Origin of the sequence: Streptomyces sp. NPDC020597, from assembly GCF_044335095.1 — a bacterium.
GTDB lineage: Bacteria > Actinomycetota > Actinomycetes > Streptomycetales > Streptomycetaceae > Streptomyces.
The window spans coordinates 55,204-112,874 of sequence record NZ_JBIRUL010000022.1 but is presented as its reverse complement, the minus strand read 5'-3'; the positions used below and the strand labels follow the sequence as shown (position 1 = coordinate 112,874).

The 57,671-nt window shown below is 72.4% G+C and carries 49 protein-coding genes and 2 tRNA genes (2 of these 51 only partly in view); 42 read left to right on the top strand and 9 right to left on the bottom strand.

Translation table 11 applies throughout. The features are described 5' to 3' along the window. Window positions 1–1,502 carry the 3' portion of a hypothetical protein gene (locus ACH4ZA_RS30110; RefSeq protein WP_398432483.1) on the top strand. The gene continues 586 nt to the left of window position 1, outside the view, so only the last 1,502 of its 2,088 coding nucleotides appear in the window; its start codon lies beyond the left edge, outside the window; the stop codon is at window positions 1,500–1,502. 192 nt (window positions 1,503–1,694) lie between these two features. Next, window positions 1,695–2,924: a glycosyltransferase family 2 protein gene (locus tag ACH4ZA_RS30105; RefSeq protein WP_319278755.1), complete on the top strand. Its 1,230-nt coding sequence runs from the start codon at window positions 1,695–1,697 to the stop codon at window positions 2,922–2,924. A 60-nt stretch (window positions 2,925–2,984) separates the two neighbouring features. On the opposite strand, the gene ACH4ZA_RS30100 is transcribed toward ACH4ZA_RS30105, so the two are convergent. Then, window positions 2,985–4,385: a polysaccharide pyruvyl transferase family protein gene (locus tag ACH4ZA_RS30100; RefSeq protein ID WP_398432482.1), complete on the bottom strand. Its 1,401-nt coding sequence runs from the start codon at window positions 4,383–4,385 to the stop codon at window positions 2,985–2,987. Between the two features lie 246 nt (window positions 4,386–4,631). On the opposite strand from ACH4ZA_RS30100, the gene proB reads away from it, so the two are divergent. From proB to ACH4ZA_RS30075, 5 genes are all read left to right on the top strand, one after another. Further along, window positions 4,632–5,738 carry a glutamate 5-kinase gene (gene proB / locus ACH4ZA_RS30095; protein ID WP_319278819.1) on the top strand — a complete coding sequence of 369 codons (1,107 nt, stop codon included), beginning with the start codon at window positions 4,632–4,634 and terminating at the stop codon, window positions 5,736–5,738. Between the two features lie 154 nt (window positions 5,739–5,892). Next, window positions 5,893–6,402 (top strand): hypothetical protein, encoded by a 510-nt coding sequence (locus tag ACH4ZA_RS30090; protein WP_319278757.1) that lies wholly within the window; start codon window positions 5,893–5,895, stop codon window positions 6,400–6,402. Between the two features lie 139 nt (window positions 6,403–6,541). Further along, complete coding sequence (locus ACH4ZA_RS30085) at window positions 6,542–7,828, top strand: glutamate-5-semialdehyde dehydrogenase (protein WP_319278758.1); 1,287 nt, start codon at window positions 6,542–6,544, stop codon at window positions 7,826–7,828. Between the two features lie 103 nt (window positions 7,829–7,931). Then, window positions 7,932–8,534 carry a hypothetical protein gene (locus ACH4ZA_RS30080; RefSeq protein WP_398432481.1) on the top strand — a complete coding sequence of 201 codons (603 nt, stop codon included), beginning with the start codon at window positions 7,932–7,934 and terminating at the stop codon, window positions 8,532–8,534. A 123-nt stretch (window positions 8,535–8,657) separates the two neighbouring features. Beyond that, window positions 8,658–9,728 carry a hypothetical protein gene (locus ACH4ZA_RS30075; protein WP_319278763.1) on the top strand — a complete coding sequence of 357 codons (1,071 nt, stop codon included), beginning with the start codon at window positions 8,658–8,660 and terminating at the stop codon, window positions 9,726–9,728. Between the two features lie 25 nt (window positions 9,729–9,753). Here the strand turns inward: ACH4ZA_RS30075 and ACH4ZA_RS30070 are convergent, their stop codons facing one another. After that, the gene (locus tag ACH4ZA_RS30070; RefSeq protein ID WP_398432480.1) at window positions 9,754–10,911 is read right to left on the bottom strand and encodes a M48 family metallopeptidase; all 1,158 of its coding nucleotides are present in this window, start codon (window positions 10,909–10,911) and stop codon (window positions 9,754–9,756) included. A 137-nt stretch (window positions 10,912–11,048) separates the two neighbouring features. Between ACH4ZA_RS30070 and ACH4ZA_RS30065 the strand changes: the two genes are divergently transcribed. From ACH4ZA_RS30065 to ACH4ZA_RS30035, 7 genes are all read left to right on the top strand, one after another. Next, the gene (locus tag ACH4ZA_RS30065; protein WP_319278767.1) at window positions 11,049–11,210 is read left to right on the top strand and encodes a hypothetical protein; all 162 of its coding nucleotides are present in this window, start codon (window positions 11,049–11,051) and stop codon (window positions 11,208–11,210) included. A gap of 145 nt (window positions 11,211–11,355) precedes the next feature. Then, complete coding sequence (locus tag ACH4ZA_RS30060; protein WP_319278769.1) at window positions 11,356–11,520, top strand: hypothetical protein; 165 nt, start codon at window positions 11,356–11,358, stop codon at window positions 11,518–11,520. A gap of 96 nt (window positions 11,521–11,616) precedes the next feature. Further along, window positions 11,617–12,243 carry a nicotinate-nucleotide adenylyltransferase gene (gene nadD, locus ACH4ZA_RS30055; protein ID WP_398432479.1) on the top strand — a complete coding sequence of 209 codons (627 nt, stop codon included), beginning with the start codon at window positions 11,617–11,619 and terminating at the stop codon, window positions 12,241–12,243. Between the two features lie 16 nt (window positions 12,244–12,259). After that, window positions 12,260–14,092, top strand: coding sequence for a LytR C-terminal domain-containing protein (locus ACH4ZA_RS30050; RefSeq protein WP_398432478.1), 1,833 nt, complete (start codon window positions 12,260–12,262; stop codon window positions 14,090–14,092). Window positions 14,093–14,256: 164 nt separating this feature from the next. Continuing rightward, window positions 14,257–14,703, top strand: coding sequence for a ribosome silencing factor (gene rsfS, locus ACH4ZA_RS30045; protein ID WP_398432477.1), 447 nt, complete (start codon window positions 14,257–14,259; stop codon window positions 14,701–14,703). Beyond that, entirely contained in the window at window positions 14,700–15,371 is a 672-nt protein-coding gene (locus tag ACH4ZA_RS30040; RefSeq protein ID WP_319278775.1) for a histidine phosphatase family protein, read from the top strand. Before rsfS ends, ACH4ZA_RS30040 begins: the two co-directional genes overlap by 4 nt. A 116-nt stretch (window positions 15,372–15,487) precedes the next feature. Continuing rightward, window positions 15,488–15,560: transfer RNA gene (locus ACH4ZA_RS30035), tRNA-Ala, on the top strand. 92 nt (window positions 15,561–15,652) lie between these two features. On the opposite strand, the gene ACH4ZA_RS30030 is transcribed toward ACH4ZA_RS30035, so the two are convergent. After that, a complete protein-coding gene (locus ACH4ZA_RS30030) occupies window positions 15,653–16,477 on the bottom strand; it encodes a helix-turn-helix transcriptional regulator (protein WP_398432492.1) in 825 nt (274 codons plus the stop codon). Window positions 16,478–16,871: 394 nt separating this feature from the next. On the opposite strand from ACH4ZA_RS30030, the gene ACH4ZA_RS30025 reads away from it, so the two are divergent. The 4 genes from ACH4ZA_RS30025 to ACH4ZA_RS30010 all read left to right on the top strand — a co-directional run bounded on the left by ACH4ZA_RS30025 (window position 16,872) and on the right by ACH4ZA_RS30010 (window position 18,986). Then, window positions 16,872–18,302: an MFS transporter gene (locus ACH4ZA_RS30025; RefSeq protein ID WP_398432491.1), complete on the top strand. Its 1,431-nt coding sequence runs from the start codon at window positions 16,872–16,874 to the stop codon at window positions 18,300–18,302. Between the two features lie 68 nt (window positions 18,303–18,370). Further along, complete coding sequence (locus ACH4ZA_RS30020) at window positions 18,371–18,544, top strand: hypothetical protein (RefSeq protein WP_398432476.1); 174 nt, start codon at window positions 18,371–18,373, stop codon at window positions 18,542–18,544. Between the two features lie 3 nt (window positions 18,545–18,547). Continuing rightward, a complete protein-coding gene (locus tag ACH4ZA_RS30015; RefSeq protein ID WP_003976229.1) occupies window positions 18,548–18,781 on the top strand; it encodes a hypothetical protein in 234 nt (77 codons plus the stop codon). A 132-nt stretch (window positions 18,782–18,913) separates the two neighbouring features. After that, window positions 18,914–18,986: transfer RNA gene (locus ACH4ZA_RS30010), tRNA-Ala, on the top strand. A 150-nt stretch (window positions 18,987–19,136) separates the two neighbouring features. Here the strand turns inward: ACH4ZA_RS30010 and ACH4ZA_RS30005 are convergent. Both ACH4ZA_RS30005 and ACH4ZA_RS30000 read right to left on the bottom strand, forming a co-directional pair. After that, complete coding sequence (locus tag ACH4ZA_RS30005; protein ID WP_319278778.1) at window positions 19,137–20,747, bottom strand: NADH-ubiquinone oxidoreductase-F iron-sulfur binding region domain-containing protein; 1,611 nt, start codon at window positions 20,745–20,747, stop codon at window positions 19,137–19,139. Further along, the gene (locus tag ACH4ZA_RS30000) at window positions 20,744–22,060 is read right to left on the bottom strand and encodes a cytochrome b/b6 domain-containing protein (protein WP_319278780.1); all 1,317 of its coding nucleotides are present in this window, start codon (window positions 22,058–22,060) and stop codon (window positions 20,744–20,746) included. Before ACH4ZA_RS30000 ends, ACH4ZA_RS30005 begins: the two co-directional genes overlap by 4 nt. 426 nt (window positions 22,061–22,486) lie before the next feature. On the opposite strand from ACH4ZA_RS30000, the gene leuS reads away from it, so the two are divergent. The 9 genes from leuS (at window position 22,487) to ACH4ZA_RS29955 (ending at window position 34,628) form a co-directional block, all read left to right on the top strand. After that, entirely contained in the window at window positions 22,487–25,372 is a 2,886-nt protein-coding gene (gene leuS, locus ACH4ZA_RS29995; RefSeq protein WP_398432475.1) for a leucine--tRNA ligase, read from the top strand. Window positions 25,373–25,627: 255 nt separating this feature from the next. Next, on the top strand, window positions 25,628–26,359 hold the full coding sequence (locus ACH4ZA_RS29990; RefSeq protein WP_398432474.1) for a hypothetical protein: 732 nt from the start codon (window positions 25,628–25,630) through the stop codon (window positions 26,357–26,359). Window positions 26,360–26,575: 216 nt separating this feature from the next. Further along, window positions 26,576–27,421 carry a DegV family protein gene (locus tag ACH4ZA_RS29985; protein ID WP_319278786.1) on the top strand — a complete coding sequence of 282 codons (846 nt, stop codon included), beginning with the start codon at window positions 26,576–26,578 and terminating at the stop codon, window positions 27,419–27,421. Window positions 27,422–27,961: 540 nt separating this feature from the next. Then, complete coding sequence (locus ACH4ZA_RS29980) at window positions 27,962–28,822, top strand: ComEA family DNA-binding protein (protein ID WP_319278787.1); 861 nt, start codon at window positions 27,962–27,964, stop codon at window positions 28,820–28,822. 125 nt (window positions 28,823–28,947) lie between these two features. Beyond that, entirely contained in the window at window positions 28,948–31,611 is a 2,664-nt protein-coding gene (locus ACH4ZA_RS29975) for a ComEC/Rec2 family competence protein (RefSeq protein WP_398432490.1), read from the top strand. Between the two features lie 4 nt (window positions 31,612–31,615). Then, a complete protein-coding gene (locus ACH4ZA_RS29970) occupies window positions 31,616–32,590 on the top strand; it encodes an arylamine N-acetyltransferase (RefSeq protein WP_398432473.1) in 975 nt (324 codons plus the stop codon). Between the two features lie 71 nt (window positions 32,591–32,661). Then, the gene (locus tag ACH4ZA_RS29965) at window positions 32,662–32,907 is read left to right on the top strand and encodes a hypothetical protein (protein WP_319281728.1); all 246 of its coding nucleotides are present in this window, start codon (window positions 32,662–32,664) and stop codon (window positions 32,905–32,907) included. Window positions 32,908–32,952: 45 nt separating this feature from the next. Then, window positions 32,953–33,942, top strand: coding sequence for a DNA polymerase III subunit delta (gene holA, locus ACH4ZA_RS29960; RefSeq protein WP_398432472.1), 990 nt, complete (start codon window positions 32,953–32,955; stop codon window positions 33,940–33,942). 290 nt (window positions 33,943–34,232) lie between these two features. Continuing rightward, a complete protein-coding gene (locus tag ACH4ZA_RS29955; RefSeq protein ID WP_319281724.1) occupies window positions 34,233–34,628 on the top strand; it encodes a nuclear transport factor 2 family protein in 396 nt (131 codons plus the stop codon). Window positions 34,629–34,820: 192 nt separating this feature from the next. Here ACH4ZA_RS29955 and rpsT read toward each other — a convergent pair whose 3' ends face one another. Then, complete coding sequence (gene rpsT, locus ACH4ZA_RS29950) at window positions 34,821–35,087, bottom strand: 30S ribosomal protein S20 (protein ID WP_057574704.1); 267 nt, start codon at window positions 35,085–35,087, stop codon at window positions 34,821–34,823. 220 nt (window positions 35,088–35,307) lie between these two features. Between rpsT and lepA the strand changes: the two genes are divergently transcribed. The 5 genes from lepA to hemW all read left to right on the top strand — a co-directional run bounded on the left by lepA (window position 35,308) and on the right by hemW (window position 44,532). Next, window positions 35,308–37,176 (top strand): translation elongation factor 4, encoded by a 1,869-nt coding sequence (lepA, locus tag ACH4ZA_RS29945; RefSeq protein WP_398432471.1) that lies wholly within the window; start codon window positions 35,308–35,310, stop codon window positions 37,174–37,176. A gap of 325 nt (window positions 37,177–37,501) precedes the next feature. After that, window positions 37,502–39,376: an AMP-dependent synthetase/ligase gene (locus ACH4ZA_RS29940; protein WP_319281721.1), complete on the top strand. Its 1,875-nt coding sequence runs from the start codon at window positions 37,502–37,504 to the stop codon at window positions 39,374–39,376. 272 nt (window positions 39,377–39,648) lie between these two features. After that, on the top strand, window positions 39,649–41,814 hold the full coding sequence (locus ACH4ZA_RS29935) for a SpoIIE family protein phosphatase (protein ID WP_398432470.1): 2,166 nt from the start codon (window positions 39,649–39,651) through the stop codon (window positions 41,812–41,814). A 231-nt stretch (window positions 41,815–42,045) separates the two neighbouring features. Then, the gene (locus ACH4ZA_RS29930; protein WP_398432469.1) at window positions 42,046–43,140 is read left to right on the top strand and encodes a Dyp-type peroxidase; all 1,095 of its coding nucleotides are present in this window, start codon (window positions 42,046–42,048) and stop codon (window positions 43,138–43,140) included. A 159-nt stretch (window positions 43,141–43,299) separates the two neighbouring features. Next, entirely contained in the window at window positions 43,300–44,532 is a 1,233-nt protein-coding gene (hemW, locus tag ACH4ZA_RS29925; protein ID WP_398432468.1) for a radical SAM family heme chaperone HemW, read from the top strand. 216 nt (window positions 44,533–44,748) lie between these two features. Here the strand turns inward: hemW and ACH4ZA_RS29920 are convergent, their stop codons facing one another. After that, window positions 44,749–45,558, bottom strand: coding sequence for a DUF3097 domain-containing protein (locus ACH4ZA_RS29920; protein ID WP_398432467.1), 810 nt, complete (start codon window positions 45,556–45,558; stop codon window positions 44,749–44,751). A 33-nt stretch (window positions 45,559–45,591) separates the two neighbouring features. Beyond that, window positions 45,592–46,320, bottom strand: coding sequence for an MBL fold metallo-hydrolase (locus ACH4ZA_RS29915; RefSeq protein ID WP_319281712.1), 729 nt, complete (start codon window positions 46,318–46,320; stop codon window positions 45,592–45,594). 161 nt (window positions 46,321–46,481) lie between these two features. Here ACH4ZA_RS29915 and hrcA point away from each other — a divergent pair, with 161 nt between their 5' ends. From hrcA to ACH4ZA_RS29865, 10 genes are all read left to right on the top strand, one after another. After that, entirely contained in the window at window positions 46,482–47,498 is a 1,017-nt protein-coding gene (gene hrcA / locus ACH4ZA_RS29910; RefSeq protein ID WP_319281710.1) for a heat-inducible transcriptional repressor HrcA, read from the top strand. Continuing rightward, window positions 47,499–48,635: a molecular chaperone DnaJ gene (dnaJ, locus tag ACH4ZA_RS29905; RefSeq protein WP_319281708.1), complete on the top strand. Its 1,137-nt coding sequence runs from the start codon at window positions 47,499–47,501 to the stop codon at window positions 48,633–48,635. A 160-nt stretch (window positions 48,636–48,795) separates the two neighbouring features. Next, window positions 48,796–49,932, top strand: a complete 1,137-nt coding sequence (locus ACH4ZA_RS29900; protein ID WP_398432466.1) for a nitronate monooxygenase — start codon at window positions 48,796–48,798, stop codon at window positions 49,930–49,932. Next, window positions 49,929–50,675: a 16S rRNA (uracil(1498)-N(3))-methyltransferase gene (locus ACH4ZA_RS29895; protein WP_398432465.1), complete on the top strand. Its 747-nt coding sequence runs from the start codon at window positions 49,929–49,931 to the stop codon at window positions 50,673–50,675. Before ACH4ZA_RS29900 ends, ACH4ZA_RS29895 begins: the two co-directional genes overlap by 4 nt. A gap of 73 nt (window positions 50,676–50,748) precedes the next feature. Then, complete coding sequence (locus ACH4ZA_RS29890) at window positions 50,749–51,141, top strand: VOC family protein (RefSeq protein WP_319277437.1); 393 nt, start codon at window positions 50,749–50,751, stop codon at window positions 51,139–51,141. Between the two features lie 136 nt (window positions 51,142–51,277). Further along, window positions 51,278–51,769 (top strand): hypothetical protein, encoded by a 492-nt coding sequence (locus ACH4ZA_RS29885; protein WP_319277435.1) that lies wholly within the window; start codon window positions 51,278–51,280, stop codon window positions 51,767–51,769. A 45-nt stretch (window positions 51,770–51,814) separates the two neighbouring features. After that, complete coding sequence (locus ACH4ZA_RS29880; protein ID WP_319277433.1) at window positions 51,815–55,018, top strand: S41 family peptidase; 3,204 nt, start codon at window positions 51,815–51,817, stop codon at window positions 55,016–55,018. 148 nt (window positions 55,019–55,166) lie between these two features. Then, a complete protein-coding gene (locus tag ACH4ZA_RS29875) occupies window positions 55,167–55,520 on the top strand; it encodes a histidine triad nucleotide-binding protein (RefSeq protein WP_319277431.1) in 354 nt (117 codons plus the stop codon). A 6-nt stretch (window positions 55,521–55,526) separates the two neighbouring features. After that, on the top strand, window positions 55,527–56,432 hold the full coding sequence (locus ACH4ZA_RS29870; RefSeq protein ID WP_319277429.1) for a ribonuclease Z: 906 nt from the start codon (window positions 55,527–55,529) through the stop codon (window positions 56,430–56,432). A 20-nt stretch (window positions 56,433–56,452) separates the two neighbouring features. Further along, window positions 56,453–57,442: an adenosine deaminase gene (locus ACH4ZA_RS29865; RefSeq protein ID WP_398432464.1), complete on the top strand. Its 990-nt coding sequence runs from the start codon at window positions 56,453–56,455 to the stop codon at window positions 57,440–57,442. 48 nt (window positions 57,443–57,490) lie between these two features. Here the strand turns inward: ACH4ZA_RS29865 and ACH4ZA_RS29860 are convergent, their stop codons facing one another. Beyond that, window positions 57,491–57,671, bottom strand: the 3' portion of a protein-coding gene (locus ACH4ZA_RS29860) for an IclR family transcriptional regulator (protein WP_319277424.1). 602 nt of this gene lie beyond the right edge of the window; 181 of the gene's 783 nt are visible here — the last part of the coding sequence; its start codon lies off the right edge, out of view; the stop codon is at window positions 57,491–57,493.

Below are 57,671 nucleotides of genomic sequence, written 5' to 3'. Positions count from 1 at the left end.
CGCTGTACGTCCTCGTGCTCGTCCCGTACCTGCGGGCGAGGCGGCTCCCGCCGAAGGCCGACAAGGTCCTGGGCACGCTCAGCGCCTGGCTGCGCGAGTACCGGCCCGAGACGGTGCTGTACTTCTCCGGCTCCGACGACTCCGCCTACCAGGTCAACATGTGGCTGGAGACCATGGAGCAGATGGAGTCCCGGCCCCTGGTCATCCTGCGTGAGCGCGTCATCCTGGAGAAGATGGCGCCCACGTCGGTCCCTGTCGTCTGCGTGCCCGGGGGGGTGCACCTGATGAACATGGACCTGTCCATGGTGCGGGTCGCGTTGTACTGCGCGAACGTCGGCAAGAACATCCACCTGCTGCGCGTGCCTACGATGAAGCACGTCTTCATCGGCCACGGCGACAGCGACAAGGCCGCCAGCGTCAACCCGTTCAGCAAGGTGTACGACGAGGTGTGGACCGCCGGCCGCGCGGGCCGCGACCGCTACGCCATCGCCGACGTCGGCATCCGCGACGAGGACATCGTCGAGGTCGGCCGCCCGCAGCTGGCCCCGATCCGGGCGGCCGCCCCCGAGGGCGACGTCCCCACCGTGCTGTACGCGCCCACCTGGGAGGGCTGGGACGACAACCCGGGCAACACCTCGCTGCTGCTGGCCGGCGAGAACATCGTCAAGAAGCTCATCGCGGCCGAGCCCCCGGTCCGTGTCCTGTACAAGCCGCACCCCTTCACCGGCACCCGCAGCGCCAAGGCGGCGGCCGCGCACCGGAGGATCACGGCACTGATCAAGAAGGCCGCCGCCGAACGCGCCGCCGACCCCCGCTTCACCGCGGACCCGGCGGCACAGGCCCGCGCCACGGCCGAGCTCACCCGCCTCACGGCCCGGCTGGGCGGTCTCGCACTCGCCTTCGACGCCCGTGCGGACGAGGCCGTGACGAGCCGCGACGGCATCGTCGACGTCCGTAAGCACGAGGAGGCCGCTCGGCTGCGCGCCGACTGGGACGACGCCTTCTGGCGTTCCTTCCCGTCCTTCGAGCACCGGGTGATCACGGGGGCTGCGCCGCACCTGTTCGACTGCTTCAACGCCTGTGCGGCGATGGTCTCCGACATCTCCAGCGTGGTCTCCGACTTCATCGCGAGCGGCAAGCCGTACGCGGTCACGGACTCCGCGGAACTGGGGGCCGAGGAGTTCCGGCGGCAGAACACCGCGGTGCGGGCGGCCGTCATCCTCAGCAACGGCGCGGCCGAGCTGGACCGGCTGCTCGACGCGGTGCACGACCCGGCCGCCGATCCGCTGGCCAAGGACCGCAAGGAACTCAAGGAGTACCTGCTCGGGACGGACGAGCCGACGTCGCTGCAGCGGTTCGACGCCGCCGTCACCCGTCTGGCGCTGAAGGCCGAGGCGCGCAACGTCAGCCAGCAGGCCCTCGGGGCAGCGGCGGCGGAGGCCTCGGTGGGGGCCGCGCCGGACGACGGAGCGGCGCTGCCCAAGGGGGTCGCGACCGCCTGAGCGCCCCGCTCCCGCGGAGTCGCCGCGCACGAAGAGCCGGACCCCCGGAGAGTGATCTCCGGGGGTCCCCCTCTTCGTGCATCCTGTGATGTGGAACACGTACAGGAGTCCGAGCAACCCGCTCCGCGTATTCGTCGTCTATCGAGTATCCAAAGCAGTCCTGTCGGAACGTTGTGGTGGTGAGAGGGAACAGTGACCGTTGCGCAGCCTGACGTCACGGTGGTCATCGGGGCGTACGAGGCGATGCCGTACCTGGTCGAGTGCCTCGCCTCGGTCGAGGCGCAGACCATGGCGCCCGACCGCATCGAGGTCGTCGCCATAGACGACGGTTCGCGCGACGGCACGGGGGAGTGCCTGGAGGAGTTCGCCGCCCGCGCCCCCATGGCCGTCACCGTGATCCGGCAGGAGAACTCCGGCGGCCCGAGCGGCCCGCGCAACGTCGGTCTCGCCAAGGCGACAGGGCGTTACGTCTTCTTCCTCGACGCGGACGACCGGCTCGGCGCCGAGGCCCTGGAGCGCATGGTCGCCATGGCCGACCGCAACGGCACGGACGTGGTCCTCGGGCGCGTCGAGGGCATCAACCGCAACCCTCCGAAGTCGATGTGGGCCAAGACGCTCGAGCGTACGGACGTCTTCTCCTCCAACATCAAGTTCACCCTCAGCGCGCAGAAGCTCTTCCGCCGGGAGTTCCTGCAGCGCCACGACATACGCTTCGACGAGTCCCTGTGGACCGGCGAGGACGCGCTGTTCACCATGGAGGCCTACCTGCGGGCCGACGGCGTCTCCGTGGTCGCCGACTACACCTGCTACTACCTGGTGGGCCGCAGCGACGGCAAGCACGTGACGAAGAGCGGGAGTTACACCCTGCGCTTCGACTCCGCGCGCGCCCTGATGGGCCTGCTGGAGCGGCTGCTCCCGCCGGGTCCCAAGCGGGACGTGCTCATGGTCCGCCCGTTCCTCGTCACCGTGCTGCCGCAGTTCGGGCCCGTCTTCCTCAGGAACGACGAGGAGATCCGGCGCACCAAGATGGAGCTGGCCAAGCCGCTGATGGACGCCCACTGGAACGAGGGCGTCGCCCAGCGGCTCAAGGTCCACGAGAGACTGCGCCTGGAGCTGGTGGCCCGGCAGCGCCCCGACCTCCTGGTGGACGTTCTCGAGTTCATCAAGGCCAAGAGTGAGCCGACGCCCGTCCTGAAGAAGCGCAACACGCAGCTCTACCTGGCCTATCCGCACTACGGCTCGCGCGAGACCGGTCTGCCCGACCGGATCTACCTCGCGGAGCCCCGCGAGGCCGCGGCGTACCCGGGCTGGCGCAAGGACGCCGCGGAGACGCTCATGCGGGGCTTCGTCCGCAAGGTCCGCAGGCGGCTGAGCAGGCTCCGCCGTCCCCCGATGAGGCCGGGCGGCACCGCGGCGGCCTGATCCGGGGGATCCGCGGCCTCGATCGCAGGCGGCCTCGATCGCAGAAGGAGCGGGGGCGGGCTACTTGCCCGGCTTGAGGGCACGACGCAGGGGACCGCCCACCACCCGCCTCGCGCGGCGGTAGATCGAGGGGGCCGGGATGACCGCGGCGGCCCTGGCCGCACCCCTCGCGCCGGACCGGCTCTTGGCCAGGTCCCGCCGCAACTGGGCGTTGGTGGAGTCCAGTTCGCTGATCCGCTGCTGGAGCCAGCCGAACCGGCTGGTCAGCGAGGCGAGATCGGCGTCGTTCCAGGGACGCACGCCCGCCGGGAAGGACAGCGAGCGCAGCTTCTCGTCGAAGGCCCGGCCGCCGTCGCCGTGGGTGAAGGTGTTCTGCAGCCCGTTCTTGTCCAGGAACGCGGTGAACCGGTCGAACCGCGCCCTGTGGTTGCCGGTGAGCCCGGTGAAGTCGGCCTCCTCGTAGAGGTCGGCCGGGTCGAGGTCCGCGGGCGTCTCGCTGAGCAGCCGGTGCGGTATCTCGAAGTACCGGCACAGCTCCAGCGTCCGCGAGTCGAAGGCGAGCACGGTCGCGGGCGTGCCGGCCAGCAGCGCCGCGATGTTGCCGTGGATGCGTGAGCCGAACGAGTAGTCGAACTCGCGCAGGTCGTCCAGCCAGGTGACCGGGTCGATGTAGACCCGCGCCTTGCCCTCCCGGTACATCGGGTGGTCCGGGTGGGTGGGCATCTCGGTGACCCGGCCGCCCACGGAGTCCGTGTCCCGCCAGTACAGCTGGCGGGCGTCGGTGAGGTTCTGGCCTATGTAGAGCAGGTTCGGGTAGCGCTCGTTGGTCCGGGTGATGATCCGGTGCAGACCGCCGCCGCGCACCGCGGCGTGCGAGCCGTTGACGGCGATCCGCGACTCGGCGGTGAGCGCCGCCGTCCGCTTCTCCACCGGCAGCCGGTCGCCGTGCAGGAACATCGAGGGGCAGCCGATGACCTCGACGTCGCGGAAGCCCATGTCGTTGAGGTACCGCTCGGTGAACTCGCCCCGCACCCCGATCGTGGCGCTGCGGTCCAGCACCGCCGCACAGAAGGCGCGCACAGAGGCCTCGATGGGCTTCAGCCGCGCCGCCTCGTAGGTCACCCCGGTCTGCGCGCCGACGCCCAGCACCACGACCGGGATCTTCAGCTTCCCGATGAGCCGGGTCAGCCGTTGCAGAGGCTGCTCGAAGGTCGGCCGGAACGCGTTCGCCAGCGGGACGACGAAGGCGTCGTACTCGTCGTTGATCCGCGCCGCCGCGTTCGCATCGCTCCGCATGCCGTTCGAGACGACCTCGGTGTCCGGCACCGTGAGGATCTTGTGCGCTGCGTCACTGAAGATCAGGTTGCCGGAGTTGGTGGCCATGACGTCGCGGTGGAGGGCTTCCTCGACGGGGACGACGTCGAAGGGGCTCTTCCCCGACCTGAGGAGTATGCGCTTCACACCGCGAACTGTAGGTGACCGAAACTTGAAAATAAATTTGTGTTGTCTTCAAATTCGTCGAGGAACCGACACAACCTCTTTGCCATATGCAAATGGTGAGCAAACGATGACGGTGTGTGCTCGTGGCGCTGTCCGCGAAATGAAACCCCGGAGCGGTCCCGGGCCCCGTTCGCGTAGATTGCCGGACAGGGCAGCCGTGGACCTACACAAGGGGCGAAGAACAAGGTGGCAGGGGCAAGGCAGGCCGTGGGCGAGGCCCGCAGGATCGTCGTGAAGGTCGGCTCCTCGTCGCTGACCACCGCCTCGGGCGGTCTCGACGCGGACCGGGTCGACGCGCTCGTCGACGTCCTCGCCAAGAGCCGCAGCGGGGGAGAGAGGGAAGTCGTCCTCGTCTCCTCCGGCGCCATCGCCGCCGGGCTCGCCCCGCTGGGGCTGCGCCGCCGCCCCAAGGACCTCGCCCGGCAGCAGGCCGCCGCCAGCGTCGGCCAGGGGCTCCTCGTCGCCCGCTACACCGCCTCGTTCGCCCGCTACGGCGTGCGTGTCGGGCAGGTCCTGCTGACCAGCGACGACATGAGCCGCCGCGCCCACCACCGCAACGCCTCCCGCACCCTCGACAAGCTGCTCGCGATGGGCGCCTTCCCGATCGTCAACGAGAACGACACCGTCGCCACCGACGAGATCCGCTTCGGCGACAACGACCGGCTCGCCGCCCTCGTCGCCCACCTCGTCCACGCCGACCTGCTGGTCCTGCTGTCGGACGTCGACGGCGTCTACGACGGCGACCCCAGCACACCCGGCACCTCGCGGATCGCCGAGGTGCGCGGCCCCGACGACCTCGCCCACGTCGAGATCGGCAGCGCCGGCAAGGCGGGCGTCGGCACCGGCGGCATGGTCACCAAGGTCGAGGCCGCCCGGATCGCCGCCGCCGCCGGCATCCCCGTGGTGCTCACCAGCGCCGTCCACGCGGCGGACGCCCTGGCGGGCGGGGACACCGGCACCTACTTCCGTCCGACCGGCAAGCGCTCCGCGGACCGGCTGCTGTGGCTTCAGCACGCCTCGACCCCGCAGGGCTCCCTGACCCTGGACGACGGCGCGGTGCGCGCGGTGGTCGAGCGGCGCACGTCGCTGCTGCCGGCCGGGATCGCGTCCGTCGAGGGCGAGTTCAGCGCGGGCGACCCCGTGGAGCTGCGGGACGCCCGGGGGCGGGCGGTGGCCCGCGGTCTGGTCAACTTCGACGCCAAGGAGATCCCCCAGCTGATCGGCCGGTCGACCCGGGACCTGGCACGCGAACTGGGAGCGGAGTACGAGCGTGAGGTCGTCCACCGGGACGACCTGGTGATCCTCCACCCGTAAACACGCTCGAACGATCCGTACCGGTGGGGGACGTTCCGTGAAACCGCCCCGCGAAGCCGTGCGGCCTGCTCAACTTTGTCTCAGGGACACGGGCCGCGGGCTGCCGCGGCGAAACGCGGGACATCCGCACGAGCGCTGCGTAAAGGAGGCCGTCGTGAGACGAGTGCGCCCTGGGGTGGCAGCGGCTCGTGGGAGTACCGGCGGGGCCGGCTCGGCAGCGCCGCGCCCGCCCGGCGAGGAACGCGCCCTGACCAGCGTGGCCGCCGGTGAGCGCTACCGGGCGCAGGAGGTCGCCGAGTCGCAGGGCGGCCGGCCCGTGGAGATCGCGCGGCTGTGGCACGTCACGCTCAGCGTCTCCGGCGAGGAGGCCCCGGTGCAGGAGGTCCGGCGGGCTCTGGAGCAGCTCGCCCACGATCATCCCTTCCTCCTGACCAGCAGATACGCGGGCGATCACGCCGAGATCCGGTACTGGGAGGAGGCCCGCGACCTGCATGACGCGGCCGCCGTCGCCCTGCGCCTGTGGGGCGAGCACCGCCAGACGGCCGGCCTGCCGCCCTGGGAGATCGTCGGCCTCGAGGTCATCGACCGCCAGACCTACCACCAGCGCATCGCCGAGGGTTACGGCCCGGCCCCGGCGACGCCCGTAGGAGTCCACCCCTACTGACGCCCCTCGTCCGGTGCACCTCGTCTGGTGCACCTCGTCCGGCGCCCCTCGCCGCCGTGCCCGAAAAAGCCGCCCCGGGGGAGTCTCGGGGTGTGGAACGAGCGGTGAGCGGGCCGGTGCGGCGCACTACCCTTCCCTTATGACCACGCTCTCGCCGTACGACTCCATGTCCCCGGTCACCCGGGCCGCCTACCGTGCCAAGGCGGCCGCCGCCGACCTCGCGCCGCTGCCCCGGGCCGCCAAGGACGACGCGTTGCTCGCCATCGCGGACGCGCTGGAGGTCCGTACCAGCGAGATCGTCGAGGCCAACGCCAAGGACATCGCCAAGGCCCGCGAGAACGGCACCAGCGAATCCGTCGTCGACCGGCTGACCCTCACCCCGGAGCGGGTCCGCGCCATCGCCTCCGACGTGCGGGACGTCGTCGCGCTGCCCGACCCGGTCGGCGAGGTCGTCCGCGGCTCGACCCTGCCCAACGGCATCGACCTGCGCCAGGTGCGGGTCCCGCTCGGCGTCGTCGGCATCATCTACGAGGCGCGTCCGAACGTCACCGTCGACGCCGCCGCGCTCTGCCTGAAGTCGGGCAACGCGGTCCTGCTGCGGGGGTCCTCCTCCGCCCATGAGTCGAACAGCGCCCTCGTCCGGGTGATCCGCGACGCGGTGGGCGGGGCCGGGCTGCCCGCCGACGCCGTGCAGCTGGTGCCCGGTGAGAGCCGCGACAGCGTCCGCGAGCTGATGCGCGCCCGCGGACTGGTCGACGTCCTCATCCCGCGCGGCGGCGCCTCGCTCATCCAGACCGTGGTCACGGAGTCCACCGTCCCCGTCATCGAGACCGGCACCGGCAACTGCCACGTCTACGTCGACGCCCACGCCGACCTCGACATGGCGATCGACATCCTGATCAACTCCAAGGCCCACCGGGTCAGCGTCTGCAACGCCGCCGAGACCCTCCTCGTCCACCAGGACATCGCCCCCGAGTTCCTGCCCCGTGCCCTCGACGCCCTCGCCGAGGCCGGCGTGACCGTGCACGCCGACGAGCGCGTGCTGGCGTACGCCGAGGACTCCAAGGCGACCGTCGTCGAGGCGACCCCGGAGGACTGGGAGACCGAGTACCTCTCCTACGACATCGCCGCCGCCGTGGTCGACTCGCTGGACCGGGCCGTCGAGCACATCCGGCTGTGGACCTCCGGCCACACCGAGGCCATCGTCACCACGTCGCAGCAGGCGGCCCGCCGTTTCACCCAGCTGGTCGACTCCACCACGGTGGCCGTCAACGCCTCCACCCGCTTCACCGACGGGGGCCAGTTCGGCTTCGGCGCGGAGATCGGCATCTCCACCCAGAAGCTGCATGCTCGCGGTCCCATGGGCCTGCCGGAGCTGACCAGCACGAAGTACATCGTCACGGGCGACGGACACGTACGGCGCTGACCCGGGCGCCGGAGACGCCCGGACGGCCGAGTGCGCCACCCCGCGGCGAACGCCGTGAGAGGCATCTCATCCGGCCCCCGAATTTCCGTTCCGCCTGCCCAAATTGACCCCCCAGGTCTACTCTGGACATGTGCCGGAGGACGTGGGGGGTACGCCGTTCCCTGACGGCTGGGAGCCCGACGACGACCACGACCGCGGAGTGTCGGACGAAGAGTTCGCCTCCGTGGTCTTCGACGAGGCCTTCGTACAGGCGGCCGTGGTGCACGAGCCGACCGCCGTGGAACGCCTCCTTGCCGCCGCCGAGGCGAGAGCCGAGGCCTCGGAGGCCGAGGCCCGCAGAGCCCGCGCCAGAGGCGACCGCTACGAGGACGTCTACGGCGCGGACGATTTCGGCCATGATCCGGACTTCGACGACCCGGACGACGTCGACCTCGCCGAAGCCTGGGAGCGTGGCTACGGCGCCCACGGACCGTACGGCAGACAGAGCCGCTGGCATCGTCCCGTGGCCTGGATGCTCGCCCTCGTCATGGGCGTCGGCATGGTCGCGCTGGCCTTCGCCGCGGTCTACCGAGGCACCTCCTCGGGCAGCCGCGACCAGGTGCCGTCGCCCGCCACGACCGGACTCGAACAGGGGAGCGTGCCCCCGCCCTCCGCGCCCGCCGAAAAGTCCCGGCCACCCGTCTCGGTGGTCCCGCACACTCCGTGAACGCCTGTGCGACGCAAGGTCGTACGAGTCGTGCGCGTGCGGACGCCAAACCGGTGAGCAGTTGTCAGAACTTGTCGTACAGCGGGGCGTTTACCCGAGGTCCGCGCGACCTACTCTGAAAGTATGGCCGGCCCTGGAGACCCACCGGAGGGGACACCCGAGGGCACTTCCGGAGGTGAGGACGAGTACCGATCCGTCGTCTTCGACGAATCGTTCATCCGTGCTGCCCGCATTCAGGAGTACTCCGCGCACGAGCGCCTGGCCGACCACGCGCCCGCCGTCCGCCGTCGGCCCGCCCGGCGGCGGGGCGGCCTGTCCCGGCAGGCGCTGGCCCTGGTGGTGCTGATCGCCGTCGCTTTCGGCTCCGCCATCTACATGGGCCTGCGCGCCCCCTACCAGAACCAGTCGGCCCGCCGCACCGCCGAACCGCTGCGGATGACCGTCATCCCGCTCTCCCCTCAGGGTGCCGTGCCCGGGACCGCCGCACCCGAATCGCTCTTCGCGCACAGCCCCGCCGCGCAGTTCCGCATCGGCGCCGAGGGCATCCCGCTGCCCGCCTCACGGCGCACCGCGCACTTCTCCGACAGCCAGGTCGTGGCCGCGCTGACCACGGCCAAGGAGTACATCGTGCACTCCTCCCTCTATCCGGAGGTGCTCACCGGGCAGCAGGTGCGGCCCGTGCGGGCGCTGATCGACGCCGACCAGCTCGACCAGTTCGACGAGAGCTTCAGTCACCCCGCCGCCGACGGCCGGCACGCGCCGACCGGCTGGCTCGTCCGCTTCGACCCCGCCCTGGCCCAGCTGGCCGACCGCAAGGTCCGGGTCCAGGGCACCTTGCAGGCCGCCGAGACCGACTCCTCGACCCTCGAGGTCACCGCGGACCACACCCTCGTGTACGCGCTGCGGCCCGCCGGCGCCGCCGCCGACGCCCCGTCCTCCCTGTTCACCGTCCGCCGCGAGCTGCAGTTCCGCTTCGACCGCGAGGATCTGCGCACCCACCAGCTCCAGCTGATCGTGTCCTACGTCCAGGCCGGCCCACTCTCCTGCGCCGAGGACTCCACGAACCATCTGAGGCCGCTGCTCGCCGGCCAGACCGCGAAGACGGGCGGCCCGGCCGGCACGGACCCCTACGCGACCGGCGGTGTGACGGCCCTGTGCGGCGCCCTGGCGACGAGCGCGCAGCCCCGGGTGTGAGACCCGGACGGGGGAGCCGAGCCGCTCACTTCCCGCCGCGCGGCGGCGTGTCCTTCGGACCCTGCGCCCCGCCCTCTCCGTCGGCCCCGTCGGCCCCGTCCGAGCCGTTGCGCGGCCGGTCCTCCGGCGGGGTCGGGCCGGTGAAGCCGTCGAAGCCGCGCCGGACGCGCCCGCCCAGGCCGCCCGCGCCGCCCGCTATGTCGCTGACCAGCTTCATCAGCGGATCCTTGGAGCCCTTGACGCTCGTCGCGTAGTGGGCGGCGGACTGCCGGAAGGAGTCCGTGACCGAGGTGTCCTTGTCCTCGCTGCGCCGCGGGTAGTGGCCGTCCATGATCCGCTGGTGGTCGCGGGACTCCGCCCACTTCTTCAGCTCGGCCGCGCGGACCGTGGTGAAGGGGTGGGTGCGGGGCAGCACGTTGAGGATCTTCAGCACGGAGTCGCGCAGGTCGCCGCCCGACTCGTACTCCTCGGCCTGCTGCAGGAACGCGTCCACGTTCATCTCGTGCAGGTGGTTGCCGCCGGCGATCTTCATCAGACCCCGCATCGAGGCCTTCACGTCCTGGCCGACGAGGAGACCCGCGCGGTCGGCGGACAGCTCCGACTTGCGGAACCACTCGCGCAGCGCCGTCACGATCGCCATGATCGCGAGGTTGCCCAGCGGGATCCAGGCGACCCGGACCGCGAGGTTCGTCAGGAACAGCAGGATCGTGCGGTACACGGCGTGCCCGGACAGCGCGTGGCCCACCTCGTGCCCGACGACCGCCCGCATCTCCTCCTCGTCGAGCAGCTCGACCAGGCCGGTGGTGACCACGATGATCGGCTCGTCCAGACCGATGCACATGGCGTTGGGCTGCGGATCCTGGTTGACGTACATCGGCGGGACCTTGTCCAGGTCCAGGATGTGGCAGGCATCCCGCAGCATGTCGTTGAGGTGCGCGAACTGCTGGTCGGAGACCCGTACCGAGTCGGACAGGAACAGCAGCCGGAGACTGCGCTCCGGCAGCAGCCCGCTGAGCGCCTTGAACACCGTGTCGAAACCGCTCAGCTTGCGCAGCGCGACCAGGGCGGAACGGTCGGCGGGGTGCTCGTACGCACGCGAGGAGATTCCCGGGAAGCGCCTGCGCTGCCTGCTCGGCACGTGCTCGTGGCCGGCGCCGTCGTGCTTGCGGCCGTCGTCGGACATGTCTTCCCCCAGTGCGTCTGTGTGGCCCTTGACCTGACCCTTTGCGGACCCTTGTGCGTCCCTTTGTGCCCCCTGAGCGGACGACGGCCCAGGCGGAGTTACCGTGGACGGGCACTACACCGAAGGAGTCCCGCCCCATGGAGCACCGTCCCGCAGCCGCCTGGCTCTACGAGGCCGTCGGCGCCGCCCAGCAGCAGGGGCCGGGGAATCTGCTCCGCGTCGTACTGATCGTGATGATCCTGGGCTGTGCGCTGACCGCGTGGTTCCTGTTGCGGGGCTACAAGCGGAAAGACGACTGAGCCGACGGGAAGGTTCCCAATGGCGGAGTCGGCGTGATCGCCGCCGAGCCGCCCGTCTACGATGGGCCGACGTCTTTATCCCGCCTTCCCCCACTCTCGACCTCGCTCGAGCGGGGGGACCTCCATCGGATAGGTCCTGCCGAAGATGAGCCTTCACAGCGCCGCTGCCCAGTTGGTCACCCTCGCCGCCGAGGGCGAGGAGCACGGCGGCAACCACCAGAGCCTCGACCCGCTGGTCACGGGTGGCGGCGCCTTCATCGTCCTGATGCTCCTGCTGTGGATCACCACCCGGTTCAACCGCGACCGCTGAGCCCGCGGTGTTCGACGACGGGCAGTCCGGCATAGCGGGGCGCTCCGGGCGTTCGCCCGCCGGGCCCCCGCGACCGGGCCGGTAGGGTCTGCACGCATGGGAGAGCAGGACATGGCCACGGGCCCGTCGAACCGCGGCAGGCGTCGCCTCGGCGTCATGGGCGGAACGTTCGATCCGATCCACCATGGGCACCTCGTGGCGGCCAGTGAGGTCGCCGCGCAGTTCCACCTGGACGAGGTCGTGTTCGTCCCGACCGGCCAGCCCTGGCAGAAGAGCCACCGCAGCGTCTCCCCGGCGGAGGACCGCTACCTGATGACGGTCATCGCGACCGCCGAGAACCCGCAGTTCTCGGTCAGCCGCATCGACATCGACCGCGGCGGCCCCACCTACACCGTGGACACGCTGCGCGACCTGCGGGCTCTCAACCCCGAGAGCGACCTCTTCTTCATCACCGGCGCCGACGCCCTGGGCCAGATCCTGACCTGGCGGGACAGCGCCGAGCTGTTCTCCCTCGCGCATTTCATCGGCGTCACCCGGCCGGGGCACAACCTCATGGATCCCGGCCTGCCCGAAGGCGGCGTCTCGCTCGTCGAGGTGCCCGCGCTCGCCATCTCCTCCACCGACTGCCGCGCGAGAGTCGCCAAGGGCGACCCCGTCTGGTACCTGGTGCCGGACGGCGTCGTGCGCTACATCGACAAGCGCGAGCTGTACCGCGGCGAGTGAGCCGAGAGGGGCACCGGTGAACGACCGACACGACGCGGGGTACGGCGGCGACCAGTACGAACTGGTCGGCTACGACGAGTACGGCCAGCCCGTCTACCGGCAGGTCCCGCCCCAGCAGGCCCCCCAGCAGCCCTACGACCCGTACGGGCAGCAGCAGTACCAGGGGCAGCCGGGCCAGGGCCAGAACCAGGGCCACGGGCAGGGCCACGGGCAGCAGGGGTACGGCTACGACCCGTACACCACGGGCGGCCGGCAGGCGCCCGCCTACGACCCGTACGACACCGGCCCGCAGACGCCCGCCCCCGCCTACGACCCGTACGGTGCCGCGACGCAGGCTCCCTACGACCCCTACGGGCAGACCGCCGCCGGGCAGCAGCCCCGGGCCGAACAGGCACGGACCGCCGAGCAGACCGCCTACATTCCTCAACAGGCCGGCCCCGCCGAGCCGCGGGCCGGCGCGGACGGGGACCCGGGGCACGGGTCGGGCGTCGGCGCAGGCATCCGTGGCGAGGCGACGGACGTCCGGGGGGACGACGATGCCGCCGGAGCCGCCGGTAAGGAGCAACGGGAGTACCGCACCGAGCAGTTCGCGTTCGTGGAGGAGCCCGACGGTGACTCCGAGGACGTCATCGACTGGCTGAACTTCACCGAGAACCGCACGGAGCGCCGCGAGGAGGCCAAGCGGCGTGCCCGCAGCCGGCTCGTCGCCCTCGTGGTGGTCCTGGCGCTGGTCGCGGCCGGCGGGGTGGGCTACCTCTGGTACGCCGGGAAGCTGCCCGGTCTGTCGTCGTCCTCGGACTCGGGCGCCGGCGCCACGACCCCGGCCGCCGCCCAGAAGCGTGACGTGGTCGTGGTCCACCTGCACGACACCGCCCGGGGCGGCACCTCCACGGCCCTGCTCGTCGACAACACCACCACCAAGCAGGGCACCACCGTCCTGTTGCCCAACTCCCTCGTCCTCACCCAGGACGACGGCACCACGACGACCCTCGCCAAATCCGTCGACGGCGACGGCTCCGACGGGACCCGCGGCGCGCTGGACACGGTGCTCGGCACCCGGATCCAGGGCACCTGGCGCCTCGACACGCCGTACCTGCAGAACCTCGTCGACCTCGTCGGCGGCATCGAGGTCGACACCGACACGGCCGTGCCCGGCCCGAACGCCAAGAAGGGCGAGGCCCCCCTCGTCGCCAAGGGCGAGAAGCAGACCCTCAGCGGCAAGATGGCGGTCGCCTACGCCACCCACCGCGCCGAGGGCGAGGCCCAGAACGCCCAGCTGGAGCGGTTCGGCCAGGTCATGCAGGGCGTGCTGCGCAAGGTGTCCTCCGACCCGCAGGGCGCCACGGTCACCGTGCAGACCCTCGCGCAGATTCTCGACCCGTCCCTGACCGAAAGGGACCTCGGCGCCTTCCTGGCCAAGCTCGCCGATCTCGCCAAGGGCGGCGACTACAAGACCGCCCTGCTGCCGGTCCGCGCCGACGGCACGCTCAGCGCCCAGGCCAGTGCGAGCGTCGTCAAGGACGTCCTCGGCGGAACCGCGAAGAGCCCCGACAAGGACGCGGCGGTCAGCGTCTTCGTCCAGAACGCCAGTGGGACGAAGGCCGACACCGAGGACGCGCGCGTGGTCCTCCTCAACGGCGGTTTCACCTTCGTGGAGGGCGGCGCGCCGTCCGGCACGAAGGCCGCCTCCGAGGTTCTCTACGGGGACGCCGCGAACAAGGAGAACGCCGTCGAGGTCGCCAAGACCCTGGGACTGGGAACCGACGCCGTGAAGAAGGGCGCCGTCTCCGGGAACGCCGATGTGGCGGTCGTCCTGGGCAAGGACTACAAACGCTCCTCGACCGGATGACCCGACGGGAACGATGCGCGGGAGGCCCGGCCCGGGCGGCCCCCCGCGCGTGATCACCCGCCGCCGCGTGATTCCCCGTCGCGGGGGCGCCGTAATCCCGTGGGGTGCCGTCGGCGGTCCGTGAGACCCTTGAGGACAAGTGTCCGCCGACGGAAAGCCACGTAGTGACCGCCACCGACCGCTCCATCGATCTCATCAACACCGCCGCCCAGGCGGCAGCCGACAAGCTCGCGCACGACGTCATCGCCTATGACGTCAGCGATGTGCTGTCGATCACGGACGCCTTCCTGCTGGCCTCCGCACCCAACGACCGCCAGGTCAAGTCGATCGTCGACGAGATCGAGGAGCGTCTCCAGAAGGAGCTCGGCGTCAAGCCGGTGCGCCGTGAGGGCGACCGCGACGCCCGCTGGATCCTGCTCGACTACGTCGACATCGTCGTCCACGTCCAGCACAGCGAGGAGCGCGTCTTCTACGCCCTGGAGCGGCTGTGGAAGGACTGCCCCGAGCTGGCGCTGCCCGCCGACGCCCTCGCGACCCGCGGCAAGGCCCAGGAGCACGCCAAACTGCAGGCCGAGGGGGACGAGACCGCCGGATACGAGGACCTGCGGTGACAGCTGCGGAGCAGACGACGTCCCGTCAGCAGCGCCGTGGCCGCCGGGTCATCCTCTGGCGGCACGGCCAGACCGCCTGGAACGTGGAGCGCCGCTTCCAGGGCACGACGGACGTCGAGCTGACCGAGACCGGCATGGCTCAGGCCCGCCGCGCCGCCCGGCTGCTCGCTTCCCTCAGGCCCGACGCCATCGTCGCCTCGGACCTGTCGCGGGCCGCCGCCACGGCCGCCGAGCTCGCCGCGCTCACCGGTCTCGAGGTCACCCACGACGAGTCCCTGCGCGAGACGTACGCGGGCACGTGGCAGGGGCTGACGCACGAGGAGATCATCGCCCGGCACGGTGCGGAGTACGCCGCCTGGAAGCGCGGCGAGCCCGTGCGCCGCGGCGGCGGCGAGCTGGAGACCGAGGTGGCCGACCGCGCCGCCCCGGTCGTCCTGCGGCACGTCGAGAAGCTGCCCGAGGACGGGACGCTCGTCGTCGTCAGCCACGGCGGCACCATCCGCACCACCATCGGCCGTCTTCTCGGTCTGGAGGCGCACAGCTGGGAGAGCCTCGGCGGGCTCTCCAACTGCTGCTGGTCCGTCCTCGGCGAGGGCGCTCGGGGCTGGCGCCTGCTCGAGCACAACGCCGGCACCCTGCCCGAGCCGGTGCTCGGCGACGACGACTGACCGACCGGTCGGGCCGGCGAGCCTCGGATTTCACTTTCCGGCAGGTCGCAGGCTAGAGTTCTTCTTGTTCGCACCGCTGAGCGGGGCGAAACACCACGCGAAACCGCGTGGCGCGAGGGGCTATAGCTCAGTTGGTAGAGCGCCTGCATGGCATGCAGGAGGTCAGGAGTTCAATTCTCCTTAGCTCCACGGATTGGCCGGTCGGCCAGTCGGTCGACACTCTCTGGAGTTGTCAAAGATCGAAAGAGACCGGTCGATATCGCTTCAGGAAGTCCCGCCCCTCAGGGGGCGGGATTTTTTGTCGTCCCGCTCCGCAGCAGAGCCGCGCGCCGCTCCGTCTCCTCGTCGTCGGGTGTGTAGACGACGATCCTGCACTCCGGCATCCCGTTGATCGTCAGCGACGTGGAGCTCATCCGCAGCTCACCGACGGCCGCATGCCGGAAGACCTTCACGCGACGGCCCGGCTCCGCCACGTCCCCGGTCTTCCACAACCGTGCGAACAGCGGACTGGCCTCGGACATCGCGCGTATGAAGTCCTCCCAGACGGGCTCCCCGGCATGAAGCCCGTAGGCCGCCCGCAGGGTGGCCACCATCAGCGGCAGCTCCTTGTCACGGAACATCAGCGGGCAGTCCTCCTCCCGCACCGTGAACAGCCGCCACAAGGCGTTGTCCGGACCCGGTGAGCAGGCTTCGACCGGGGTGATGAACAGGTCACGGTAGACGCGGTTGGCGGCGAGGATGTCGTAGCGCGAGTTGTAGACCACGGCCGGCCGCGGCGCCAGCGCGTCGATGATGCCCCGGATCTCGGGGCCCACACTCTGCACCAGGGCCTCCGGAGCGGCCGTGAACGGCACCTCCGCGAGGTGGTAGAGGTGCTCCCGCTCCGGCGCGTCGAGCCGCAGCGTGCGCGCGACGGCGTCGAGGACCTGTGCGGAGGCGTTGATCGGCCGCCCCTGCTCCAGCCACGTGTACCAGGTGACGCCCACACCCGAGAGCTGGGCCACCTCCTCGCGCCGCAGCCCCGGTGTGCGGCGCCGCAGTCCGGGCGGCATGCCGACGTCGCCCGGTGTCACCCGGGCGCGTCTGCTGCGCAGGAAGGCGGACAGCTCGGGCCGGCGCCGTCCGGTCGTCCCCGGCTTCGGGCGCCCCGGCTCCGCCCCCGGCCGCGGAATCGTCCGCGGTCCCGCCTCCGGTGCGGGCGCCGCCGTGGCCCGTGCCCCGTGCCCCGCCCCTGCGCGCGTCCGTGTGCCTGTCCGCGTCCCCATCGTCACGCCCCCATCTCACGCCCCCATGGTCGGTCCCCCGGCCGTCCCCTGCCAGGTGCTGTCAGTACCAGCATCGGCGGGCTCTCGGCACCCGTACCGGACCCTCGTCACGCTCGACCGCATGACGACGAAACCCCGGACGAGCCCGGTTCCCCCGGTTGTCCCACCCGCTCCACGTCCTGCTGCCAGTAAAGACCCCGCCACTGACAATCGGCCGCGGCGGCTGCTGGCGGTGGTGCTCGCGGCCCAGTTCATGGCTCTGCTCGACGTCTTCATCGTGAACGTCGCGGCCCCCACGATCGGTTCCGACCTCGACGCCTCGGGCGCCGACCTCCAACTGGTCGTCGCCGGGTACGCCATCACGTACTCCGTGCTGCTGATCACCGGTGCGCGGCTCGGCGACCGGTTCGGACCCGGCCGCGTCCACCTGGCCGGGCTCGCCCTTTTCACGGCCGCCTCGCTGGCCTGCGGTCTGGCGCAGGGCAGCACCGAGCTGATCGTGTTCCGGCTGGTGCAGGGGGCGGGTTCGGCGGTGATGATCCCGCAGGTGCTCAGCCTGATCCAGCGTACGTTCAGCGGGGAGGCGAGGGTCCGGGCGCTCGGCGTCTACTCCGCGGTCCTCGCGGTCGGGGCGGCCGCCGGACAGGTGGCGGGCGGTGTGCTGGTGGACGCCGATCTGCTGGGCTCCGGCTGGCGGCCGGTGTTCCTCGTGAACGTGCCCGTGGGTCTCGTCCTGCTGGTCGTGGGCGGGCGCGTCCTGCCGCGGGGCGGGGGACTGCCGGGGCGCTCGGCGGCGGACGCGGGGGCGCACGAGGAGCGGGCCGCGGGAGTGGCCGGGGCTGCGGCGCGGAGCGGGACGCGCAGGATGGACTGGCCCGGGCTGGTGCTTCTGGGCGCTGCCGTGTCGCTGGTCACGGTCCCGCTCGTGCTCGGGCGGGAGGAGGACTGGCCCCTGTGGTCCTGGTCGTCGCTGGCCGCCGGAGCCCTTGTGTTCGTGCTCTTCTGCGGCGCCGAGTCCCGGCTCGCCCGGCGTGGCGGCGACCCGCTGATCGCGCCCCGGGTGCTGCGTCACCCGGGGATGGCGCTCGCCGTCCTGCGGGTGGCGGCCGTCATGGCGGTCAACGGCGGCTTCCTGTTCGTGCTGACCTTGCACGTCCAGGGCGGCCTGGGTTTCAGCGCGTTGCGCGCCGGTCTCACCTTCGCGCCGACCGCGGTCGTCTTCGGCGCCGTCGGGCTGACGTGGCGCAGGTGGCCGGCCTCCTGGCAACGGGCCCTGATTCCCTCCGGGTTCGCGCTGCTGGCGCTGTCCGTGGTCGCCGTGGGGCTGGTCTTCCGGGGCGGTGCGCACGGGGGCGCGTGGCTCTACGCGGCGTACGCCGGAGTGGGCGCCGGGCTCGCGCTCGCCTTCAGTCCGGCGTTGACGGGGGCGCTGGCCGCCGTGCTGCCCGAGGACGCGGCGGACGCCGGCGGACTGCTTGCCACGGTCGCCCAGCTCGGGCAGCTCATCGGTGTGGCCGCCTTCGGGACACTGTTCTTCAACCGCCTTGAGTCACTTGGGGCCCCGGGGGCGTATACCTCGGCGGAAGCGCTTCTCACATGCATGTTCGCGCTCGCTACGACAGCTGCCCTGGGTGCCGTGTCCGGACTGGTACTGAGGCGTCGCTGACCGTATTGCTCCGGCCGTGGCAGAATCAAACGACCGGAGGGGGCGCGGCCCGACGGGAGGGAGTAGCGATGCCTGCGAGCATCCGCGGAGAGGTCGGTCGTCTCTCCGGAACAGCGGTGGGACGGGGCAAGGCCACCCGTCTCGGCTTCCCCTCCTGCGGTTCGGCCCATGTGGCTCAGGTTCTCGGCGACAACGGAGGGGTTTCCTACGTGTGCACGGCCTGCGGCCGCAGCTGGAGCTGATCGATGGGTGCACACAGGCGGAAGTGCGACTGGTGCGGCAGCGGCACCCCGATCGTCCGTGACATGGAGCCGGTCAATCCCGACTACCAGTACTGGTGCGAGGAATGCGCGCGGGCGCTGATCATAAAGGGCGACCCGATCGAGACGTACCGCGAACTGGAGGGGGAGCCGATCTACGGCCGGCTCCTCGAGGAGCACTGCACGCTCAAGCGGTTCTATTCGTTCGTCACCGCGTGACGTCGCATAAGGGTCGAAATCGGACGGGGCGGAAAGGATTTGGTGGTCCGCCGCCGGACCGGTAAAGTTGGCGTCGCCGCCGGGGAAACCGGGCGGCACGGTCAGGACCGCGGCTCTGCCGCTTGGCCGCGAGGGGCTATAGCTCAGTTGGTAGAGCGCCTGCATGGCATGCAGGAGGTCAGGAGTTCAATTCTCCTTAGCTCCACAGCAGATCCCGCCGGATCGGATGCGATCCGGCGGGATCTTTTTTGCGTTCAGGGTCGGCCGCGCCCCGTTCTCGCGCGCCCGTCGGCATGGACGGATCGGGGCCGCCCGTTGCCGGGCGGCCCCGATCCGTCTGCTGCCGTCGTGCTTCTCAGCGGCCGAGGGCGCGGCGGCCGCGGCCCTGGGAGAGAACCGGGAGGTTGCGTGCGGGCGCCTGCGCGCGCGTGTCCTCCTCGATGCGCAGGGCCAGCGCCGGACAGCGACGCACCGCGCGTAGAGCTTTCGCCTCGGCGTACTGCGGTACCTTCGCCTGCGCCACCGTCGGGAAGCCGTCGGCGCCCAGCTGGAAGACCTCGGGAAGGATGTCGGCGCACAGGCCGTGGCCGCGGCAGAGCGTCCAGTCGACGAAGATCTTCTGACGGCTCGAGCCGCTCTCCTCCGGCGCTCGGCCGCTCGTGATGCTCGCGGGGGCCGTGCCCGCCTCGAAGAGCGGCAGAACGCCCTCCACGGGCCGTCCGCAGCCGTTGCCGAGGACATGGGCGGCGAGGTCGTCGGTGAACGCCTTGATGGTCGACTCCAGGAACATCGCGGAGCCGTCCGGGTGCGAGCAGGCGCCGCGCCGCTTGACGTTCTTGGCGACCTGCTTCAGGGCCTCCAGGGCGGCCGGACCGCCGCCGTTGATGATGTCCTCCATGCCGCGCGCGGCGGCCGGCAGGCCGAGGTAGCAGGGACCGCACTGTCCCGCGCTCTCGTCGGCCAGCCACTGGGCCACGCGCAGGGACTCGCCCAGCGGGCAGGTCTCCTGGCTGATCGGCAGGATCGCGCCGGCGCCGAGCGCCCCGCCCACCGCGTCGAGCGAGTTGCGGGAGACGACCGCCTCGTTGACCGTCGCCGCGTCGATCCACTTGCCGTGGTAGCCGCCGGTCAGCACGCCCTGGGGCACCGGCGGGGCGCCCGCGAGCTGGAGGACGTACCGCAGCGGCACGCCGGTGGGGACCTCGATCACCATCGGACGGGCGACCGCGCCGGAGACCGTCAGCATCACGGTGCCGGGCTCGTCGTACAGGCCGGTGTTGCCGTACCGCTCCGGGCCGATGCGGGCGGCGATGGCCAGCTGGGCGAACGTCTCGGCGTTGGAGAGGAGGGTGGGCGCGCCGCCGACGCCGTTCTGCGAGGCGCTGACCTTGCGGCCGGGCGGGATCGGCGGGCCGCCGTCGATGGAACGGATCAGCGACGCGGCGGCGCCGGTGACCATGCGGATCGGGTTGCGCTGGACGAACGCCTTCAGGGCCGACCTGCGGCCGTTGCTGAGGCCGCGTTCGGAGAGCGCGGCCTCCATGGAGCGCTGAGTGGATTCGCGGGTGACCCCCACCACGAGCGTGCGGGCACCCAGCGCCTCCGCGACGAGCAGCGCGCCGTCCAGGATGAGGTGCGGGGCACGGTTGATGAGCACCGTGTCCTTGCGGCAGGCCGGTTCGTCCTCGCTGCCGTTGACGACGACGACCGGCCGCACGCCGCGTTTGATCGCGGCCTCCGCGACCGAGCGCAGCTTCTTGTGGAAGGGGAAGCCCGCGCCGCCGCGGCCCTTCAGGTTGATGTTCTCGGAGAGCTTCGCGAGGGCCTCTCCGCCGAGGGGTTCCAGCGGCCCGTGCACCTTCAGGTGCATGGGCAGGTCAAGTCTCTCGACAAGGTCGAAACCCGACGTGAGTTGCGGAAGGCCGACCACGCGGACTTCTGGGACGTCGGGCAGGGCCTCGTTCACCTATAGCCTCCGGAAGGCGTGTTCCAAGGTTCGCCCGAACCCGGTGTGTCGTATGACGCACCGGGCGATGGTTCGTTGGCGGGACCGCTGTTGTACGTGTTGTTCTGGTTGTACGTGCCGTACCCGGGGTTCGTCTCACCTGTGTCGTACACGTCACGTCCGCCGGATCCCGGAGTGCCCGGATTGCCATAGACCGGGATGGTGAATCCCGTGTCCTGGAGCGGGTCGTAGACCGACTGGGGCGCCTCGCCGACCGGCGGCGGGGACGGGATCGGCCAGTTGCCCGAGGTGCTGCCGCCGTTGTCGACGCGCGGGATCGCCTCGGTGGCCTGCTGCAGGTCGAACGGCATGCCCATGCGAGCCGTCTGATCGGCGATGTAGGGCGGCTGCTGGCCGCGCGGCGGGGTGTTGACGGCCCGGTAGGCGGCCGCGAAGCCGTTCGCCGGCTCCGGGGTGGCGGGTGTGTCGTACAGCGGCGACGCCGACGGCGGGGTCATCCGGGTGGAGCTCATGGTGTCCGTCAGCGGCGAACGGCCGGAGCGGCCCTCGTACCCGGGCAGCGCCGACGAGCCGGTCTCCGACACGCGCGCGCGTGACGCCTCGAGACCGTCCATGGCGGAGCGGTCCGGCGCGCCCAGGAACGCGGTGATGCGGTCGGCGACCCTGCGCTTGAAGGGGCGCGGGGCGGCGCGCAGTGCGAGGGCGGCCATGACGCCGGCCAGGCAGAGCTCGTACGAGACCATGAAGAACGGCTTCGCCGCGCGCCCTGCGAAGAGGCCGTGGATGAGGGCCGCGCACAGCGCCGGGTAGGCCAGCATGTGCATCGCGCGCCAGCGGGCGGCGACCTCGGCCGGCGCGGCGAACTGGTTGCGCAGCGCACCGGTGATGCCCACGAAGATCATGAGCAGGGCGGCCAGGGAGCCGAGGCCGATGAGTCCGGCGCTGCCCTTGACGCCCAGGCTGAAGGGGATCAGCGCGGCGATCAGGACGGTGTGCTCCAGCGCCAGTTTGACGGTGATGTGCACCACGAGGAAAGCGATGGAGCCGACGGCGGTCACGCGGTGGACGCCCTGCGCGAGGATCCGCTGACGTGTGTTGAGGATGAGCCGGTCCTGGGCGACGAGGCCCCAGATGACCGAGCAGGTGAGGCACACCAGCGACAGGACACCCGCACCGAAGTTGAGGAATGCCTGCAGCTGGTCGCCGCCGACCAGCACGACCACAGGTATGAGGACCAGGACGACAGCCGTCGCCAACCCGTAGACCGACCGGCCGGGCTTGGGGAGCGTGCTGTTACTGGAACGAGGGTTCATGGGGGCAACTCCGAGCAGTTTCGGGAAAGCGGTCCCGCTGCCGAACTCTAAGTGGCTCCATACCGATGGGTACGAGGTTTGAGTTATTGCGTTGTTATGAAACGACGATGTGACTGTTGTGATGTCCTTTAGCGGCTGTTACGCGAAGTAACCATGACCCTGGATGCAGCTCTGACCCCCCGTTCCCGGCGCAGCAACGTTGTCTCGACCATGCATACGTAAGCGCGTGGCCTCGTGCTCAAGGCCTGCGGTACCCTAACGCCATGCGTGCTGTACGCCTTCTGCTTAGCGAGCCGCGCTGATCAGTCCCGACCGCCGGTGAACGGACGGTTCGGAATCGGCGCGGCGTCCCCTCCTGTGCGAGGGGATTTTTCGTTTCCTGACGACAACCCGCTGGCAGAGACGATCGATGGAGCTTTGAGGACCATGAGCGAGACGAACCCCGCTGCCGCCGCTGTCCCGGCAGAGGCCGCGCCGCACCGCTACACGGCAGCCATGGCCGCCGAGATCGAGGCACGCTGGCAGGACTTCTGGGACGCCGAGGGCACCTACGCCGCGCCGAACCCGGAGGGCGACCTGGCCGGTGACCCCGAGCTGGTCGCCCGGCCCAAGAAGTTCATCATGGACATGTTCCCCTATCCCTCCGGTGCGGGCCTGCACGTCGGCCACCCGCTGGGGTACATCGCGACCGACGTCTTCGCGCGCTTCCAGCGCATGACCGGCCACAACGTCCTGCACACCCTGGGCTTCGACGCCTTCGGCCTGCCCGCCGAGCAGTACGCCGTGCAGACCGGCACGCACCCGCGTGTGTCCACCGAGGCCAACATCGAGAACATGAAGTCCCAGCTGCGCCGGCTGGGCCTGGGCCACGACAAGCGACGGTCGTTCGCCACGATCGATCCCGAGTACTACAAGTGGACCCAGTGGATCTTCCTGCAGATCTTCAACTCCTGGTACGACGAGGACGCGGACAAGGCCCGCCCGATCGCCGCGCTGGTCGCCCAGTTCGAGTCCGGTGAGCGGTCCGTACCGGGGCACACGCGCGCGTGGCACGAGCTGACGGCCTCCGAGCGCGCCGACGTCCTGGGGGAGTTCCGTCTGGCCTACGCCTCCGACGCACCGGTCAACTGGTGTCCCGGCCTGGGCACCGTGCTGGCCAACGAGGAGGTCACCGCCGACGGCCGCTCCGAGCGCGGCAACTTCCCCGTCTTCAAGGCCAAGCTGCGCCAGTGGAACATGCGCATCACCGCCTACGCGGACCGCCTGCTGAACGACCTGGACGCGCTGGACTGGCCCGAGGCCATCAAGCTGCAGCAGCGCAACTGGATCGGCCGCTCCGAAGGCGCCCGCGTCGACTTCCCCGTGGACGGCGAGCGGATCTCGGTCTTCACCACGCGCCCGGACACCCTGTTCGGCGCGACCTACATGGTCCTGGCGCCCGAGCACCCGCTGGTCGACAAGTTCACCCCGCAGGCCTGGCCCGAGGGCACGCACGACGTCTGGACGGGCGGCCACGCCACCCCCGTCGACGCCGTCGCCGCGTACCGCGCGCAGGCGGCCGCGAAGTCCGACGTCGAGCGCCAGGCCGAGGCCAAGGACAAGACCGGCGTCTTCACCGGCGTGTACGCGACCAACCCGGTCAACGGCGCGCAGGTCCCCGTCTTCATCGCCGACTACGTCCTGATGGGCTACGGCACCGGCGCGATCATGGCCGTCCCGGCGGGCGACCAGCGCGACTTCGAGTTCGCGCGCGCCTTCGAGCTGCCCGTCCGCTGCATCGTCGAGCCGACCGACGGCCGCGGCACCGACACGTCGACCTGGGAGAACGCCTTCGCCTCGTACGACGCGAAGATCATCGACTCGGCGAACGACGAGATCAGCCTGAACGGCCTGGGCGTCGTCGACGCCAAGGCGCGCATCACCGAGTGGCTCGAGGCGAAGGGCATCGGCGAAGGAACCGTCAACTTCCGCCTGCGCGACTGGCTGTTCAGCCGCCAGCGGTACTGGGGCGAGCCCTTCCCGATCGTCTACGACGAGGACGGCGTCGCCCACCCGCTGCCCGAGTCGATGCTGCCCCTGGAGCTGCCGGAGGTCGAGGACTACTCTCCCCGCACCTTCGAGCCGGACGACGCGGACACGTCCCCGGAGACGCCGCTGTCCCGCAACGCGGACTGGGTCAACGTCACGCTGGACCTGGGCGACGGCTCCGGCCCGCGACGCTACCGCCGCGAGACCAACACCATGCCGAACTGGGCGGGTTCCTGCTGGTACGAGCTGCGCTACCTGGACCCGCACAACAGCGAGCGGCTGGTGGACCCGGCCGTCGAGCAGTACTGGATGGGCCCCCGCGAGGGGCAGCCGCACGGTGGCGTCGACCTGTACGTCGGCGGGGCCGAGCACGCCGTGCTGCACCTGCTGTACGCGCGCTTCTGGTCCAAGGTGCTGTTCGACCTGGGGCACGTCTCCTCCGCGGAGCCGTTCCACAAGCTGTTCAACCAGGGCATGATCCAGGCCTACGCGTACACCGACTCCCGCGGCGTGTACGTCCCGGCCGCCGAGGTCGAGGAGCGGGACGGCACGTACCTGTACCAGGGCGCGCCGGTGAAGCGTGAGTACGGGAAGATGGGCAAGTCCCTGAAGAACGCCGTCACTCCGGACGAGATCTGCGCCGAGTACGGCGCCGACACGCTGCGCCTGTACGAGATGGCGATGGGCCCGCTGGACGTCTCGCGCCCCTGGGACACCCGCGCGGTGGTCGGCCAGTACCGCCTGCTGCAGCGGCTGTGGCGCAACATCGTCGACGAGGCCACCGGCGAGGTGACCGTCGTCGACGTCGAGGCCGACGAGCCGACCCTGCGGGCCCTGCACAAGGCCATCGACGGGGTGCGCCAGGACCTGGAGGGCCTGCGCTTCAACACCGCCATCGCCAAGATCACCGAGCTGAACAACCACCTGACCAAGGCGGGCGGTGCGCTGCCGCGCACGGTCGCCGAGGACCTGGTGCTGCTGACGGCCCCGCTGGCCCCGCACATCGCCGAGGAACTGTGGCGCAAGCTGGGCCACACCGATTCGGTCGTCCACCAGGACCTGCCCGTCGCCGACCCGGCGTACGTCGTGGACGAGAGCGTGACCTGCGTCGTGCAGATCAAGGGCAAGGTCAAGGCGCGCCTGGAGGTCTCCCCGGCCATCTCCGACGACGAGCTGGAGAAGGTCGCGCTGGCCGACGAGGCGGTCGTCAAGGCGCTGGGCGGGGCCGGTATCCGCAAGGTGATCGTGCGGGCGCCGAAGCTGGTGAACATCGTTCCGGCGTGAGGGCCGGCCTTCGCGCACGGAGGCCGGCCGCACCGCCCGTGGCGACGGCATGGTCCGGGCGTGAGGCGGGGCCTTGGCTCGTCCGGCCGGGCGGCATGTGATGTCGGAGTCCCTTAGGGGTTCCGTGCGGGCAGGTTCGGGGTTCTTCTGGAACTCCGGGCCTGCCCGTCTCGTTTACCGTTTGAAGGGCGGGGCGCCGGCTGTGGTGTGCCGCCTGCGGGGCCGGACGCGTCGTGCAGGTCGAAGGAGGAGCTCGTGGAAGCCGTGATCGCCGTCATCGTCCTGCTCTTCGTGCTCTGCCTGGCGCTCGGCGCCTACGCCACGGTGAAGGTCATCGGGGCCGCCAAGCGGGGTGTCGACCGCACCATCGGCCAGGCCCGCCGCACGGTCGAGGACCAGACCCTGCGGGCCAAGTCCTTCGCCCAGTCCGGACCGGCCGGCGAGATCGCCCAGCTGCGGCTCGCCCTGCGCACGTCGATGCGGGCCACTCAGGACGCACTGCAGGCGGGCGTCGAGGAGGACGTGTCCCTGAAGGAGTCCCTCGCCCTGTTCCAGAGGCTCAGCGCGCACGGCCATGAACTGGACGCCGAACTCAAGCGCCTGGAGTCGGAGCCGGACCGTGCGACGCTCGCCGAGCGTCTGCCGGCACTGCGGGAGCGCACCGAGCGCATCACGGGATCGGCCGACTCGTTGCGCTGGGCCACCCGTGACCGGGCCCGCCGCTTCGCGGAGGACGACCTCGACTCCCTCAGCGCCCAGATCGGCGTCGAGGCCGGCGCGCTGCGGCACTGGACCACCTCGGAACCCGACCGGACGCCGCCGTGGCCCGAGGCGCCGGCCGCCGACAGCCCGACGGCGGGACAGACCTGGCCGGAGACCCCCGGCGCACGCACCGCGGACGAGCCGACCCCGCCCGCCATCACCCCGCCCGGACCGCGCCAGACCTACTCCTGGCAGAAGAAGCCGCGCCCGGAGAGCACCACCTGAGCGGAAGCCGGCGTTCGGCACTCCGTGGGCAGAGGGCCGGGCGGCATGGCGATGCCGCGGTCGTCGCGTACCGACGGGGTCGCGTGACCGGGTCCCGCCGTCTCACCGGATCCCTGCGCGGGCGCCGTTCCGCGTGGTATTTGATTCGGTCAAGGGCAGCCCGGCTGCCAGGGGCCGGGCTGCCGCACAGCGGCTACGCCAGGTAACCTCCAGGTCATGTCCCGCCATGTCGCGATCGTCACGGATTCAACGGCCTACCTGCCGCAGCGGACGATGGAGCGTCATGGCATCACCGCGGTGCCCCTGACCGTCGTCCTCGGCGACCAGGCACTCGAAGAGGGCAGTGAGATCTCCACCCGCTCGCTGGCCCAGGCGCTGCAGAAGCGACGCCCCGTCACCACCTCGCGCCCCAGCCCCCGGTACTTCGCCGAGACCTACCGCAGGGTCGCCGAGGCGGGCGCCTCCGGCATCGTCTCTCTCCACCTCTCCGCCGAACTGTCCGGCACGTACGACGCGGCGGTGGTCGCGGCGCGCGAGGCCCCGGTTCCTGTACGGGTGGTGGACACCGGCATGGTCGCCATGGCGCTCGGCTTCTGCGCGCTCGCGGCGGCCGAGGTCGCGGAGACGGGTGGGACGGTCGACGAGGCGGTCACCGCGGCGGAGAAGCGAGCCGACGGCACGTCCGCCTACTTCTACGTCGACACCCTGGAGTATCTGCGGCGAGGCGGCCGGATCGGCACGGCCCAGGCCCTGTTGGGCTCGGCGCTCGCCGTGAAGCCCCTCCTCCAGCTGGACGCGGGGCGCATCGACCTCCTCGAGAAGGTGCGGACGGCCTCGAAGGCGATCGCACGTCTGGAAGAGCTCGGCGCGGACCGGGCGGGCACCGCCCCGGTGGACATCGCCGTGCATCATCTCGCCGCCCCCGAACGGGCGTCGGCTCTCGCGGACCGTCTGCGATCCCGCGTCCCCGGACTCGTCGATCTGCATGTCAGCGAGGTCGGAGCGGTGATCGGGGCCCATACCGGTCCCGGACTGCTGGGAGTCGTGGTCTCGCCACGATGAGGACTTCCCCCTCCTGCGGGTGACGGAGTTATCCACAACGGGACGTCGGTCCACGGAAATCGAGCAAGATCATCGCGGTGTGGCGAAGTGTCCGATCCTCGTCGTATGGCACTTCGATCACGCTCACGCAGCACATACGCGACCAGTGGCCCGGGCCGGTCCCGCGGTTCCGACGGCCGCTCCCGCCGCCTTCGTCCGCCCGGCGGCCATCGGGCGGGACACCGTCATGACTCGGCGGAGGAGAACCGCCGTCGGGCGCAGGCGTTGTTCACCGCACGGGCCCGGGAGGCGGAGAGGCCGGGCGTCGGACCGCCGGGCGGGGGCGGCGCGGGCGACAGTGCCGGTGGCGGCAGGGGCCGGCCGGAGTCCCACGGTCCCGGCGGACACGGCGACCGGCCGGAGTCCCGTGGAGGCGGTGCCGCCGACGGCGCGGGGTCCGCGGACGACACGACGGATGCATGCCCGGCGCACGGTGCGGGAGACCTGGGTCCAGGGGGCGGGACACCGGACGGCGGCGGGTGCGCGGGCGTTGACGCCGGCATGGTCGCAGAGGGCGGTGCGTCGGAGGCCGCCGTCCTCACCGCAGAGGCCGGTGCTTTCGACCGCACGGGTCAGACGGCCCGGGCGGCATGGTGGGAGCGGGCGGGGCCTGCGCTGCGGGAGCGGATGCCGGTCTGGCTGCAGGCGCGGTGCGGACTGGAACGCAGGAGCGTGCTGGCGCTGACCGTGCTGCTGGTCGCTGCCGCGGGCTTCGCCGTGCAGCACTTCTGGGCCGGCAGGGTCCAGCCGGTGAAGGCGCCGGAGGCGGTGCGAGCCGTGGCTCCCTTCGGGGCGGCCGCAGACAGGCGGGAGACGGCGGGCGGGCCCGAGGCGTCCGCCGGTCCGCCGGGTCAAGGGAGCGCGGGGAGCGTCGGGGGCACGGCCCGCGGCGAGATCGTGGTGGACGTCAGCGGAAAGGTACGCAAGCCCGGAATCCACCGTCTCCCGGCCGGTTCGCGGGTCGTCGACGCGCTGGTCGCGGCCGGTGGGGTGCGACCCGGCGCCGACACCGACGGTCTCAACCGCGCACGGTTCCTTGTGGACGGCGAGCAGGTCGTCGTCGGCGTCCCGTCGGCGGCCGGGGCCGCAGCGGGAGCGGGACCGGGAGCAGGATCCGGAGCGGGGTCGGCGGGGTCCGCCGGCACGGCAGGTCCCGGCGGCGGCCCGGCGGTCCCCGTGTCCCTCAACACCGCGACCGTCGACCAACTCGAGGCCCTGCCCGGGGTGGGACCGGTGCTGGCGCAGCACATCATCGACCACCGGGCACAGCACGGCGGTTTCCGGTCGGTGGACGAGCTGCGGGACGTGAACGGAATCGGCGAGCGGCGCTTCGCCGACCTGCGGAATCTCGTGCGGCCATGAGGAGGGCGAACGGTATCCGGGGGAATCCCGGGAGCGGGGGCGGGGGCAGGGGCAGCGGCGGGGAAGAGGACGAGGGCGTGTTGAACGGCGCCTGGCCGGTGCCTGGTGGGCGCGGTCGGCAGGCCGTGCACGCCGTCTCCGGAAAGCGGCTGGGCGACGCCCACCCGCGTCAGGAGGGGCCGGTGGATCTCCGGCTCGTACCGCCCGCCCTCGCGGCCTGGGCCACGGCCGCGCTCACGTTGGACGCGGCCCCGGGGCTGGTGGGCGGCCTGGTGCTCGGCTTTCTGGCGGTCGCCGCGACCTTGCTGGCCGTGAGGCGTGACAGCGCGTGGAACGCCTCGCTCACGCCGGGCCCCTGGGGCGACAGGCCGCGCGTCGACCCCGAAGAGCTGGAGGAGGCGGGCGCGGCGGGGTGTCGGGAGGCTTCGCCGGGCGGGAAAGCCGCGAGGGCGGGTCGTCGGAGGGGATGGCCGTGCGTGACCGTCGCCGCCTCTCTGCTCTGCGCGGCTGCGGCCGCCGCGTCGGCCGGGCTGCACGGCGCCGATCTGCGCCGCGGGCCGGTGCCGGAGCTGGCGGGCAGATACGCCCGCGTCACCGCCGAGGTCGAGCTCACCTCCGACCCACGGCTCACGCGCCCCAGGGTCAGAGGGGACCACGTGATGCCCGACTCGGTGATGATCGAGGCGGAGGTGCGCAGGGTCGAGACCGCGCCCAGGACGACGGTGGCGACGCGGACGCCGGTCCTGCTGATCGTGGACGCCGGATCGCGCAGGGGAGGCGGCCGACGCCAAGGGCCCGACGCCCGGAAGGAATCCGGCGGCGCCCGCGGTCACCAAGGGCGGCCCGAGGCTCCGTGGCTCGCGTTGCTGCCGTCCACGCGGCTGCGGGTGGCCGGGCGGCTGGCGCCCGCGCAGGCCCGAGGGGACCGCTTCGCGGCGGTGCTGCGGGTGCGGGGCGGGGCGCCGCCGTCGGTCGTGGGACGGCCCTCTGCCGCGCAGCGGTCGGCGGGAAGGCTGCGGGCGGGATTGCGGGCGGCCACCGACGGCCTCCCGGCGGACGCCAGGGCGCTGCTGCCGGGGCTGGTGATCGGGGACACGTCGAGGATCACGCCCGAACTGGACGAGGCCTTCAAGGAGACGGACCTGGCCCACACCCTGGCCGTCTCCGGAAGCAACCTCACGATCATCCTCGTGCTGCTCATCGGGCCGCCTGGTCTCGCCCAGCAGGTCGAGCGGCGCGGCCTGGCGCCCCGGCTGGGCGTCTCCCTGCGGGCGACCGCGGTGCTCGGCGGGGTGCTCACGCTCGGATTCGTGGTGGTGTGCCGGCCCGACCCCAGCGTGCTGCGCGCCGCGGCCTGCGGAGCGATCGTGCTTCTGGCCCTGGCGACCGGCCGACGCCGGTCCCTCGTCCCGGCACTGGCGACTGCCGTGTTGCTCCTGGTGCTGTACGACCCGTGGCTGGCCCGGAGCTACGGCTTCCTGCTCTCCGTCCTCGCCACCGGGGCTCTGCTGACGCTGGCGCCGCGGTGGAGTGCCGCCCTGCGCAGGCGGCGGGTGCCGCCGAGGCTCGCGGAGGCGCTGGCGGCGGCCGGAGCCGCGCAGGCCCTGTGCGCACCGGTCGTCGCGGTGCTGTCGGCGCGGGTGAGTCTGGTGGCGGTGCCCTGCAACCTCCTCGTGGAGTTCGCGGTCGCGCCCGCGACGGTGCTGGGCTTCGGGGTGCTGGCCACCGCGCCGGTGTCGATGCCGGTGGCGCGGGCGCTGGCCTGGTGGGCCGGTTGGCCCGCCGAGTGGATCGCGGGCGTGGCCGGCACGGGCGCGGCGCTGCCGGGCGCGGGAATCGACTGGCCGGGCAGCTGGGCGGGCGCTGCGTTGCTGGCGGCCGTCACGGGCGTGGCGGTGTTGTGCGGGCGCCGGTTGTCGAGGCATCCGTGGCTGTGCGCGGTCTGCGGGGCCCTGCTGCTGCTCGTGGTGGTGCGGCCGCCGCCGCTGACGAGAGTGCTCACGGGCTGGCCGCCGCCGGGCTGGCGGCTGGCGATGTGCGACGTGGGGCAGGGCGACGCGACCGTCCTCGCGGCGGGCGACGGCGCCGGCGTGGTCGTGGACGCCGGTCCCGATCCCGCGCTGATCGACCGCTGTCTGCGCACGCTCGGCATCACCAGGGTGCCGCTCGTCGTGCTGACCCACTTCCACGCCGACCACGTGGCCGGGCTGCCCGGGGTCCTGCGGGGCCGGGAGGTGGGCGCCGTCGAGACGACCGGCTTCGAGGAACCCGTGGAGCAGGTGGAGTTCGTGCGGAAGGAGGCGAGGGCGCGGAACATCCCCCTCGTGCGGGCCGTGGCCGGGGAGCGGCGGCGGTTCGGCGCGCTGGAATGGGAGGTGCTGTGGCCTCCGCCGCTGCCCGCGCCCGCGCCGGAAGGCCCGAACGACGCGAGTGTGACGCTGCTCGTGCGATCGGCGGGGCTGCGCATGCTGCTCCTGGGCGATCTCGAACCCCCGGCGCAGCGGGCGCTGTCGAGATCGCCGGCGGCCGCGCTGGTGCGCGGAGTGGATGTGCTGAAGGTGGCGCATCACGGCTCGGCCTACCAGGATCCGGACCTCATACGGGCAGTGGCGCCCCGGCTGGCGCTGATCAGCTGCGGCGCGGACAACCCGTACGGGCACCCCGCGCCCAGCACGGTCGCGGCACTGCGCAGGGGAGGGGCGGTGGTGCTGCGGACGGACCGGGACGGGGCTCTGGCGGTCTTCGGCGGCGGAGGAGGGGACGGGGAGCTGCGGGTGGCGCGAGACTGAGGGAATGGATCCCGCACATGCGAAGGACGAACAGCCCCGGTCTTCCGTCCCCCGGGGCGCCTCCCGTCCGTCCGGCGCCCGGCGCCCGGGCGTCCGCTTCCCCGATGCTCGTGGGGTCGAGGCCTATCTCCACCGTCTCGGCCTCGAGCTGCCGCTCCCGGCCCCGACCGCCGGCGTTCTCCGGGAGCTGCATCTGCGGCATCTGCGGGCCGTGCCGTTTGAGAACCTGTCGGTGCATCTCGGGCAGGAGATCGTGCTGGAGGAGAGGCTGCTGGTCGAGAAGATCGTCGAGGCGCGCAGGGGAGGGTTCTGTTACGAGCTGAACGGGGCGTTCGGGGCGCTGCTGAAGGCGCTGGGCTTCGAGGTCACCCTGCTGTCGGCGCGGGTGTACGGCGAGGAGGGCCGGCTCGGGATCCCGTACGACCATCTGGCGCTGCTGGTCGGGGCGGTGGACGGCGGGCAGTGGCTGGCCGACGTCGGGTTCGGGGCGCACAGCCACCACCCGCTCCGGTGGGGGCACGACGGCGAACAGGGCGACCCCGGTGGGACGTTCAGGATCGTCGCGGCCGCTCCGGACCCGGCCGAAGCGGAGGCAGGAGCCGTTCCGGAGGCCGGTTCGGAGGCGGCTGCGGAGGCCGGAGCGGGCGCGGCGGTGCGGGCGCGGGACGTGGACGTCGTGCGGGACGGAGCGCGGGTGTACCGGCTGGAGGTGCGGCCCCGGGTGCTGGGGGACTTCGCGGCGGGAGCGTGGTGGCACAGCACCTCACCGGAGTCGCACTTCACGCGGTCGCTGATCTGCTCGCGGCTCACCGAGGGGGGAGGGCGGATCACGCTCGGCGGACGCCGGTTCAAGACGACGTCCGCGGACGGAACGAGCATCGAGCGCGAACTGGAGGCCGACGACGAGGTGTTGGCGGTGTACCGCGAGCGGTTCGGGATCGAGCTGGAGCGGGTGCCGACGGTCCGCGCGCACAGCTGACCCCGGCCGGGTGGGCGTCGAGGGCGGGCACGCGGTGCACGGGCCGTGGGCGGGTGCCGGAAAATGGCGCCGTGAGCGATGTGAGACATGTGCTGGTGCTGCCGGACCGCGACGCGGCGGAGGAGGTGGCTCAGGCGCTCGGTGAGCGGTTCGGCGTCGGCGAGGAGCCGAGGATCGTCCGCGACGCCCTGGCCGGGGAGGACGACGCGGAGGACGCGCAGTGGCTCGTCCTGCTGCACGACGAGGCCGGACGGCTCGACGCGGCGGCGCTGGACGAGTTCGCGGCGGAGTGGGAGGGCTGGCGGGAGGAGCCCTGAGGTGCGTCGACCGCGTTGTCAGTGGCTCGTGGGATGCTTTCGGTGATGGCCAGGAAGACTGCGAACGACGACCCTCTCGCCCCGGTGACGCTGGCCGTGGGCCAGGAGGACCTGCTGCTCGACCGTGCCGTGCAGGAGGTGGTGGCCGCCGCCCGGTCCGCCGACGCCGACACGGACGTACGCGACCTGACTCCGGACCAGCTGCAGCCCGGCACGCTCGCCGAGCTGACCAGCCCGTCGCTCTTCGCGGAGCGCAAGGTCGTGGTCGTGCGCAACGCGCAGGACCTGTCCGCCGACACGGTCAAGGACGTCAAGGGGTACCTCGGGTCGCCCGCCGAGGAGATCACGCTCGTCCTGCTGCACGCGGGCGGTGCCAAGGGCAAGGCGCTGCTGGACGCCGCGCGCAAGGCAGGCGCCCGTGAGGTGGCCTGCCCGAAGATGACCAAGCCGGCGGATCGGCTGGCCTTCGTCAGACAGGAGTTCCGGGCGACCGGCAGATCGGCCACGCCCGAGGCCTGTCAGGCGCTGGTCGACGCCATCGGCAGCGATCTGCGGGAGCTGGCGTCGGCCGTGTCCCAGCTGGTGGCCGATGTCGAGGGCACCATCGACGAGGCCGTCGTCGGCCGGTACTACACCGGGCGGGCCGAGGCGTCGAGCTTCACCGTCGCCGACCGGGCGGTGGAGGGGCGGGCCGCCGAGGCGCTGGAGGCGCTGCGCTGGTCGCTGGCCACCGGCGTCGCGCCCGTGCTGATCACCAGTGCGCTCGCCCAGGGCGTGCGGGCCATCGGCAAGCTGTCCTCGGCGCGCGGCGGCCGTCCGGCCGACCTCGCGCGCGAGCTCGGCATGCCGCCCTGGAAGATCGACCGGGTACGGCAGCAGATGCGCGGCTGGACGCCGGACGGGGTGGCCCTCGCCCTGCGGGCGGTGGCCGAGGCGGACGCGGGAGTGAAGGGCGGCGGCGACGACGCCGAGTACGCCCTGGAGAAGGCCGTCGTGGCCATCGCGCGCGCGGCGCGGTCCGGGGGGCGCGGGTAACCGTCCCGCGCGTGCGTGTCTCGTGCCGGCCGAGTGCCCGACGTGATCGTCCTCGTGGTGACGCCTGGGGGCGGGATCGTCCCCGGCGGGATCCGCACGCCGTGAGCCGGACCGTGTGAGCCGGACCGCGTGATCCACACGCCGTGGATCCACACGCCGTGGATCCCCATGCCCTTGATCACCGTGCCCTTGATCCCGGCGCCGTGATCCAGTCGCCGTTCCCCTGCCCGGGAGGAGAATCGGACGTACCAGCCGCACATCGCCGGCGCATCGGAAAGGTGGCGATCGACATGGCTGAACACCCGCACGCGGCACTCGTCCGTCAGGGGTACGAGGCCTTCACCCGCGGAGACATGGACACCCTGCGCGGGCTGATGACGGGGGACTGTACGCATCACGTGCCCGGTTCCCATCCCCTTTCCGGGGACTTCAAGGGCCTCGACGCGATCACGGACATGTACGGCAGGCTCTTCTCGGAGACGGCCGGATCGATGCGCGTCGAGTTGCGCAACGTGATGGTCGACGGCCGTGGGCACGCCGTCTCCGTGCACCGTTTCACCGCCGACCGAGGCGGCAAGCACCTCGAGGAAGACGGGTGCATCGTCTTCCGGATCGTCGGCGACAAGATCACGGATCTCGACGAGTGCGTCTCGGACATCGACACGAGCAACGACTTCTGGTCGTGAGGACCAAGCCGAAGGCCCCGGCGCCCGCCCTGGGGAAGGGCAGAGCGCCGGGGCCTCCGGAAGAGCTGATCAAGCTGGTGAGCCCGTACCCGCGTGGCGAACGCAGGCCGCGTACAGGCTCGGGGGCGCCGGACGGGAGCGGATGAGAGGGCCCGCTGTGGTCCCTTCCGGCGATCAGATCAGTGAAGCGGTTCAGCCCTTGAGGGACTCGACCTTGGAAGCAAGCGCCGACTTCTTGTTGGCGGCCTGGTTCTTGTGGATGACGCCCTTGGAGACGGCCTTGTCGAGCTGACGCGCGGCAGCGCGCTGGTACTCGGTAGCCTTCTCGGCGTCACCCGCGGCAGCGGCCTCGCGGGCCTTGCGGATCGCGGTCTTCAGGGAGGACTTGACGGCCTTGTTGCGCAGTCGAGCCTTCTCGTTGGTCTTGTTCCGCTTGATCTGGGACTTGATGTTCGCCACGAATGAGCCTTTTCAGGTTCAGGCACGGAGCCGTAGGGGCTCGTACCAGGTGATTTCTTGAGTGTGTCTCGCGCTGAGAGGGCATGAGACACAGCTGCCCAGACTAGCAGTGGCTGCCGGGGTGGCCCAAACCGGTCTCCGGTCGCCACCCGTGGGACCATGGAGCCTACGTATCGATCCGACCCGAGGCACGAAGGCGCCTCAAGAGACAGGACCCTGCGTGCCCGCGACCCCTAACAACGCGCCCGAGCCGAGCCGTACCGACCCGGCTCTGATCCGCAACTTCTGCATCATCGCGCACATCGACCACGGCAAGTCCACGCTCGCCGACCGCATGCTCCAGCTGACCGGAGTCGTCGACCAGCGCCAGATGCGTGCTCAGTACCTCGACCGCATGGACATCGAGCGCGAGCGCGGCATCACGATCAAGTCCCAGGCCGTTCGCCTGCCCTGGGCCCCGACACAGGATCCGGGCAGCACCCACATCCTGAACATGATCGACACCCCGGGGCACGTGGACTTCACGTACGAGGTGTCCCGGTCGCTGGCCGCGTGCGAGGGCACCGTCCTCCTCGTCGACGCCGCCCAGGGCATCGAGGCCCAGACTCTCGCCAACCTCTACCTGGCGATGGAGAACGACCTCAAGATCATCCCGGTGCTGAACAAGATCGATCTGCCGGCCGCGCAGCCCGAGAAGTTCTCCGAGGAGCTCGCCAACCTCATCGGCTGCGACCCCGCGGACGTGCTCAAGGTCTCCGCCAAGACCGGTCTGGGGGTCGAGGCCCTGCTCGACCGGGTCGTCGCCGACGTCCCGGCCCCGATCGGCGTCCAGAACGCCCCCGCCCGCGCCATGATCTTCGACTCGGTCTACGACTCCTACCGCGGTGTCGTGACGTACGTGCGTGTCGTCGACGGCCAGCTCAACAAGCGTGAGCGGATCCGGATGATGTCGACCGGCGCCACGCACGAGCTGCTCGAGATCGGCGTCTCGGCGCCGGAGATGAAGGCTGCCGACGGCCTCGGCGTGGGCGAGGTCGGCTATCTGATCACCGGCGTGAAGGACGTCCGCCAGTCCAAGGTCGGTGACACCATCACCACCTTGAGCAAGGGCGCGACCGAGGCCCTCGGCGGGTACAAGGACCCCAAGCCGATGGTGTTCTCGGGCCTGTACCCCCTCGACGGCTCGGACTACCCGGAGCTGCGCGACGCGCTCGACAAGCTCCAGCTCAACGACGCCGCGCTCGTCTACGAGCCGGAGACCTCCGCCGCCCTCGGCTTCGGCTTCCGCGTCGGCTTCCTCGGCCTGCTGCACCTCGACGTGATCCGTGAGCGGCTGGAGCGCGAGTTCGGGCTCGACCTCATCGCCACCGCGCCCAACGTGGTCTACCGCGTGGTGATGGAGGACGGCAGCGAGCACACCGTCACCAACCCGAGCGAGTTCCCCGAGGGGAAGATCAGCGACGTCTACGAGCCCGTCGTACGCGCCACGATCCTCGCGCCCTCCGAGTTCATCGGGTCGATCATGGAGCTGTGCCAGACCCGGCGCGGCACCCTGCTCGGCATGGACTACCTCTCCGAGGACCGGGTCGAGATCCGCTACACGCTCCCGCTCGCGGAGATCGTCTTCGACTTCTTCGACCAGCTGAAGTCCAAGACGCGCGGTTACGCGTCGCTGGACTACGAGCCCACCGGTGAGCAGGCCTCCAGCCTGGTCAAGGTGGACATCCTGCTGCACGGCGACAAGGTGGACGCCTTCTCGGCGGTCACCCACAAGGACGCCGCGTACGCCTACGGCGTGCGGCTCGTCGCCAAGCTGCGCGAGCTCATCCCGCGGCAGGCTTTCGAGGTGCCGATCCAGGCGGCCGTCGGCTCCCGGGTCATCGCCCGCGAGACCATCCGCGCCATCCGCAAGGACGTCCTCGCCAAGTGCTACGGCGGCGACATCTCCCGTAAGCGCAAGCTGCTGGAGAAGCAGAAGGAAGGCAAGAAGCGGATGAAGATGGTGGGTTCCGTGGAGGTTCCGCAGGAGGCCTTCATCGCCGTTCTGAGCAGCGACGACAGCGCGGGATCCGGCAAGGGGAAGAAGTAACCGAGCCGAAGCCCGGGATCCCGGGCGGGAAAAGGGCCTGTCGTGCTGTCGCGCGGCGGGCCCTTTGGCTGTACTCAGGAGAAAGTGACCGCCCGGAGCCCCTTACGCGCTGGCCAGTCGCCCTTTACTCTGATGCCTGCTCGGTAGTTACTCATGAGTTAAACAACAGCCGCCGTCCGGTGCAGCGGTCGTCCGGCACAGCCGTCGACCCGTTGCAGCCGTCGTCCAGTACAGCCGTCGTCAACAGAGCCGCCGTCAACAGCAGCCGCGCGTCGAACGACGCCGCAACGAGCCAGCCGCACCGTCGCGGGCCCCGGAGGATGTCGTGAGCGACACACAGACACTGATCGAGAACCGTCCGCCGTCGGTCGCGGGCCTCTTCCTGGAGCGCGTGGCGGCCACGCCCGACGGGGAGGCGTACCGGCATCCGGTGCCCGCCGCGTCCGGTGAGGGCCCCGACGCCTGGAAGACGCTGAGCTGGGCGCAGGCCGCCGAGCGGGTCTACGCGATCGCGGCCGGCCTCATCGAACTCGGCGTGCAGCCCGAGCAGCGCGTCGCACTCGCCTGCTCCACGCGCCTCGAGTGGATCCTCGCCGACCTGGGCATCATGTGCGCCGGCGCCGCCACGACCACCGTCTACCCGCAGACCAACGCCGAGGAGTCGGCGTTCATCCTCTCGGACTCCGAGAGCCGGGTGCTGATCGCCGAGGACGCGGCCCAGCTCGCCAAGGCGGTCGAGAAGCGCGCAGAGCTGCCCGACCTCACCCATGTGGTCGTGATCGACCCGGCCGGCGTGGAGACCGCCGACTGGATCCTCACCCTGGACGAGCTGGAGAAGCGCGGCGCGGCCCGGCTGGAGAAGGAGGCCGGCCTGATCAAGGAGCGGGTCGCCGCGATCACCTCCGACCAGCTCGCCACCCTCATCTACACCTCCGGCACCACCGGCCGTCCCAAGGGCGTGCGTCTGCCGCACGACAACTGGTCGTACATGGCGAAGGCGATCGCGGCGACCGGCCTGGTCGGCCCCGACGACGTGCAGTACCTGTGGCTGCCGCTCGCGCACGTCTTCGGCAAGGTGCTCACTTCCGGCCAGATCGAGGTCGGACACGTCACCGCCGTCGACGGCCGCGTCGACAAGATCATCGAGAATCTGCCGGTCGTCCGGCCGACGTACATGGCCGCCGTGCCGCGCATCTTCGAGAAGGTCTACAACGGCGTCGCCGCCAAGGCCCGTGCGGGCGGCGGGGCCAAGTACAAGATCTTCCAGTGGGCCGCCGGGGTCTCCCGCGAGTACGCCAAGGCAGCCCAGGACAACTTCCGGCGCACCGGCAGCGCGTCCGTCCCGTTCGGGCTCGGCGCCCGGCACAAGGTCGCCGACGCGCTCGTCTTCGCCAAGATCCGCGAGGCCTTCGGCGGCAACCTGCGCGCCTGTGTCTCCGGGTCGGCGGCCCTCGCACCCGAGATCGGCTACTTCTTCGCCGGCGCCGGCATCCACATCCTCGAGGGGTACGGCCTGACGGAGTCCTCCGCCGCCTCCTTCGTGAACCCCGGCGAGGCCTACCGCACGGGCACGGTCGGCAAGCCGCTGCCCGGCACCGAGGTGCGCATCGCCGACGACGGCGAGATCCTGCTGCGCGGCCCCGGCATCATGGAGGGCTACCACGGGCTGCCCGAGAAGACCGCAGAGGTGCTCGAGGCGGACGGCTGGTTCCACACCGGCGACATCGGCGAGCTGTCGCCCGACGGGTACCTGCGGATCACCGACCGCAAGAAGGACCTCATCAAGACGTCCGGCGGCAAGTACATCGCGCCCGCCGAGGTCGAGGGCCAGTTCAAGGCGGTCTGCCCGTACGTCTCCAACATCCTCGTGCACGGCGCCGACCGGAACTTCTGCACCGCGCTCATCGCCCTCGACGAACCGTCCCTCCTGGACTGGGCGAAGGACAACGGGCTGGCCGGCAAGCCGTACGCGGAGGTCGTGGCCGCGCCCGCCACCGTGGAGCTCATCGACGGTTACGTCAAGCAGCTCAACGAGGGCCTCCAGCGCTGGCAGACGATCAAGAAATTCCGGCTGCTGCCCCGTGACCTGGACGTCGAGCACGGTGAGATCACGCCGAGCCTGAAGCTCAAGCGCCCGGTCGTGGAACGGGAGTACAAGCACCTCATCGAGGAGATGTACGCCGGATCGCGCGAGGCGTGACCGGCGCCATGTGAGCGGCGCGGCCGCACCGGCGTGTCCGCGCCCGCCCAGCGGGGCGTGACCGGCGGGGCGCAGGGGCGAGTGCCGGCGCCCAAGAGGAGGGGCGGACTCCGGATGCTCGGATTCCGCCCCTCAACCGTGCGTCAACGGGCACAGACGTGCCTTTGCATAGCACGCTTCTCGCCCTGGACGGCCCACTTCGGTGACCCAGTGCTCATGGACGGACCCGGTCTGTCACGCTGATGGCGTCCGTACTGTCCGGGGAGCCGCGCATGGGTGCCATTCCGACGCAACGGGAGACCTTCTCCCGGGCCGGAGGCGCGCCCGCGCGCGCGGGTGGGCTCCCGCAGGCGCGCGCGATCCTGGCCGGCAGCTCCCTCGCCCCCGGTGCCGCCCGCGACCTGGTCCGCGCCGCGCTGTCGGAGTGGGCGGGCACCGGCCTGCCCGGCGCGGTGAAGCTCCGTGAGCGCCTCGCCGAGGACGTGATACTCGTCGTCAGCGAGCTCGTCACGAACGCCGTGGTGCACGCCGGCACCGAGGTCGAGCTGGTGTGCCGGCTGGACGCGGAACCCGGTCATCCCGACGGCGCTCTCGCGGTGGTCGTGGAGGTCTGTGACCGGCACCCCTCCCGCACCCCGCGCGACCACGCCCCCGACCCGCCCCGGGGCACGCCGGAGCACGGCCGTGGCCTGCGCCTGGTCGCGACGCTGGCGGACGCCTGGGGCGTGACGTACCGCAGGGGGGCGAAGACGGTCTGGGCGCGGCTGCTGTCGAGCGCCGAGCCGGCCGAGCCTGGTTCCGCCGGCGGCGGGACGGTCCCGGCGGCCGAGCGGGCGGGCGAGGGGGCGGGCCGGCCGCGCCACGGGGTGGGCTGCACCGCCGGGGCCCGCGCCGCCGGCCCCGTGCGGGGCGAGGCCCAGAGCATCGGTCACAGCCCCGACCTCGACCCCGACTTCGATTCCGACCTCGACCCCGATGTCGACCCGGACCTCGACCCCGATTTCGACCCCGGCTTCGATTCCGACTTCAACTCCGGCTTCGCCCTGGACCACGGCTGCGGACACGGACACGGACACGGACACGGGCACGACGATTTCACCGGTCTCCTCGACGCCCTCGCCCCCGAACCGGAAACGAACGGCCGGGGCGACCCGGACTGGCTCGACCGCGGCGCCCTCTCCTTCCTCGCCGAGGCGTCCGACCTGCTCGCCGGCCAGCTCGACGAGGACCTGGTCGCCGCTCTCACCGGGCAGCTGCTGGTGCCGCGGCTCGCCGACTGGTGCGCGGTGTGGCTGGAGGACGAGGTCAGCGGCCGCGGCGACTGGGCCGGCGGCCCGGGACCGCGGCTGGCCCGGGTCTGGCACGGCAGCGAGAACCGCATCGAGGAGCTGCGTCACGCCCTGGAGAAGGATCCGCCGTGCCCGCCCGACGGCGGTCCCCGCTCGGGGCCGGAGCCCTATCCCTGGCCCGCGTCGGCCCTCGGTCCGCACGGCGCCGCCCTCGCCTACCGGCTGATCGCCGGCGGCCGGCCCCTGGGCACCCTGGTCCTCGGGCGGGCCGGACCGGGCGTCTTCCCCGACGAGGTCACCGGGCTCGTGGAGGATCTCGGCCGCCGGGTGGCGCTGGCCATCGGCGCGGCCCGTCAGTACGCCCGGCAGGCCACCATCAGCGCCGTCCTGCAGCGTGGGCTGCTGCCCGGCGCGGTCGCCGAGATCCCCGGCGTGTGCAGCGCCCTCGTGTACGAGCCGCGCGAGCAGGGCGGGCCCAGCGGTGACTTCTACGACCTGTTCCCGGCGGGCGACGGCCGCTGGTGCTTCGCCGTGGGGGACGTCCAGGGAAAGGGCCCGGAAGCGGCCGTCGTCATCGGCCTGGCCCGGCCCTGGCTGCGGCTGCTGGCCCGCGAGGGCTACGGCGTCGCCGACGTCCTGGACCGCCTCAACCAGCTCCTGCTCGACGACGCGACCGAGGCCGCCGACGCCGCCGCCCGCGCCTTCGTCGGCCCGGCCGGCCCCGCGGACGGCCCGCAGACCCGCTTCCTGTCGCTCCTGTACGGCGAGCTGGCCCCTTTCGAGGGCGGCGTCCGCTGCACCCTCGCCTCGGCCGGGCACCCGCTGCCGCTGCTGCTCGCGCCGGACGGCGCGGTCGCCACGGCCGGACGCCCGCAGACCCTGCTCGGGGTCGTCGAGGACGTCGTCTACACCTGCGACTCCCTGGAACTGCGTCCCGGCGACAGTCTGCTGTGCGTCACCGACGGCGTGACGGAGCGGCGCTCGGGCACGCGCCAGTTCGACGACGAGGACGGTCTCGCGACGGCGCTGGCGGGCTGCGCAGGACTGGACGCGGAGCTGATCGCGGAGCGGATCCGGCACCTGGTCCACGAGTTCGGCGAGGAGCCGCCGGACGACGACCTCGCGCTGCTGGTGCTGCAGGCGCAGTAGGCGCAGTAGGCGCGGGGTGCTCACACCGGACGGCCCGGCCGAGTCGGCGAAGGCGCGGGCGGCGGCGTCGGCTGTGGTGCGTCGGCGGTGGTGCGTCGGCGGTGGCGCCCTGAAGGACAGGGGCCGTGCGGCGAGGGTCGCGGCCCGGGCGCACCTGCGCATGTATGGTCCCGTTTTGTGCCGAAGGCGACGAATGCCGTAGATGACACGCCCACCCGCCGGAGCGTCCTGATGGCCGGCGCGGGAATCGGGCTGACCGCGACCGCATGCACCCGCGAGGCCGGTCCGCCGGCGGGCGCGCCCGGGCCCGGGGCCCACGCGGCGCGCCGCCGCCAGGCCGGGGTGACCACCCCGCAACAGGCCACCGCGCTGGTCATGGCGTACGACCTCGATCCCGCCCTGCGCGGTACGGCGGGCGCACGGGAGCTGAAGGCGGTGCTCGCCAGGTGGACCCGCGCCCTTGCGGACACCCAGGAGGCCGGCGGCGACGGCGGGACCCGGGAGGCCGGCGGCGGCAGCGGGGCCCGTCTCACCGCCACGCTCGGCATCGGCCCCGGGCTGCCCGACCGTCTCGGCCTGCGCGCCCCCGACGCCCTGCGCGAGCTGCCCTCCTTCCCCGGCGACCGGCTCGACCCCGCCCGTTGCGGCGGCGACGTGCTGGTGCAGCTGTGCGCCGACTCGGCCGACGCCACCGAGGCGACCGCGGCCACCCTGACCCGGCTGGCGGGGGACGCGCTGGGCCCGCGCTGGCGGCAGGCGGGCTTTCTGCCGCCCTCGGACGGCGGCGGCGCCCCGCGCGACCTGTTCGGGTTCAGGAACGGCAGCGCCAACCCGACCGCCGAGGAGTGCGAGCGCTGGGTGTGGTCGGGCGACGCGACCTACCTCGTCGTGCGGCGCGTCCACCTGCGCGTGGAGGACTTCGCGCGGCTCGCCGTGCCCCGCCAGGAGGAGATCGTCGGCCGTCGCCGCGCGACCGGCGCCCCGCTCGACGGCGGATCCGAGCACGACGAGGTCGACCCGCTCGCCAAGGACCCGCAGGGCCGGTACACCACGCCGCCGCGTTCGCACGTGCGCGCCGTGAGCCCCCGCCTCGACGACGGCGCCCGGATGCTGCGCCGCAGCTACTCCTATGCCGACGGCCCCACCGACCAGGGCCTGCTGTTCCTCGCCTTCATGCGGGACCCGGCGCTGTTCGCCCGGGTCCAGCGCCGCATGGCCGCACAGGACGACCTGGCCGCGTTCATCCAGGCGCGGGGCTCGGCGGTGGCATACGTTCTGCCGGGCGCCGGTCCGGGACGCCCGCTGGGGGCGGAGCTGCTGGCCTGAGAGCGGCCCCGGTCGCGGCCGGAGCGGCCCAGGTCACGGCTGAGCCGTTCACGGCCCCGGGCCCGCGGCGTGGTTCACGGCCCCGGGCCCGCGGCGTGGTTCACGGCCCCGGGTCCGCGCCGACGAGAGGCGGCGCGGGCGTGCGGGACAATGGGCCGTATGCCTTCCGCACTCCCCGACGGTGAGCCGGTTCCCGGCGACGGCGCGCTCCCGGCGTCCGCGCTCGCCGGCGCCGCCGACCGCCCCCTCGGGTTCTATCTGCACGTTCCGTACTGCGCGACCCGCTGCGGGTACTGCGACTTCAACACCTACACCGCGACCGAGCTGCGCGGCACCGGCGGGGTCCTCGCCTCCCGAGACAACTACGCCGACACCCTGATCGACGAGATCAGGCTGGCCCGCAAGGTCCTCGGCGACGATCCGCGCGAGGTCCGCACGGTCTTCGTCGGTGGCGGCACGCCGACCCTGCTGGCCGCCGCCGACCTGGTGCGGATGCTGGGCGCGGTGCGCGACGAGTTCGGCCTCGCGGCGGACGCCGAGGTGACGACGGAGGCCAATCCGGAGTCCGTCGACCCCGCCTATCTGACGGCCCTGCGCGAGGGCGGCTTCAACCGGGTCTCGTTCGGCATGCAGAGCGCGCGGCAGCACGTGCTGAAGGTCCTCGACCGCACGCACACCCCCGGCCGCCCCGAGCGGTGCGTGGCGGAGGCGCGCGCGGCGGGCTTCGACCACGTCAACCTGGACCTGATCTACGGCACCCCGGGAGAGTCGGACGACGACTGGCGGGCCTCGCTGGACGCGGCCCTGGGCGCCGGACCCGATCACGTCAGCGCGTACGCCCTGATCGTCGAGGAGGGCACGCAGCTGGCCCGCCGCATCCGCCGCGGCGAGGTCCCGATGACCGACGACGACGTGCACGCCGACCGCTATCTGATCGCGGACGAGGTGATGTCGGCGGCCGGCTACGACTGGTACGAGGTCTCCAACTGGGCCGTCTCGCCTGCGGCGCGCTGTCTGCACAACGAGCTGTACTGGCGCGGCGCCGACTGGTGGGGCGCCGGGCCGGGCGCCCACTCGCACGTCGGCGGGGTGCGCTGGTGGAACGTCAAGCATCCGGGGGCGTACGCGGCGGCACTGGCGGCGGGCCGCTCGCCGGGTGCGGGCCGGGAGCTGCTGTCCGACGAGGACCGCAGGGTGGAGCGGGTCCTGCTGGAGCTGCGGCTGCGCGAGGGCGTGCCGCTGGACCTGCTGCGGCCGGCGGGATTCACGGCCTCCCGCCGGGCGCTGGGCGAAGGTCTGCTGGAGAAGGGACCGTACGACGAGGGGCGCGCGGTGCTCACGCTGCGCGGCCGGCTGCTGGCGGACGCCGTGGTGCGGGATCTGGTGGACTGATCCCCCGGGCCGTGAAGCCTGGGGCTCGGACCGTGCCGTGAAGCCGGGCTCGGACCGGGCCGTGGTCCGCGCTCGGACCGGACCGTGATCTGGCCTCGGACCGGACCGGGCCGTGAATCGGGGAGCGGACCGGCGCGGACCAGGGCGTGCGCCCCGCTTCCGTGCGTGCGCCCCTCCGCGGACGGCGGCGCCGTGCGGGCGGGCGTCGGGCCCGCCTCAGGCCCCGCCGTCCGTGACGAAGTCGATCAGTTCCTCCACGCGGCCCAGCAGCTCCGGCTCCAGGTCCTTGTAGGAGCCGACCCGCTTGAGGATGGCCTGCCACACCGCCCCGGTGTTCTCCGACGGCCAGCCCAGCGCCCGGCACACGCCCGTCTTCCAGTCCTGACCGTGCGGGACCCGCGGCCATGCCGCGATGCCGAGGGACGCCGGTTTCACGGCCTCCCAGATGTCGATGTACGGGTGGCCGACGACCAGCGCGTGCTCGCTGGTCACCGACTGCGCGATGCGCCACTCCTTCGTGCCGGGCACCAGGTGGTCCACCAGGACGCCCAGCTTCGCGTCCGGGCCGGGGCCGAACGCGGCGACGATCGACGGCAGGTCGTCCACCCCCTCCAGGTACTCCACGACCACGCCCTCGACGCGCAGGTCGTCGCCCCACACCTTCTCGACCAGCTCGGCGTCGTGCCGGCCCTCGACGTAGATGCGGCCGGCGCGGGCGACGCGCGCGCGGGCGCCCGGCACGGCGACCGAACCCGAGGCGGTGCGGACGGGACGCGCGGGGCCCGCTGCGGGTCTCACCAGGGTCACCGCCCTGCCCTCGAGCAGGAAGCCGCGCGGCTCCAGGGGGAAGACCCGGTGCTTGCCGAAGCGGTCCTCCAGCGTCACCGTGCCGGCCTCGCAGCGGATCACCGCACCGCAGAAGCCGGTGCCGGGCTCCTCCACCACCAGGCCGGGCTCCGCCGCGACCTCGGGGACCGGCGTCGGCTTCTTCCAGGGAGGGGTCAGGTCGGCGGAGTACTGGCGCATTCGGATGACGATAGGAGAATCCGTGAGGGGGGCTTACGGCGACACGCCGAACCGCTTCGCGAGCGCGTCCCGCTGGGCCCGCACGAACGCCGCGTCCACCACGGCCCCGTGACCGGGCACGTACCGCGCGTCCTCACCGCCGAGGTCGAGGAGCCGGTCCAGGGCTGCCGGCCAGCGCGACGGCACGGCGTCCGGGCCGGCCTGCGGATCGCCGGACTCCTCGACCAGGTCGCCGCAGAAGACCGTCTCGGGCTCGCCGGCCGCCGCACCCGGTACGAGGACGGCCAGGTCGTGGGCGGAGTGGGCGGGGCCCACGTTCGCCAGCAGGACCTGCCGGCCGGCGCCCAGGTCGAGCGTCCACTCCCCGGAGACGAAGTGGCGGGGCCGCACGAGCGTGTCCGCCGCCTCCGTGGCCGCGGCCTCGTCGACACCCTGCCGGACCGCGTCCGACCGCAGCTCTTCGGCCGGCACGGAGTCGATGCCCACCGCCCCGAACACCTCGGCGCCGGCGAACGCCGCCGCACCCAGCACATGGTCGAAATGGGGGTGGGTCAGCGCGAGATGGGTCACACGGCCGCCGGCGAGCTGCTCGGCCTGCGCCCGCAGCAGCGCCCCCTCCGCCAGCGTCGACCCGGCGTCGATCACCAGCGCCGTGCCCGTGCCGACGACCAGCCCCACGGTGCAGTCCCAGCCCGGCAGCCGGCACCGGCCCACCCCCGCCGCGACCCGCTCCCATCCCAGCTCTTCCCAAGTCATCGTCATACCGCGACGCTAACTGCAGGGCGCCGGTGCCGGGGCCGACCTTGCCCCGGGTGTACCCCACAGCCGTACACTGGCCGGGAAACGCTGGCACTCGAATGTGAAGAGTGCCAAACGCGAGGGCCCAGGGGACTGGGGGACGAGATTCTGGAGGTGTGCGCGCGATGCTGAGTGAACGCAGGCTCCAGGTGCTGCGCGCCATCGTCCAGGACTACGTCGGCACCGAGGAGCCCGTGGGGTCCAAGGCGCTCACCGAGCGGCACAACCTCGGCGTCTCCCCGGCGACGGTCCGCAACGACATGGCCGCCTTGGAGGACGAGGGGTACATCGCCCAGCCGCACACCAGTGCCGGGCGGATCCCCACCGACAAGGGCTACCGGCTGTTCGTCGACAAACTGGCCGGCGTCAAGCCGATGACCGGCCCCGAGCGGCGCGCCATCCAGAACTTCCTGGACGGCGCGGTCGACCTCGACGACGTCGTGGCGCGGACGGTACGGCTGCTCGCGCAGCTCACCCGGCAGGTCGCCGTCGTGCAGTACCCGTCCCTGACCCGTTCGACCGTGCGGCACGTGGAGCTCCTCTCGCTCGCGCCCGCACGCCTGATGCTGGTGCTGATCACGGACACCGGGCGGGTCGAGCAGCGGCTGGTGGACTGCCCGGCGCCGTTCGGGGAGTCCTCGCTGGCGGATCTGCGCGCGCGGCTCAACAGCCGGGTGGCGGGCCGCCGCTTCAGCGACGTGCCGCGGCTGGTGGAGGACCTGCCGGACGCCTTCGAGGCGGAGGACCGCGGCACGGTCTCGACGGTGCTCTCCACGCTGCTGGAGACGCTCGTCGAGGAGAACGAGGAGCGGCTGATGATCGGCGGAACCGCAAATCTCACCCGCTTCGGACATGACTTTCCCCTCACCATCCGGCCCGTCCTGGAGGCCCTCGAGGAGCAGGTCGTGCTCCTCAAGCTCCTTGGCGAGGCGGGGGATTCGGGCATGACCGTACGCATCGGTCACGAGAACGCCTACGAGGGACTCAACTCCACTTCCGTGGTGTCGGTCGGCTACGGTTCGGGCGGCGAGGCAGTCGCCAAACTCGGCGTGGTCGGACCGACCCGCATGGATTACCCGGGAACGATGGGAGCGGTACGAGCGGTGGCACGGTACGTCGGACAGATCCTGGCGGAGTCGTAAGTGGCCACGGACTACTACGCCGTCCTCGGCGTGCGCCGCGACGCGTCGCAGGAAGAGATCAAGAAGGCCTTCCGGAGGCTCGCGCGCGAGCTGCACCCGGACGTCAACCCGGATCCGAAGACCCAGGAGCGGTTCAAGGAGATCAACGCCGCCTACGAGGTGTTGTCGGACCCGCAGAAGAAGCAGGTCTACGACCTCGGCGGCGATCCGCTGTCCCAGGCGGGCGGCGGTGGCGCCGGCGGTTTCGGGGCGGGTGGCTTCGGCAACTTCTCCGACATCATGGACGCGTTCTTCGGCACGGCGTCGCAGCGCGGGCCCCGCTCGCGCACCCGGCGCGGCCAGGACGCGATGATCCGGCTGGAGATCGACCTCGAGGAGGCGGCCTTCGGCACCACGAAGGACCTCCAGGTCGACACGGCGATCGTCTGCACGACGTGCAGCGGTGAGGGCGCCGCCCCCGGCACCAGCGCCCAGACGTGTGACATGTGCCGCGGTCGCGGCGAGGTGTCGCAGGTGACGCGGTCCTTCCTGGGCCAGGTCATGACGTCGCGGCCGTGCCCCCAGTGCCAGGGCTTCGGCACCGTCGTGCCGACCCCCTGCCCGGAGTGCGCGGGCGACGGGCGCGTGCGCTCGCGCCGCACCCTGACGGTGAAGATCCCGGCCGGCGTCGACAACGGCACCCGGATCCAGCTCGCGGGCGAGGGCGAGGTCGGCCCCGGCGGCGGCCCCGCCGGCGACCTGTACGTGGAGATCCACGAGCTGCCGCACGCGCAGTTCCAGCGGCGCGGCGACGACCTGCACTGCACGGTGACCCTGCCGATGACGGCGGCGGCCCTGGGCACGAAGGTGCCCCTGGAGACGCTGGACGGCCTGGAGGAGGTCGACATCCGGCCCGGCACCCAGTCCGGCCAGTCGATCCCGTTGCACAGCCGGGGCGTCACGCATCTGCGCGGCGGCGGGCGTGGCGACCTCATCGTGCACGTGGAGGTGCAGACCCCCACGAAGCTGGACCCCGAGCAGGAGCGGCTGCTGCGGGAGCTGGCGAAGCTGCGGGGCGAGGAGCGGCCCACGGGGCAGTTCCAGCCCGGCCAGCAGGGACTGTTCTCGCGGCTGAAGGACGCGTTCAACGGACGGTGACGGCGTGGGGTGCGGCGGGCTGTCCTTCTCCCCCCGCCGCCCCTTCCCCATCCCGTCCCCGCCTCCTCCCCGCCGAGTGCGCGCCGACGGCCGGCTCGCCGCCACGTGCCCGGGGAAGGGCCGATTCGGACTTGTCCTGGGGACGTGACAACATGCCGCCATGTCCTCCGCGCTGACCGGTCTCCTCCCGCACCCGATCGTGCAGGCCCCCATGGCGGGCGGTGTCTCCGTCCCACAGCTCGCGGCCGCCGTGTCCGGGGCGGGCGGGCTCGGATTCCTCGCGGCCGGCTACAAGACGGCCGACGGCATGTACGAGGACATCAAGCAGTTGCGGAGCCTCACCGGCCGTCCTTTCGGCGTCAACCTCTTCATGCCGCAGCCCGAGTACCCCGGTGCGAGCACCGGCTCCGCCGGAGCGGCCCAGGCCGCGCTCCCCGATGCCGGCGCCGTCGACGTGTACGCCCACCAGCTCGCCGGTGAGGCCGTCTGGTACGACACCGAGCTCGGTGACCCGGACAGCGGCCGCGACGACGGGTACGACGCCAAGCTGGCGGTGCTGCTGGACAACCCGGTGCCGGTCGTGTCCTTCCACTTCGGCGTCCCGAGCGCCGAGGCGCTGGAGTCGCTGCGCCGCGCGGGAACGTTCACGCTGGTCACGGCGACCACCGCCGAGGAGGCCGTGGCGGTGGAGCGGGCCGGCGCGGACGCGGTCGTCGTGCAGGGGGTGGAGGCCGGCGGACACCAGGGCAGCCACCGGGACAACCCCGAGAACGACGGCTGCGGCATCGGCCTGCTCTCGCTGCTCGCCCAGGTCCGCGAGTCGGTGAGCCTGCCGGTCGTCGCCGCCGGCGGCATCATGCGCGGCAGCCAGATCGCCGCCGTCCTCGCCGCCGGCGCCAGCGCGGCCCAGCTGGGCACCGCGTTCCTCGCCACCCCCGAGTCCGGCGCGCACGCCGTGCACAAACAGGCGCTGACCAACCCCCTGTTCGTGCGCACCGAGCTCACCCGCGCCTTCTCCGGCCGCCCGGCCCGCGGCCTGGTCAACCGCTTCCTGCGTGAGCACGGTCCGTATGCGCCGGCCGCCTACCCGGAGGTGCACCACCTCACCGTGCCGCTGCGCAAGGCGGCCGCCAAGGCGGGGGACGCCCAGGGGATGGCGCTGTGGGCGGGGCAGGGGCACCGGATGGCCCGCGATCTGCCCGCGGGGCGGCTGGTGGAGGTGCTGATGTCCGAACTCGCCGAGGCGCGGACAGCGTTGTCACAGGGCTTCGCGGCCGGAGAGGGCGGCGCCCGATGACCGCCCCCGTCTTCGTCGTCGACGAACTCCCGGACGGTTGGACCGAGTTCGTGCTGGACGGCCCCGAAGGGCGGCACGCCGTCTCGGTGAAGCGGCTGCGGGCCGGCGAGGACGTGGTCCTCACCGACGGCGCCGGCCGCTGGGCGCCGGCCGTGGTCGTCGCCTCCGAGGGCAAGGACCGGTTGGTCGTGCGTCTGGGCGAGACGGTCGAGGAGCCCGTCGAGACGCCCCGGATCACGGTCGTGCAGGCCCTGCCCAAGGGGGACCGGGGAGAGCTGGCCGTCGAGACGATGACCGAGACAGGCGTCGACGCGATCGTGCCGTGGGCGGCCGCGCGCTGCATCACCCAGTGGAAGGGCGAGCGGGGTCTGAAGGCGCTCGCCAAGTGGCGGGCCACTGCCCGCGAGGCCGGCAAGCAGTCCCGCCGGGTCCGTTTCCCCGAGGTCGCGGAGGCGGCGACCGCCCGCCAGGTGGCCGCGCTGCTCGCCCGGGCCGACCTGGCCGTCGTCCTGCACGAGGACCGCGACTACGGCAGCGAGCCGCTGGCCGCCGCGGAACTCCCCGCCCAGGGCGAGATCGTGCTCGTCGTGGGGCCCGAAGGGGGCGTGTCGCCGGAGGAGTTGGCCCTCTTCGAGGAGGCGGGAGCGAAGGCGTACCGGCTCGGCCGGAGCGTGCTGCGCACCTCCACCGCCGGCACGGCGGCCGCGGCCCTCGTCCTCGGCCGGACCGGCCGCTGGTCCTGACCCCGTTCACCTGCCTGCCTGCCTGCCCGCCTGGCCGTCCGTCCGTCCACCCGCCCGCCGTTCGGAGGTTTCCGTGGAACTCGTCCAAGTCAGGCTGCTGGTGCATGACTTCGCCGTCTGCTACCGCTTCTACGCCGATGTCCTCGGCCTGAAGCCGCAGTCGGGCGCGGAGCAGGGGCCGTACGAGAAGTTCAGCCCCGCCGTCGGCTCGGCGGGCATCGCGATCCAGGACCGCGCGATGATGGCGGAGGTGCTCGGCGAGCTGGGCGGGGCGGCGGACGGGCACCGTTCCCTGGTGGTGCTGCGCGTCGACGACCTGGACGACTACTGCGCGGGCGTCACCGCCCGCGGCGCCGCCCTGATCCACGGGCCCGCCCCGATGACCGACCGCATGCGCGTCGCCCACCTCAAGGACCCGGAGGGGAACCTGGTGGAGCTTCAGGAGTGGCTGCTGCTGCGCGGCTGAGCGCGACGGCGGTCGGCGCCCGCTCGTGCCGCCTCCCGCTCCGTGCCGCCTCCCGCTCATGGGCCCGCCGCGACCGCGCGCGGAATGACCGCATACGGGCTACCGCACGGCCGGCCCGAGTGGCACGCTGCCTTTCATGGGGGCATTGAGGCGTAATCGGCTGCTTCCGGCGGTGGCGCTCGCGGTCGCGGCGCTCGGCGTCGTGGGGTGCGAGCCGGGCGGGTTGAGCACCATGGCCGTGGCGCACACCACCGACGAGGCCGCGACGGCCGAGATCCAGCGACGGGACGTGGACGTGCGCTGGCTGACCTGCACGGCCCAGTACAAGGACGACAAGAAGGCGGGCGCCGTCGCCGCCGTGGACTGCCGCGGCAGGACCGCCGACGGACGCGCCATCACGGTCGAGGGCCGGATCACGCGCGCGGTCGACGGGGCCTGTGTGCGGGGGGATCTCACGGCGGTCGTCGGCCGGAAGCAGCTGTTCCGGGTGAGTGGGCTCGGCGACTGCAAGTCCGCGACGCCGTCGCCGGTCAAACCGTCCGGTTCCGCCGCGCCCGGCGCCCGGCCGACCGTCACCGTGACGGTCACCGTCACCGAGACCGTCGGCTCCGGCGGGGCGGGGAAGTGACGGAAACCCCTGACCAGCGGGCCCGGCGGTGCATACAGTGACCACGTGACCCAGTCCGCGACGTCTGCCGCGTATCTCAGATTCCCGCACCTGCACGGCGAATTGGCGGCCTTCGTCGCCGAGGACGACGTGTGGCTCGCGCCCCTCGACGGCGGCCGCGCCTGGCGGGTCAGCTCCGACAACGTGCCGGTCTCCTCGCCGCGCATCTCGCCCGACGGCGCCACCGTCGCCTGGACGTCCACCCGTGACGGCGCGCCCGAGGTGCACATCGCCCCCGTCGACGGCGGTCCCTCGACCCGGCTGACGTACTGGGGCAACGCACAGACCCGGGTGCGCGGCTGGACCCCGGACGGCCGGGTCCTCGCCGTCAGCACCTACGACCAGGCGACCCTGCGGCGCAGCTGGGCCCGTGCCGTCCCCGTCGACGGCGGACCGGCGACGACCCTGCCGTACGGGCCGGTCGGCACGGTCGCCCACGGCCCGCACACCGTGCTGCTGTCCGCGTCGATGGGCCGCGAGGCCGCCCACTGGAAGCGCTACCGGGGCGGCACCGCGGGCAAGCTGTGGATCGACCGGGAGGGCGAGGGGGAGTTCGTCCGTCTGCACGAGGAGCTCGACGGCAACATCGAGTGCCCGGTGTGGGCCGGGGACCGTATCGCGTTCCTCTCCGACCACGAGGGCACGGGCGCGCTGTACTCCTCCCTCGCCGACGGCTCCGACCTGCGCCGGCACACGCCGCTCGAGGGAGCGTTCTACGCACGCCAGGCCGCCGGCGACGGCACCCGGATCGTGTACATGTCCGCGGGTGAGCTGTGGCTGCTCGACGACCTCGACGGGGCCGAACCGCGCCGCCTCGACGTCCGGCTCGGCGGCCAGCGCACCGACCGCCGCCCCTATCCGGTCGCCGCCTCCCGGTGGCTGGGCGGGGCCGCGCCCGACCACACCGCGCGCGGCAGCGCCGTCGAGGTGCGCGGCGCCGTCCACTGGGTCACCCATCGTTCCGGGCCCGCCCGGGCGCTCGCCGCCGAACCCGGTGTGCGGGCCCGGCTGCCGCGCACCTTCCGCACGGAGGGGGAGGAGTGGGCGGTGTGGGTGACCGACGCCGAGGGGGAGGACGCGCTGGAGTTCGCCCCGGCGACCGGCGCGGCCCCCGGCGCCACCCCGCGCCGGCTCGCCGCCGGACGGCTCGGCCGGGTCCTCGAGCTCGCCATGGCGCCCGACGGCAGCCGGGCCGCGGTCGCCGCGCACGACGGACGGCTGCTGCTCGTCGAGCGGGAGACCGGAGAGGTCCGCGAGGTCGACAGCAGCCCCGACGGCGAGGTGTCCGACCTGGTCTTCTCCCCGGACTCGGCCTGGCTCGCCTGGTCGCACCCCGGGCCGCGGCCGCTCAGCCAGCTCAAGCTCGCCAACGTCACCGACCTGTCGGTCACCGAGGCGACCCCGCTGCGCTTCCGCGACTACGCGCCGGCCTTCACCCTCGACGGCAAGCACCTCGCGTTCCTGTCCACGCGCGCCTTCGACCCGGTCTACGACGAGCACGTCTTCGACCTCTCCTTCGTGGCCGGCGCCCGCCCGCACCTCATCACGCTCGCGGCGACCACCCCCTCGCCCTTCGGACCGCAGCGGCACGGCAAGCCGTTCGAGGCTCCCGACAAGGAGGAGACGCCCGACAGCGAGGGCACCCCGACCACCCGTATCGACCTCGAGGGCCTCGCCGACCGGATAGTGCCCTTCCCGGTCGAGGCCGGCCGCTACTCCGGGCTGGCCGCGGCGAAGGACGGCGTGCTGTGGCTGCGGCATCCGGTGCACGGCGTCCTCGGGGCGTCCCGCGCCACCCCCGACGATCCCTTCCCGGACACCGAGCTGGAGCGCTACGACCTCGTCCACCTGCGCGTCGAGCACCTCGCGACGGACGCCGACCGCTTCGAGGTCAGCGGCGACGGCAAGCGGCTGCTGCTGTGGACCGACGGCAAGCTGAAGGTCGTCCCCAGCGACCGGCGCGCCTCCGGCGACGAGGACAGCGACAGCAACGTCACCGTCGACCTCGGCCGGATCCGCCGCGTCGTGGACCCGTCCGCCGAGTGGCGGCAGATGTACGACGAGACCGGCCGGATCATGCGGGACAACTTCTGGCGGCCCGACCTCGGCGGCGTCGACTGGGACGGCGTCCTCGACCGCTACCGGCCGGTGCTGGAGCGGGTCGCGACCCACGACGACCTCGTCGACCTGCTGTGGGAGCTGCACGGCGAGCTCGGCACCTCGCACGCCTACGTCTCACCGCGCGGCGGCCACCGCGGGGGCGCCCGGCAGGGCCTGCTCGGCGCGGACCTCTCCCGTCACGCGGACGGCAGCTGGCGCATCGACCGGGTGCTGCCCTCGGAGACCTCCGACCCCGACGCCCGCTCCCCGCTCGCCGCGCCCGGCGTCGCGGTGCGGGCCGGCGACGCGATCGTCGCCGTCGGCGGGCAGCCGGTGGACCCGGTCACCGGGCCCGGGCCGCTGCTGGTCGGCACGGCCGGCAAGGTCGTCGAGCTGACCGTGTCGCCGTCCGGCGGGGGCGAGCCGCGGCACGCCGTCGTCGTCCCCGTCGCCGACGAGGAGGCGCTGCGCTACCACGCGTGGGTCGCGGACCGGCGGGCGTACGTGCACGAGGCGTCGGGCGGCCGGCTGGGCTATCTGCACGTGCCCGACATGCAGGCGCCGGGCTGGGCGCAGATCCACCGCGACCTGCGGGTCGAGGTCGCGCGGGAGGGCCTGGTCGTGGACGTCCGGGAGAACCGGGGCGGGCACACCTCGCAGCTGGTCGTCGAGAAGCTCGCCCGGCGCATCGTCGGCTGGGACGTGCCGCGCGGCATGCGGGCGTCCAGCTATCCGGAGGACGCGCCGCGGGGCCCCGTGGTCGCCGTCGCCAACGAGTTCTCCGGGTCGGACGGGGACATCGTCAACGCGGCGATCAAGGCGCTCGGCATCGGGCCGGTGATCGGGACGCGCACCTGGGGCGGGACGGTCGGGATCGACAGCCGCTACCGGCTGGTCGACGGAACGCTCGTCACCCAGCCCAAGTACGCCATCTGGCTCGAGGGTTACGGGTGGGACGTGGAGAACCACGGCGTCGACCCCGACGTCGAGGTGGTGTGCGCTCCCCAGGACCACGCGGCAGCCCGCGACGTGCAGCTCGACGCGGCGGTGGCCTCGGCACTGGCCTCGCTGGAGACCACGCCGGCGAAGACGCCGCCCGTCCTGCCCTGAGCGGGGTCGCGGCCCGCGCCGGGGGCGCCGCGCGCGCCGGAGCGGCGCGCTCCCCCCGCTACCATGCCCCCGTACCGATCAACCGCGTACCGATCAACCGCGGTACCGATCAACCGCGGTACCGATCAACCGTCTGAGAGGAACCCGCATGACAGGGGAAGCGCAGGACGACTGTCTGTTCTGCAAGATCGTCGCGGGGACCATTCCGGCGACGATCGTGCGGGAGACCGGGACGACCGTCGCCTTCCGGGACATCAACCCCCAGGCGCCCACCCACGTCCTGGTGATCCCGAAGGCGCACCACGAGAACGCCGCCGCCCTCGCGGCAGCCGACCCGGCCCTCACCGCCGACCTGCTGCGCGAGGCCCAGGCCGTGGCCGACGAGGACAAACTGGAAAGCTACCGCGTCGTCTTCAACACCGGCGCGGGCGCCGGCCAGACCGTGTTCCACGTGCACGCGCACGTCCTCGGCGGCCGCGGTCTGCACTGGCCCCCCGGATAGGCCGCCGTGTCCGTACGCGAACTGGTGGTCCTCGGCACCGCAAGCCAGGTGCCCACCCGGCACCGCAACCACAACGGCTACGTCCTGCGCTGGGACGGCGAGGGCCTCCTCTTCGATCCGGGCGAGGGCACCCAGCGCCAGATGCTGCGTGCCGGGGTCGCCGCGCACGACATCCACCGGATCTGCGTCACCCACTTCCACGGCGACCACTCCCTCGGTCTCGCGGGCGTCATCCAGCGCATCAACCTGGACCAGGTGCCGCATCCGGTCACCGCCCACTACCCGCGCTCCGGGCAGCGGTTCTTCGAGCGGCTGCGCTACTCCACCGCCTACCGGGAGACCGTCGGCATCACCGAGGCGCCGGTCGACGCGGACGGGCCGCTCGCGACGACCGCCTCCTACCGGCTGGAGACCGCCAGGCTCTCCCACCCGGTGGAGTCCTACGGCTACCGCGTCGTCGAGCCCGACGGCCGCCGTATGCTGCCCGAGCGGCTCGCCGCGCACGGCATCGGCGGACCCGACGTCGGCCGGATCCAGCGGGAGGGCTCGGTGGGCGGGGTCTCGCTCGACGACGTGAGCGAGGTCCGCCGCGGCCAGCGGTTCGCTTTCGTCATGGACACCCGGCTGTGCGAGGGCGTGCACGCGCTCGCCGAGGGCGCCGACCTGCTCGTCATCGAGTCGACCTTCCTCGACGAGGACGAGCGGCTCGCTGTGGACCACGGTCATCTGACCGCCGGTCAGGCCGCCCGGGTCGCCCGCGACGCCGGGGTGCGGCATCTGGTCCTCACCCACTTCAGCCAGCGCTACTCCGAGCCGGAGGAATTCGAGCGGCAGGCGCGGGCCGCCGGGTTCGACGGCGAGCTGACGGTCGCCCACGACCTCCTGCGGATCCCGGTTCCGAAACGGCGGTGAAGCGGCCGTACGATGCTTTGATGCCCCTCCCCAAAGCCGAACTGCACCTGCACATCGAAGGAACCCTGGAGCCGGAGCTGGCGTTCGAGCTGGCCGCCCGCAACGGGGTCGCGCTGCCCTACGCCGTCACGGACGAGCTCCGCGAGGCGTACCGGTTCGAGGATCTGCAGTCCTTCCTGAACCTGTACTACGAGCTCATGACGGTCCTGCGCACCGAGCGGGACTTCGAGGACCTCGCCGAGGCGTATCTCGCCCGGGCGGCCGCGCAGGGCGTGCGGCACGCGGAGATCTTCTTCGACCCGCAGGCGCACCTCGCCCGCGGGGTGGACATGGGCACGGTGGTGGAGGGGCTGTGGCGGGCGCTGGGCCGCAGCGAGGCCGCCCACGGGATCTCCACCCGGCTGATCCTGTGCTTCCTGCGCGACGAGTCCGCCGAGTCGGCCCTGGCGACGCTGGACGCGGCGAAGCCCCACCTCGACCGGATCACCGGCGTCGGACTGGACTCCGCCGAGGTCGGGCACCCGCCGGTGAAGTTCCGCGAGGTCTACGAGGCCGCCGCCGCGCTCGGGCTGCGGCGGGTCGCGCACGCCGGTGAGGAGGGCCCGCCGGAGTACATCACGCAGGCCCTCGACGTCCTCGGCGTCGAGCGCGTCGACCACGGGCTGCGCTGCATGGAGGACCCGGCGCTGGTGGAGCGGCTGGTGCGGGAGCGGATCCCGCTCACGCTGTGCCCGCTGTCCAACGTGCGGCTGCGGACCGTCGACGTGCTGGCGGACCATCCGCTGCCGGCCATGCTGGACGCGGGGCTGCTCTGCACGGTCAACTCCGACGACCCCGCCTACTTCGGCGGCTACGCGGGCGACAACTTCGACGCCGTGCGCAGCGCCCTGGGCCTGGACGAGGAACGGCTGCGCGAGCTGGCCCGCAACTCCTTCCTCGCCTCCTTCCTGGAGGACGACGAGGAGCGGCGGGCGCGCTACCTCGCCGAGGTGGACGCCCACGTCTTCTGAGCCGGCGTGCCGGGGGCGGCGCGGCGGGAGCCCGGCCGTCTCCGCGCGCTAACGCCAGTCGGCCGCGCCCGCGGAGCCCGGCGCGCCCGCCTCGATCTTCGCCCTGATCTCCTGCATCACCGCCACGATCCGCTCCTCGTGCGCCGGCGTCAGCCGGGCCACCGGCACCGAGCAGCTGATCGCGTCCTGGGCGGGAGTGTCGTAGCGCAGGGCGAAGCCGAAGCCGACG

Bases quoted from the DNA above. Each gene is read 5' to 3' on its own strand.
- holA (WP_398432472.1), top strand. From the start codon at position 32,953: ATGGCCAGGAAGACTGCGAACGACGACCCTCTCGCCCCGGTGACGCTG.
- ACH4ZA_RS30020 (WP_398432476.1), top strand. From the start codon at position 18,371: ATGCCTGCGAGCATCCGCGGAGAGGTCGGTCGTCTCTCCGGAACAGCG.
- hemW (WP_398432468.1), top strand. From the start codon at position 43,300: ATGCCTTCCGCACTCCCCGACGGTGAGCCGGTTCCCGGCGACGGCGCG.
- ACH4ZA_RS29980 (WP_319278787.1), top strand. From the start codon at position 27,962: ATGGTCGCAGAGGGCGGTGCGTCGGAGGCCGCCGTCCTCACCGCAGAG.
- ACH4ZA_RS30015 (WP_003976229.1), top strand. From the start codon at position 18,548: ATGGGTGCACACAGGCGGAAGTGCGACTGGTGCGGCAGCGGCACCCCG.
- ACH4ZA_RS29900 (WP_398432466.1), top strand. From the start codon at position 48,796: ATGTCCTCCGCGCTGACCGGTCTCCTCCCGCACCCGATCGTGCAGGCC.
- leuS (WP_398432475.1), top strand. From the start codon at position 22,487: ATGAGCGAGACGAACCCCGCTGCCGCCGCTGTCCCGGCAGAGGCCGCG.
- ACH4ZA_RS29985 (WP_319278786.1), top strand. From the start codon at position 26,576: ATGTCCCGCCATGTCGCGATCGTCACGGATTCAACGGCCTACCTGCCG.
- ACH4ZA_RS29930 (WP_398432469.1), top strand. From the start codon at position 42,046: ATGGCCGGCGCGGGAATCGGGCTGACCGCGACCGCATGCACCCGCGAG.
- ACH4ZA_RS29915 (WP_319281712.1), bottom strand. From the start codon at position 46,320: ATGACGATGACTTGGGAAGAGCTGGGATGGGAGCGGGTCGCGGCGGGG.
- ACH4ZA_RS30065 (WP_319278767.1), top strand. From the start codon at position 11,049: ATGGAGCACCGTCCCGCAGCCGCCTGGCTCTACGAGGCCGTCGGCGCC.
- ACH4ZA_RS29970 (WP_398432473.1), top strand. From the start codon at position 31,616: ATGGATCCCGCACATGCGAAGGACGAACAGCCCCGGTCTTCCGTCCCC.
- ACH4ZA_RS30070 (WP_398432480.1), bottom strand. From the start codon at position 10,911: ATGTCCGACGACGGCCGCAAGCACGACGGCGCCGGCCACGAGCACGTG.
- ACH4ZA_RS29955 (WP_319281724.1), top strand. From the start codon at position 34,233: ATGGCTGAACACCCGCACGCGGCACTCGTCCGTCAGGGGTACGAGGCC.
- ACH4ZA_RS30000 (WP_319278780.1), bottom strand. From the start codon at position 22,060: ATGAACCCTCGTTCCAGTAACAGCACGCTCCCCAAGCCCGGCCGGTCG.
- ACH4ZA_RS29895 (WP_398432465.1), top strand. From the start codon at position 49,929: ATGACCGCCCCCGTCTTCGTCGTCGACGAACTCCCGGACGGTTGGACC.
- ACH4ZA_RS29875 (WP_319277431.1), top strand. From the start codon at position 55,167: ATGACAGGGGAAGCGCAGGACGACTGTCTGTTCTGCAAGATCGTCGCG.
- ACH4ZA_RS30075 (WP_319278763.1), top strand. From the start codon at position 8,658: ATGGCCGGCCCTGGAGACCCACCGGAGGGGACACCCGAGGGCACTTCC.
- ACH4ZA_RS29920 (WP_398432467.1), bottom strand. From the start codon at position 45,558: ATGCGCCAGTACTCCGCCGACCTGACCCCTCCCTGGAAGAAGCCGACG.
- nadD (WP_398432479.1), top strand. From the start codon at position 11,617: ATGGGAGAGCAGGACATGGCCACGGGCCCGTCGAACCGCGGCAGGCGT.
- ACH4ZA_RS30085 (WP_319278758.1), top strand. From the start codon at position 6,542: ATGACCACGCTCTCGCCGTACGACTCCATGTCCCCGGTCACCCGGGCC.
- ACH4ZA_RS29935 (WP_398432470.1), top strand. From the start codon at position 39,649: ATGGGTGCCATTCCGACGCAACGGGAGACCTTCTCCCGGGCCGGAGGC.
- ACH4ZA_RS29865 (WP_398432464.1), top strand. From the start codon at position 56,453: ATGCCCCTCCCCAAAGCCGAACTGCACCTGCACATCGAAGGAACCCTG.
- hrcA (WP_319281710.1), top strand. From the start codon at position 46,482: ATGCTGAGTGAACGCAGGCTCCAGGTGCTGCGCGCCATCGTCCAGGAC.
- ACH4ZA_RS30060 (WP_319278769.1), top strand. From the start codon at position 11,356: ATGAGCCTTCACAGCGCCGCTGCCCAGTTGGTCACCCTCGCCGCCGAG.
- ACH4ZA_RS29885 (WP_319277435.1), top strand. From the start codon at position 51,278: ATGGGGGCATTGAGGCGTAATCGGCTGCTTCCGGCGGTGGCGCTCGCG.